The following is a 45,075-nucleotide window of genomic DNA, read 5'->3' on the forward strand; positions in this document are numbered from 1 at the left end:
ATAGAAGTCGCCGTATGGTTGCAACACGTCGTTGTAGCGGTTTGGCTCTTCCGGAGAGAAAGTGCCTTGGCTAATTTGGTTGACGACGCGGCGCAGGTCGCTGTCTCGCTCGATATAGCTCAACGGGTCGTAACCGTTGCGGCGGATTTCTTCGACTTGCTCGACGGTGTTACCGAAGATATAGCAGTTGTCCGCGCCGACTTTTTCCAAAATCTCAACGTTCGCGCCGTCCAGCGTACCCATGCAAAGCGCGCCATTAAGGGCGAATTTCATGTTGCTGGTACCGGATGCTTCTGTACCTGCCAGTGAAATTTGTTCGTGCAAATCGGCGGCTGGGATGATGATTTGGGCAAGGCTGACGCTGTAATTCGGGATGTAAACGACTTTAATCAGGTCACGGATACGGGTGTCGTTGTTGATGACTTTGGCAACGTCGTTAATCAATCGGATGATTTTCTTCGCCATGTAATAGGCGGAAGCGGCTTTACCAGCAAAGATGAACACACGCGGCTGCCAATCGAAATCCGGGTTTTCCAGGATTTTGTTGTAGCGGTCGACGATATGCATCACGTTCAATGCTTGACGTTTGTACTCGTGGATACGTTTGATTTGGATGTCGAAAAGTGCATCGGTGTTAACTTTGATGCCCAGCTCGGTGTCGATGTATTTAGCAAGGCGCTCTTTGGCGGCTTTTTTCACTTCGCCGAATTCTGCCTGTACGGAGGCATCGTCCACTTTGTCGTTGAGCTTGGTCAGGTTGTCCAAATGCAGACGCCAGTCTTCGTCGCCCAAATGTTTGTCCAAGAATTTGGTCAGGCCCGGGTTGGCGATGTTGATCCAGCGGCGCGGGGTTACGCCGTTCGTTACGTTGGTAAAGCGTTCCGGGAACACTTTGGCAAAGTCGGCGAAGATGGATGTGGTCATCAAATCGGAGTGGATTTTGGCCACGCCGTTGACTTTGTGCGAACCGATTACGGCAAGCCATGCCATGCGGACGCGACGGCCGTGGGTTTCGTCAATGATGGATACGCGGCGGACAAAGTCGTCGTCGAAGTTGCCGATGGCGCGTAAGGCATTGAGGAAGTAGGCGTTGATTTCAAAGATGATGTCCAAGTGGCGCGGCAGCAGACGGCCCATCAGGTCAACCTGCCAGGTTTCCAAGGCTTCGCTCATCAACGTGTGGTTGGTGTAAGAGAAAATCTTACAGCACATATTCCATGCTTCGGTCCATGCGATGCCCTCTTCGTCAATTAGGATACGCATCAATTCTGGAATAGCGAGCACCGGATGGGTGTCGTTCAAATGGATGGCGACTTCGTCCGCCAAAGTGCGGATGCTTGGGAAACGGCATTTGTGGCGGGCGACGATGTCTTGAACGGAAGCGGAAACCAAGAAGTATTCTTGCTTCAGGCGCAATTCGCGGCCGGAATCGGTAGAGTCATTCGGATACAGAACGCGTGAGATATTTTCGTCGCTGTTTTGTGCGCGAACGGCAGAGGCATAGTCGCCTCGGTTGAAGTCGGCAAGGTCAAACAGGTTGCCTGCGTGTGCAGTCCACAAGCGCAATGGGTTGGCACATTCGCCGCCATAGCCAGGAATGATTTCATCGTATGCCCAAGCGGAAATTTCTTCGCTTGGCTGCCATTCTTTTTTATCACCCAAGTTCAATACTTGACCGCCGAAACGGACGGAATATTGTTTGTTCGGACGGGCAAACTGCCATGCCAAATCTTGGTCGAGCCACAAATCAGGTTTTTCAACTTGTTGGCCATCCACGATTTCTTGTTTGAACATACCGTATTGGTAACGGATGCCGTAGCCCATGGCCGGAATGCGCAGGGTTGCCAAAGAGTCAAGGAAGCAGGCGGCCAGACGGCCCAAACCGCCGTTACCCAAACCCGGATCTTCTTCTTGTTCGCAGACATCGGCAAATTCTTTGCCCAGTTGCTTAAAAGCTTCTTCAAATTCGGCGTAAACGCCTTCGTTAATCAGCGCGTTGACAAACGAACGGCCGAGCAGGAATTCCATAGACAGGTAATAAACCATGCGTTTGCTGTTGTCGATGTGGGCGCGGCGTGTTTTGAGGAAATCTTCTGCAATCAGGTCACGCGCGGCAAGCATGGCGGCGTTGAGCCATTGGTGTGAAGTTGCCTCCTTCGGATCTACGCCCAAGATGAAAATCAGCTTGTAAACGATGGATTTACGGATGGTTTCGGCGTCCGGTTTAGGCATTACATAATCGTAACCGGAGATAGGGAGTTTTTTCTTAGCCATGGAAGCCTTTCTCTAGCGTGAGGCACTGGACAACGCGCCTGATGGTTTTATTAAAAACAACGAAACTCGGTTTTCAGACGGCCTGACAACGACAACAGGCCGTCTGAAAGGAATGATGCGTAGATTTGTTACAAACTAAGGGGATTATAGCGGAAAGATTTAAAAAAAGGATATATTTTTCTTTATAAAACATTCAATTAACAATTAAACCATTCATCATCTTATCGGCATTTTCAATTTATACCACCAAGCCAAAAATGAACAAATATTGACAAAATATCAAAGAGTTAATCAACCAATAATTTGATTCTCATTTACTTTGTTTTATGTAAAATCCAAATCCCCATATGCTCAACAACACATTTTCCTGATTCTTCGTAATTAAATTTCTCAGATGGTACGCAAGAAATTTCCCAATTGCCTTGAGGAAGGTTAAATAACTGACGACTACGTTTGGCATTGACCAACAGCAGCCATTCATCGTCCAAAACAATCTGAATCGCCTTACTACCCCTATTGTTCCAACAATATCCGGTCATCGGGCTGCTATCGGCATTAAGCCATTGCACACGCTCTTTTTCCCACCAGCAATCATCTGTCAGCAGCTTGATTTGACTTCGGACGCGTATCAGTTCTTGAGTGTAATTTTGCAACTCATGAGGCTCATTTTGCCAATCCAACCATGTAATCGGATTATCTTGGCAGTAGCTGTTGTTGTTGCCGTGCTGACTGTTGCCGAACTCATCTCCGGCCAAAAGCATGGGCGTACCGTTGGATAAAAACAAGGAGGCAAGCAGCGCTTTGGAGGTGTATTCGCGGTTGAGCAAAATCTCTTCATCATCGGTTTCGCCTTCTACGCCGTGGTTGTAGCTGATGTTTTCATTATGCCCGTCGCGGTTGTTTTCGCCGTTGGCTTCGTTGTGTTTTTCGTTGTAGCTGACCAAATCGCGCAGAGTGAAGCCGTCGTGTGCAGTGATGAAGTTGATGCTGGCGGACGGGTGGCGGCCGCTGTGGTTGAAAATATCGGACGACCCGGCCAAGCGTTCGGCAAATGCGCCCAAATTGCCGCTTTCCCATAGCCAAAACGCGCGCATATCATCGCGGAAACGGCCGTTCCATTCGGCAAAAGGTTGTGGGAAATTGCCCAAGTGATAGCCGCCCTCGCCGATGTCCCATGCTTCGACAATCAGTTTCAGACCGGCCAATACCGGGTCTTGATACAGGACTTGGAAAAAACGGCCGTACGATTGGAAATCGGGCTCGCGTCCCAATACGGTTCCCAAATCGAAACGGAAGCCGTCAATATGGAACTCTTCCGCCCAATAGCGCAGGCTGTCTGCCGCCCAACGGGTAACGTCACGCCGGACAATATTGAGCGTATTGCCGCAACCCGACCAGTTTTCATAATTGCCGTAAGGGGTGTGCCAATACCATAAGGTGTTGTCGATACCGCGCTGACACAGCATCGGGCCTTTGTCGTCCTGCTCTGCCGTGTGGTTGTACACGACATCCAAAATCACTTCCAAACCAGCCTGATGCAAGGCTTTGACCGCTTGTTTAAACTCCGCCGCAGCACGCTCAGGATTATCGGCATAAGACGGCTCGACGGCAAAATGAGAATAAGTGTTGTAGCCCCAATAATTGCTCAAGCCCATCTGCTGAAGATGGTATTCGTCCAGATGATAATGAATCGGCAGCAGCTCGACCGTCGTCACCCCCAACTCTTGCAGATAGGCCAAAACCCGTTTATCACTCAAGGCTTTATAAGTGCCTGCATATTTCAAATCGGGGAACTGCTTGGTCAACCCTTTGACATGGGCTTCATAAATAACGGTTTTGCCCCACGGTATTTCCGGACGGCAATCTTTAGCCCAATTAAATCGGCTGCGTCCGATCACGACGCTTTTCGGCGCAACAGCGGCATTGTCGCGTTCATCTTCCGGCCTGAACCATGCCATTTCTTCGGCGTTACGGTAGCTTGGTTTGCCGTCAATTTTTTTGGAATACGGATCAATCAGCAATTTGTTGGGATTGAAACATGAGCCGTATTCTGCGTTTTCACGTCCATACACGCGGAAACCGTATCGCTGCCCTGCTTTAACGTCCGGCACAAATCCGTAAAATACCGAACCGCGCCGCGAAGGCATCTCCAAACGGGTTTCTTTATCCTTATCAAACAGACACAATTCGACCTTTTCGGCATTGATGGAAAACAAGGTGAAATTCGCGCCCTTGCTTGTCAGGGTCGCACCCATGGGATAAGGCTTGCCTTCCTCGATATGCCATGATTTGGCAGTCATAGAATGATTCCTTGGTATGTATTTGGTTTCGTGTCCAATATAAGGCCGTCTGAAAATCTTTCAGACGGCCTTGAATCATATTGATATCACTATCTTTTAATTTTCAGCTGATTGGGCAGGCATGATGCCCACCCTCAAAGTTGATTTACGCTTCTTCTTTGACTGCCGCCTGATACAGGTAAACGGTTGCCAACGGCGGTACGGTAACAGACAGGGAATTTGGTTTGCCATGCGACCAAACTTCATCTGTCTCCACCGTTGCACCGGCAGAAACGCCGCTGCCTTTGTAATGCAGGTCGTCTGAGTTGAGGATTTCGCGGTATTCGCCGACAGAATTCACACCAAAGCGGTAGCCTTCGCGTACAACAGGCGTGAAGTTGCTGATGACGATAACACGGTTGCCTTCGCGGTCGCGGCGCTCGAAGACGAATACGGAATTGTCGCCGTCATCAGCAACCAGCCACTCAAAGCCTTCAGGCCATTGGTCTAATTGATAAAGCGGCGCAGTGTCTTTATAGACATGGTTCAACTCGCGCACAAAGTCTTGTACGCCTTTGTGCCAGCCGCCTTCTTGCTCCAGCAAGAACCAATCCAGTCCTTCGTTGTAGTTCCACTCGCGGCCTTGTGCAAACTCGCTGCCCATAAACAAGAGTTTTTTGCCGGGGAAGCCGTACATAAAGCCGTAGTAGGCGCGCAGGTTGGCAAATTGTTGCCAGCAGTCGCCGGGCATACGTCCGAGCAGCGAACGTTTGCCGTGCACGACTTCATCGTGTGAAAGCGGCAGGACAAAGTTTTCGCTGTACTGGTACATCATGCCGAAAGTCATTTTGTTGTGGTGATATTTGCGGTTGATAGGGTCTTCCATCATGTAACGCAAAGTATCGTTCATCCAGCCCATATTCCATTTGAAGCTGAAGTTCAAACCTTCTTGGCGAGTCACATTGGCGAATGAAGTAGATTCTTCGGCAATTTCAGTCGCAGCCGGAACTTCCTCTTTCAACATGGTGTTGGTATCACGTAGGAAAGCGATGGCTTCGAGGTTTTCATGGCCACCGTATTGGTTCGGAATCCACTCGCCGTCTTTGCGCGAATAGTTGCGGTAAATCATCGAAGCCACCGCGTCAACGCGGATACCGTCAAAGCCGAAACGCTCTATCCAATACAAAGCATTGCCTTGCAGGAAGTTTTTCACTTCGTTTCTGCCGAAGTTATAAATCAGGGTGTTCCAGTCTTGGTGGTAGCCTTCGCGCGGATCGGCGTGTTCGTACAGCGCGGTGCCGTCGAATTTGGCCAGGCCGTGATCATCAGTTGGGAAATGGCCGACCACCCAGTCGAGGATAACGCTGATACCCTCGTCGTGCGCAGCTTTAATCAATGCGCGCAATTCTTCCGGCGAACCGAAACGGCTGGTCGGCGCATACAAACCGGTTGCCTGATAGCCCCATGAGCCGTCAAACGGATATTCGGAAACAGGCAGAAATTCGATATGGGTGAAGCCCATGTCTTTGACGTATGCGACCAATTCTTTGGCGAGCTGTTCGTAAGTCAGCCAGAAATTGTTTTCCGGATTGCGCTTCCACGAACCCAAATGTACTTCATAAATGCTGATCGGCGCATCAATAGCGTTGGCACGGGCGCGGAAGGCCGGTTCTTCCACTTCGTCAGGCAAACCGCGCACGATAGATGCCGTGGTCGGGCGCAATTCCGCACCGAAAGCATACGGGTCGGCTTTTTCGCGCACATTACCGTTGGCATCGCGGATTTCAAATTTGTATAGGGCGTTGAGTTTGACGGCAGGGATGAAGATGTCCCAAATGCCGTTGTCGCGGTGGAAACGCATCACATGGCGGCGGCCGTCCCAGTTGTTGAATTCGCCGATAACGGAAACGCGTTGCGCATTTGGCGCCCAGACGGCAAAACGTACACCCTTCACGCCGTCCAACTCGGCAAAATGCGCGCCTAAAGTCTCATAAGGACGCAGGTGTTTGCCTTCGGCCAACAGCCAGGAATCCATGTCTTGCAACGCAGAGCTGAAATGATAAGGGTCTTCTTCAATCACTGGCTCGGTGTCTTCGGTGTAACGGATACGCAAAGCATAATCGGGCGCATCATCGGGCAAGACGGCCACAAAGAAACCGCGTTCATCAATTTTTTCAGACGGCACGATGAGTTCGCCGTTGCGGCGGTTCACGATATCCACGCTTACTGCGCTGGGAATCAAAACGCGTACTACTTCATCGCCCTCTGCAAGGCGGTGTCGTCCCAGATAAGCGAACACATCGCTATGGGTGGCAAGAAACAGGCTTTCGACCGTATCGCGCTCGATTTGGTCAAGTTCATGATAAGTCTTGATTTGGCTGTTTGTTTTCATGCGTACCTCGTCAATAATGGCAAGTTGGCCGCCCATGAGGCGGTGTTGTAGGAAATCTTCCAAAGAAACCGGCATTTTTTGCGCCCAGTTCGGATAGCCTTCGGTTACACCCGGGACATTCAAATTGTCAATGACGCCCAGCAGGTTTTCCAATTGTACGGCGTAAAGTTTGCTGCGGCTCAATGCACCGTATTTGTGCAAAGCCGCCAGCAAAGTTTCATCGGCTTTTGCCGGCATTTGTACGTCTGCACCCAGACAGCCGGCATATTTCAATTTGTCCAGCAAATCGGCTTTATCGTGTTCACGCTCGTCCAAGGCCGTCTGAAAAGCGGCTGCATCAGGCAAAGTACCGAGTTTGAACATCGTATCCAAATCTTTACCTGTCCAATAACCTGCCAAGGGCGCGACATCGTGGGTACTGATGACCGTAATCGCCTGCTCGGGGTATTCTTCAGGTAATTGAAAACCGTTCCAGCCCTTGCTGAAATACATCACTTTGTAGGAAAACACTTGATAACGGTTGAGCAGATAACGCGCTTGATCGGGTACCGTCCCCAAGTCCTCGCCGATGATGACGCAACGGTTGCGCCGGCTTTCCAAAGCCAATATGGCAAAAGTCACTTCGGCGTCGTAATGCACATATGCGCCGAAATCCGCTGTTTTATCGTTTAAAACCCACCACAAACGACACAATGCCATCACATGGTCAATCCGCAACACGCTATACAAGCGCATGTTTTCGCGCAACAGATGAGCAAACTTTTCATAGCCCGTATGTTTCAACATCGACGGATTAAGCGGCGGCAAATTCCAATTCTGCCCGGTCGGCCCCAAAGGATCGGGCGGCGCACCGACCGATACGTTCATACAATAATCTTGGCGGTTTAACCAAGTATCCGCACTGCCGCGCGCCACGCCGACCGCCAAATCGCCGTAAATACCGAGTTTGACACCGTATTCGGCAGCGGCTTGGTTGACTTCTTGCAATTGCTCCGCGCAAAGCCATTGCAGCCACATATAAAAACGGATTTCTCGCTCATGACTGCGCGCGAATTTTTCTACTGCTTCGCCATCAGGTTGATGAAATTCAGACGGCCATGACTGCCAACCCACTTGTCCGGGACGGCTGTAATACTGGTCCAAAGCCTCAAACAAACCAAAGCCCTGCAAAGCCTTGCCTTTTTCTAATACAAATGCTTCAAATGCAGCGCGTTCATTTGCCGCAGCCTCGCAAGTATCTTGTTCAAACGCGTTAAACGCCATGTGCAGCGCATCACGCTTGCATACCCAAACCGCCGTATAAGTCACCGTTTCCGTAACACGCAAAGCGGCAATGCGCTGACGGATTTTCGGTTGTGCCAGCCAGTTTTTCAGTTGCTCGTTATAAGTAAACGCACCGACTTTTTCGATATCCAAATAAATGGGATTGAGCCATTCGCGCGAAGAAGGGCTATACGGGCTGGCAAAGGCAGGTTTGCTGGTAAACAAGGCATGCAAAGGATTGATACCGACAAAATCCAGCTTTTTCTCTGCTGCATATTTCATCAGGTTCAGCAAATCGGTAAAGTCGCCTATGCCCCAGTTGCGCTCGGAACGTAGGCTGTACAAATGCATGGTCAAACCATTCATCCGACCGCCATTGGCAAGCAGTTTAGGCTGATAAACCGATTCAGGCGCAACAATCAGGCGCACAAGGCGACATTTGCCGCCGGTCTCGGCCGACAAGGTGTAATAACCGCAAGCCAGTTGGGGCAGCTTAATCCAAAGCGTATCGTTGTCGCCCGGATATAAAGTCAAGTTCTGGCACTCATCCGCCTCATCAATTAATACGACCGCTTCCGCACCATGAAATTCAGACGGCATCTGTAAAGATTCTTCACCGTTTTCATGCGCGACCATCGTATTCAGATAAAGGCCGTCTGAATCCGGTTTGCTTTTGTCCAAAACAGCAACAATCGATTCCAAAACCTCAGGTTTGGTCGCATGATATGTACCGTTGATGTCGTGGTAGCCTAAATCAATACCGGCCTCTAGAGCCTGCTGCTCCAATGTCTCACTCATTGCATTCTGCCTGTTTTACCAATATCTGAATCTTAATACAGATTCTGCCGCACCGTGATATGTAATTCATTGTAGTATCAAACAAACCCCATATTTCCCCGCTTGATTTGACCTGCGCCAAAATTTCCTATTTATCTGTCTTGTAAAAACTTAAAGGCCGTCTGAAAAGGAGGATTTCATTCCTTTTCAAACGGCCTTTATCATGCTTCAAACCTGATTAGTGGTGGTGGTGACCATGCGGGCCATGTACGTGACCGTGGGCAATTTCTTCCTCAGTTGCATCGCGCACACCTTCAACAGTCGCTTTGAACAATACTTTCATACCGGCCAAAGGATGGTTGCCGTCTACTACGGCTTTACCGTCGGCAACATCGGTTACACGATAAATCAATACATCGCCTGTTTCCGGATCATCGGCTTCAAACATCATGCCGACTTCGACTTCAACAGGGAATACACTTACATCTTCAATGCGTACCAGCTCAGGATCTTGTTCGCCGAAAGCATCCTCAGGGGACAAAGCCACTTCAACGGTATCGCCTACATTTTTGCCGTGCAACGCTTCTTCCACTAAAGGGAAAATACCGTCATAACCGCCATGCAGGTAAGCAATCGGCTCTTCGGTTTTGTCCAACAGTTGGTTGTTTGCATCGTACATTTCATAATGCAGGGAAACTACGGAATTTTTAACAATAGACATCATGTCATCCTTAATCAATATTTAAAAGTCAAGTTCAGGCTATTCTATCACAGCTGTAACTAAACAATCGGTTTACCTTAAACAAATACTTTTGGTGAACACAACAAAACCGAAAAAGTCCATATAAAAAACAAAATTGAATGATTCCAATCCATAAAAGTTGCTTTTTCACAACACAAAGTTGCTAAATTACAAAAAAATCCCAAAACGCAAAAACATTCCAAACCCTTAAATCCAACAACAGTTAAAAATAATCAAGCTATTGAATACAAATGATTTTTAAAATTTTCATTAATTATGAATATTTTTAGATTATTTTTTACCTACTCCCCTGATTTACATTATTTTCGCTAATTTTGTATTGATTTTAGTATGTAAACGGTTAAGCAACGTTGCATTGACCAATCCCGTGGGGCATAATAACGAAAAATTCAGCAATGAATTTCTACTGTACAGGCCGTTTGACGGCTATTTTTAGTTTAAATCGATTTAAAAAAAGGTCCTCAAAAATGAAAAAATCTCTGTTCGCTGCTGCTTTGTTGTCTTTAGCTTTGGCCGCTTGTGGCGGTGCTGATAAAGCTGCTGAAACTGCTGCTTCTGCCGCATCTGCTGCTTCTGAAGCCGCTGCTTCTGCTACTGAAGCTACCGAAGCTGCTGCTACTGAAGCTGCTGCATCTGCTACCGAAGCCGCTGCTTCTGCTACTGAAGCTGCTGCATCTGCTGCTGAAGCCGCTGCTTCTGCCGCTTCTGAAGTTGCTAAATAATATTCTTTTGAATATAAGAAAAGCAGGATACCATTGCGTATCCTGCTTTTTTACATTCTTCATACTCCCCTTTCCAACTTGTCCGCCTGACTGCCATGCACCTTCACGACCGTTTTGCTGAGTTTCTTTCCGCCTCTGAAATCATCGAAGCCACTCCGGCCTTGTTAAACGACCAACGCCGCCGCTTTGTTTCTTCACCGGATATTGTCTTACAGCCGAACTCTGTCGAAAGCGTGCAAAAAATCATGCGTTTCTGTTTTGAAAACCGCATCCGCGTCACCCCGCAAGGCGGCAATACCGGATTATGCGGCGCAACGGTAACCACCGAAGGCGTACTGCTCAACCTCTCCAAGCTAAACCGCATCCGCGATATCAACCTTGCCGACAACAGCATGACGGTTGAAGCTGGCGTGATTTTGCAAAATGCTCAAAAGGCGGCAGCCGAAGCCGGACGACTGTTTCCGCTCAGCCTTGCCAGCGAAGGCTCTTGCCAAATCGGCGGCAATATCGCCTGTAATGCCGGCGGTTTGAATGTCTTGCGTTACGGCAGTATGCGTGATTTGGTATTGGGTTTGGAAGTCGTTTTACCAAACGGCGAACTGGTTTCCCACCTTCAGCCCCTGCACAAAAACACGACCGGCTACGATTTGCGCCATCTTTTTATCGGTAGCGAAGGAACATTGGGCATCATTACCGCCGCCACACTCAAACTCTTTGCTCAGCCCAAAACCAAAGCGACAGCATGGGTAGGTTTAGACGATATTGAATCCGCCGTCTCGCTTTTGACTGCGGTACAAGGCCATTTTGCCGAGCGCTTGACCAGCTTCGAGCTGATCAGCCACTTTGCCCTCGATTTATCTTCGGAATTCAGCCAACTCAAAAAGCCTGCCGATGCGCAATGGCATATTTTGATTGAACTTGCAGATTCCGTTCCCGATGCCGGACTGGATGAAAAACTTGCCGAATTTCTCTATCAAAACGGATGGGAAAACAGCATCTTAGCGCAATCCGAGCAAGAGCGCTCCGACTTATGGACCTTGCGTGAAAATATTTCCGCTTCCCAACGCAAACTCGGCACCAGCATCAAACACGACATCGCCGTCCCTATCGCCCAAGTGGCCGCCTTTGTCCGCCAATGCGCCCCTGCCTTGGAAACCCACTTTCCCGGCATACAGATTGTCTGCTTCGGACATTTAGGCGACGGCAGCCTGCATTACAATACATTCCTGCCCAACGTATTGAGCAACGAAGCCTACCAATACGAAGACGCCGTCAATACCATTGTTTATGAAAACATCCTTGCCTGCCACGGCACGATTGCCGCCGAACACGGCGTAGGCATCATCAAAAAACATTGGCTGCCCCGTGTGCGTACGCAGGCCGAACTCATGCTGATGCATGCCATCAAAAATCAGCTTGACCCTTATGGCATTATGAATCCGGACAAACTCCTGCCTTCTTTGGATTAAGCAATACAAAAAGGCCGTCTGAAACATTTCAGACGGCCTTTTTATCTTATCCACACTATTTCAATGCCGTTTTCCAATCCAATCCGCCCAAGGACGGTACCTGTATCACTTCATTGGTATCCAAATTGATCGCCGTCAGCTCTCCGCCCCACAACGCGCCGGTATCCAAAGCAATAACCTGATCGGTATTAACGTAGCCCAATGACGACCAATGTCCGAACACGGTAATATAATCCAAATTCTGCCTATCGGGCGCTTTAAACCAAGGGCGCAGGTAAAGCGGCATTTTTTTCAGAGTGGATTTATATTCGTAATCCAATTCGCCTTTGTATGTCAGCGCCCGCATACGGGTAAAGACGTTGATAATCATGCGTAGGCGCTCATAGCCTGTCAAATCATCCGTCCACTCGGTCGGCTTGTTGCCGTACATTTTGCCAAAAAATTTCCTGTACTTTTTACCTTGCAATTCATCCTCAGCTTCACGGGCAAGGCTTTCAGCTTTATCAACCGACCATTGCGGCAAAATACCGGCATGCACCATCACATGTCTGTCGCCGCGCACCAAAAGCGGTTGATGACGCAGCCAGTCAAGCATGGCATAACTATCGGGATGGGTCAAAATCGGCTCAACCGTATCACTGCGCTTGAGCGTTCCTTCACCGCAACCAACTGCCAAAAGATGTAAATCATGATTGCCCAAAACCATTTGCACGCTGTTGTCATGCTCTTTGGCAAATTTCAGGGTTTCCAAGGACTTCGGGCCGCGATTGACAATATCGCCGACCAGCCAAAGGGTGTCCGTACCATGATTAAAGCCGATTTTGGCAAGCAACAAAGTCAGCTCGTCAAAACAGCCTTGAATGTCTCCGATTGCGTAATGTGCCATTATTATTGTTTTCCGTTGTTATTCTTTTCAGACGGCCTCAAGCCCAGCCCAGGCCGTCTGAAAACATCATTTATGCATTTAAAACCAATACTGCTTCTGCTTCAACCTGAACGCCTTTAGGCAGGCTGGCCACGCCAACTGCCGCGCGCGCAGGGAAAGGTTGTTCGATAAATTCAGCCATCACTTCATTGAATACGGCAAAGTTGGCCAAATCAGTCAAATAAGCATTGAGTTTGACGATATCGTTCAAAGAACCGCCGGCCGCTTCGGCTACGGCTTGCAGGTTTTTAAATACTTGCACTGCTTCGGCGCGAAAGTCACCATCGCCGACCACAGTCATCGTAGCCGGATCCAAAGGAATCTGACCGCTCATATAAACCGTATCGCCTGCGCGGACTGCTTGGCTGTATGCGCCAATCGCGGCAGGGGCTTTGTCGGTATGGATAATGGTTTTAGACATGATATTCTCCTCAAATAGAAATGTCAGAATCAGGTGGAAGCTTCGAATTTTACTTTCAACAGAAATACGTTTCAATAAAAGCATTCAATTAATGCGTTTAGCCCGTCTTGTTCTTCCTCGATTTTAAACCTACAATCCCACACATTATTCATTTCAAAGCCGAAATTATCATGTTTTTTGTCTTATCCCCAGCCAAAAACCTCAACGAAAAAGACCCTTCCCCCGTCAGCAGCTTTACCCTGCCCGACCTTCTGCCCGAAGCAGAAATCCTGATGCAGGAGTTGCGCCAGCTTGCCCCTCAACAAATCGCCGAGCTGATGCATGTTTCCGACAAAATCGCCCTGCTCAATGCCGAACGCAATGCCGTATGGCACACGCCGTTTACGCCTGAAAATGCCAAACAGGCCGTATTTATGTTCAACGGCGACGTCTATGAAGGCATCGCCGCCGATACGCTCAAGCCGGAGCAAATCGACTATCTGCAACAACACGTCCGCCTACTTTCCGGCCTATACGGCGTACTGCGCCCACTCGACTTGATGCAGCCCTACCGCTTGGAAATGGGTACTGCCTTTGCCAACTCACGCGGCAAAAACCTCTACGAATTTTGGGGCGATAAAATTACCGACCTGCTCAACCAAACGCTGAAGCAGGCCGACAGCGACGTTTTAATCAACCTCGCCTCACAAGAATATTTTAAATCCGTCAACACCAAAAAACTCAACGCACGCCTGATTACGCCGATTTTTAAAGACGAGAAAAACGGCAAATACAAAATCATCAGCTTCTACGCCAAACGTGCGCGCGGTTTGATGGTGCGCTACGCGGCAGAACACGGCATTACTGATCCTGAAATGCTCAAAAATTTCGACTACGAGGGCTATTCATTCAATGAAGCAGCTTCAAACGAAGCCGAATGGGTATTCATGCGTGAAGAACAATCTAAATAAAAACAGAATCCTAGATATTTTTTCTAAAATACCTCTTGGCAAAGGCCGTAAGTTCCATTAATATTACGGCTTCAAGAATGGAAGCGTGGCAGAGCGGTTTAATGCAACGGTCTTGAAAACCGTCGAGGGTTGATAGCCCTCCGTGAGTTCGAATCTCACCGCTTCCGCCATTCTTGATATTTTTTTATCTAGTGAAGATGAAATGCGAGACTTGATGATTCAAGTCTTTTTTATTTTCAAATCCAAAGAATCCCGCAAAGGCCGTCTGAAACTTTTTATAACGCAGTTTCAGACGGCCTAATACCTTTGAAATCCCCCAAATCCCTAAAGTCCTACCCAGACATTTAGGGATTTGGGGGAATTTTGCATAGGTATTCTCTTTTCTGATCTTTACCCTCAATGGTATCAGCCTACCCATCGCCAATGCAGAATTTTTGCTCGACCATGTGGGGCGTTTTCCATGCCGACGCGATCGTGCATTTTGCCTCAGGTCCGTGTACCGCCGTATCGTTTGCAGTAGGATTTGCTGCATATTCTGAGATGTTGCCACAGAGTGTCGCCGTTGCTTTTATCTTGGAGGAGGTTGCGGTAAACGGTAGCGTGATGGGGTGTCATTCGATGATGGTGTGGTGGCCGGACAGGTCTTGAATGTGGTATCGTTCTTCTTGGGTCAGTTGTGTGTCGCTCATGGTAATCTTTCTTGTAGGAAAGGCCGTATGCTGCATACCGAACTTTTCCGTTATGGAAAGTTTGCCCTTCAAATCCGAATCTGCTGGCCTCTATTTATCATTATTTCGTCGCTACAAGGATATTTAAATGAAACGGGAAACCATTGCCCTGCATGCAGGCTATCAATCCGAACCGACTACCAAATCCGCTGCTGTCCCCATTTACCAAACCACTTCCTACACTTTCGACAACACGCAACACGGCGCAGACTTGTTCAACCTTGATGTAGCGGGCAATATCTACACCCGTATGATGAATCCGACCACTGCCGTTTTGGAAGAACGCGTTGCCCGTTTGGAAGGCGGTATCGCCGCATTGGCTGTCGCCAGCGGTATGGCTGCAATTACCTATGCCGTTCAAACTTTGGTTGAAGCAGGCGACAACATCATTGCAACCAAAACCCTCTACGGCGGCACATACAATTTCTTTGCCCACAGCCTGCCGCGCCAAGGTATAGAAGTACGCTTTATCGATCCGGCCAAGCCCGAAGAAATCGCCGCCAATACCGACAGCCGCACCAAACTGGTGTATTGCGAATCTATCGGTAATCCCGCCATCAATGTCGTCGATATTCCAGCATTTGCCCAAGCCGCGCACGCACAAGGGCTGCCACTGATGGTGGACAACACCGTCGCCACGCCCACGCTGTTCCGCCCGATCGAGCACGGCGCCGACATCGTTATCCAATCCCTGACCAAATACATCGGCGGCCACGGCACAACGATTGGCGGTGCCATTATCGACAGTGGCAAATTCCAATGGGCAGGCAATCCGCGTTTTGAAAAAACCTTCAATCAGCCTGATCCGTCTTACCACGGCGTAAACTACTGCGAACATTTTGGTGCGGCGGCCTATATCGCCCGCGCCCGCGTCGTCCCATTACGTAATACCGGTGCCGCCCTGTCTCCGCACAGCGCGTTTTTACTGCTTCAAGGTTTGGAAACCCTTGCCCTGCGTATGGAACGTCATTGCGAAAACGCCCTAAAAGTAGCCGAATACTTAAATAAACATCCGCAGGTCGAATGGGTAAACTATCCTGCCCTGCCCGACAGTCCGTATAAAGCCTTGATTGACCGCGACTACGGCGGAAAAGCCTCAGGTTTGTTGAGTTTTGGTATTAAAGGCGGTCGTGAAGCCGGCGCGAAGTTTATTGATGCACTGCAACTCTTCCTGCGCTTGGTGAATATCGGCGATGCCAAATCGCTGGCTACCCATCCTGCCACAACGACCCACCGTCAGCTTGACGATGCAGAACTCGCCGCAGCAGGCGTCAGCCCCGACATGGTACGCCTGAGCGTGGGTATCGAGCATATCGACGATTTGCTTGCTGACTTGGCACAGGCATTGGATGCCGCCAAAGTATAGGCAATAGCGCTAATTAGATGAAAAAAGCCTCCGCTTAAAAAGGCCGTCTGAAAATTTCTTTTCAGACGGCCTTTTCCTTTTCTACAAATCAAATGCAGCGTTAATCAAACGTTTGGTGTAATCGTTTTGCGGATGGTGGAAAATCTGATCCGCGCTGCCGTACTCAACCATTTCGCCCTGCTTCATCACAATCACATTATCGCTGACAGCGCGTACGACAGACAAATCATGACTGATGAACATATAAGTCAGACCGTATTTCTTCTGCAAATCGCGCAAAAGTTCGACCACTTTGGATTGTACGGAGCGGTCAAGTGCAGAGGTCGGCTCGTCCAAAAGGATGAATTTCGGGCGCAGGATAACGGCGCGTGCAATAGCGATACGCTGACGCTGGCCGCCGGAGAATTCATGCGGATAACGGTTGAGCGCGTCAAGCGGCAGGGACACTTCCTTCATGACTTCCAAAACGCGTTGGATACGTTCTTTTTTGGTCATTTCAGGATGATGAACCGTCAAACCTTCGCCAATAATCTCACCAACGGTCAGGCGTGGGGAAAGCGAACCGAACGGATCTTGGAACACAATTTGCCGTTGCGATTTCAGACGGCGTGCTTCTTCGGCGGTATAGTTTTTCAGGTCTTTGCCTTCAAAGGAGATATGGCCGGTATAAGGCAGCATCTGCATGACGGCTTTGCCCAGCGTGGATTTGCCGGAACCGGACTCGCCGACAACGCCCAATGTTTCGCCTTCTTTAATTTTGAAGCTGATGCCTTTGACGGCGTCAAAAGTTTTGAGCGGTTTGCCGAAAAAGTTTTGCTTCAATACGAAAGAAACATTGACATTATCGGCATCGATTAACACACCGGCGTTGTTTTCTTCCGGCTCTTTCATGCCTTTTGGAATGGCATTGATGAGTTCGGCAGTATATTCGTGTTTCGGATGGGCAAATACTTCTTTGATTTTGCCACGCTCGACAATTTCACCGTTACGCATGACGCAGACGGTTTTGGAATAGTGTTCCGCCAAACCCAAATCGTGGGTAATGAAGATAATCGCCATGCCCATTTGCTGTTGCAAATCATGGAGCAAATCGAGAATCTCGGCTTGAATGGTCACATCCAAAGCGGTGGTCGGCTCATCGGCAATCAACAGGTCAGGTTCATTAATGAGCGCCATGGCAATCATAATGCGTTGCAGCTGACCGCCGGAAAACTCGTGCGGATATTGTTTCATGCGGCGCTCGGCTTCTTTGATGCCCACACGTTCCAACAATGCCAATGCTTTCTGTCCTGCTTCTTTTTTGCCAAGCTTTTTATTGTGCACACGCGCCGCTTCAATCAGCTGCGCACCGATACGCATAAACGGATTGAGCGAGGTCATCGGCTCTTGGAAAATCACGCTGATGCGGTTGCCGCGCAAATCACGCAAGGTTTTCTCATCGGCATCCAAAATGGAAATACCGTCAAAAGTAATGCGCGAATCTTTGCTGTATCGGGCAAATTTCTCAGGCAGCAGGCGCATAACGGACATGGAGGTTACGGATTTGCCCGAGCCGGATTCGCCGACCAAAGCCAATGTTTCGCCCTCTGCCACTTTAAAGCTGACATTACGCACGGCGTGCACGTTTTTTTCATGCAATTCAAAATTGATGTCCAGATTTTCTACAACCAGTAACTGTTTTGTCATTTTGATTATCCTTTTGGTTGCGGTTTAGCGGTCTTTCGGGTCGAGCGCATCGCGCAGACCGTCGCCGATAAAGTTGAAACAGAACAAAGTGGTTACCAAGAAGAAACTCGGCACGAGCAGCTGCCATGGTGCGGCTTCCATCGAAATCGCGCCTTCTTGCAGCATCGAACCCCAACTGGTCATCGGCTCTTGCACGCCCAAGCCCAAGAAGCTCAAGAAGGATTCAAACATAATCATGCCCGGCACCAGCAAAGAGGCATACACCATCACCACACCCAAAACATTCGGAATAATGTGGCGCGTTACGATTTTACGTTTTGCCACGCCGCTCACACGCGCTGCTTCGACAAACTCTTTATGCTTCAAGCTCAAGGTTTGACCGCGCACGATACGCGCCACGTCCAGCCAAGACACCAAACCCACGGCGGCAAAAATCAAAAGCAGGTTGCGGCCGAAGAATGTGGTCAGCAGAATCACGAAAAACATAAACGGAAACGCGTTCAATATTTCCAAAAAGCGCATCATCAGCGAATCGAGCTTACCGCCGATAAAACCGGCAATCGCGCCATAAAGCGTACCGATGACAACGGCCACCAATGCGCCGGCCACACCGACCAGCAAGGAAATACGTCCGCCGGTTGCCGCACGCGACAGCAAATCGCGGCCGAGCAAGTCCGTACCCAAATAGTGATGGGTAGAAAAGGACGGCGGAATCTGCATATTGTCCCAGTCGGTGAAGTCGTAGGTGTAGCGGACAATCCATGGCGCCACAATCACAAAAATGCTGATCAGCAACAGGATGATAATGCTGTACACCGCCGCTTTGTTCTGTTTAAAACGCCGCCATGCGTCACTCCACAGGCTTTTGCCGTGTACTTGGGCGTATTCTGCTGCCTCTGCAAGGGCCTGAGTCTGCTTCTTTTTGAATAACATAATGTTCTCTCTCGCTTTTTATTCTTTCTTCAGGCCGTCTGAACGTTTCAGACGGCCTTTGCGCAAATGGGATTAATAACGGATTTTCGGGTCAATAATGGCATACAGAATATCGAGGATGGCGTTGAACAAAATGGTCATGATGCCCACCAAAATCGTCAAACCCAAAATCATGCCGTAGTCGCGGTTGAGCGCGCCGTTAACAAATAATTGTCCGACGCCGGGAATACCGAACACATTTTCAATCACAATAGAGCCGGTGATGATACCGACGAATGCCGGGCCTAAGAAAGAAACAATCGGCAGCATGGCGGGACGCAGCGCATGGCGCAGGATGATGCGGCTCATGGGCAGGCCTTTGGCGCGTGCCGTGCGGATAAAGGGGCTGTTCAATACTTCGATCATCGCGCCGCGCGTAATCCGCGCGATACTGGATACATAACCGATGGACAAAGTAACGACGGGCAAAATCAGATTCATCAGTGCGCCATCGTTCCAGCCGCCCGCAGGCAGCCATTGCAGTCTGACGGCAAACACCAGCACCAATACCGGCGCCATCACAAAGCTGGGGACGACGATACCGGTCATCGCGCCGCTCATCAGCGAATAATCCAGCCAACTGTTTTGTTTTAAGGCGGCGATGATGCCGATAAACATACCGAAGATGGCGGCAATCAAAAAGGCGTAGAAGCCAAGTTCTGCCGATACCGGCAGGGATTGGGCAAGCAACTCATTAACGCTGAAATCTTTATATTTGAACGACGGTCCCAAATCTCCCTGTGCCAACTGCTTGAGGTAGTGGAAATATTGGAGGTACATCGGATCATTAAGGTGGTATTTGGCTTCGATGTTGGCCATGACCGCAGGCGGCAGGTTGCGTTCGCCTGTGAACGGGCTGCCCGGTGCAAGCCGCATCAGGAAAAACGATACGGTAATCAACACCAGCATGGTCGGGATGGAAGCACATATCCGTTTGATGATGAATTTCAACATAATCAGGCTGTCCTGTCTGAACATACCGGACTCGTGAAAACAAGCTGACCTGAAGCGGAAATCGGATGAATGGCAGCAGGCGTCTGAAACGTCGCCGCGCCGGTTTCTCTCTCTATTCCGACCGGGTTATTGTTTTTATTCGGAGTCGGGTAAGGTTTTTTAGTTTTTAGATAATTGTTGTTATAAGGCCGTCTGAAATTTTGTATCCGCCGTTTCAGACGGCCTTTCACGTTAACGCGCCAAAGGTTCGGTGCGTTCAATCAGCCATGCTTTGGCCGCGCCTTCTGTCAAAGGCTCGAGACGGCGGCGCACTTCGGCGTGATATTGGTTCAGCCATTCGATTTCGCTGCCGGTCATCAGTTTGGTATCAATCAGGCGCGTATCGATTGGGCAGAGGGTAACGGTTTCAAAATACAGGAATTTGCCGAACTCGGTTTCCTCAGGGTTTTCAACCGGACGGTTGATTACCAGGCTTTCGATACGGATACCCCACTTACCCGGACGGTAAAGACCCGGCTCGTTGGAAGTCAGCATGCCTGACTGCATCGCGTGATGCGGTTGCGGCACGGCGGCAACGGCAATGCTTTGCGGGCCTTCATGCACATTGAGGAAATAGCCCACGCCATGACCGGTACCGTGACCATAATCGCATTGTGCCTGCCAGAGCGATTTGCGGCAGATGGCATCAATCATCGGGCCTTTGATGTTTTCAGGGAAAATGGTCTCAGCCAGAGAAATATGCGCCTTCAACACCAAAGTGTAATCGCGTTTCATGGCCGCACTCGGATTGCCGACAGGAACCACGCGCGTGATGTCGGTCGTACCGCCCCAGTATTGGCCGCCGGAGTCAATCAGCAGCATACCGTCGCCTTTGATTTTACTGTTGTTTTCTGGTGTCGCACTGTAATGAGGCAAGGCGGCATTGGCATTGTAGCCCGCGATGGTATCGAAACTTGGCGAAATAAAGCCAGGGCGTTGGCTGCGGTGTTTATAGAGCATGCCGTCAATGTCCAGTTCGCTCAATTCGCCGCTGTCTGCCAAGATTTGTTCAAACTCGGCAAAGAAACCGCACAATGCCGCGCCGTCTTCCGCCATGGTATTGCGGATATGGGCGATGTCGGCATCGGATTTAACCGATTTGAAGAATGTGCTTGGGTGGATGGCTTCAATCAAACGGACGTCTTCAGACAGGCGGCGCAAAGTGCCTACAGCAGTTTTGTTCGGATCAATCAGCAATGCGCCCTTAACGCCTGCCAAGTAGTCCGCCGCTTGCGCATAAGGCAACACTTCAAAACCTGCCACTTTCAAGGCTTCGGCAGATTCGGCTTTCAGACGGCCTGCATCGGTAAACAATACGGCTTTGTCTTGGCTGATAAACAAATGGGACAAGAACACGGGGTTGAACGGTACATCATCGCCGCGCAGATTGGTAATCCAAGCGATGTCGTCCAAAGAAGAAACCAAATGCGCATCTGCGCCCTGCTCCTTCATGGCCGCACGGATACGGGCCAGTTTTTCGGCCGCAGTTTCGGAAACATAGTCGTGATGGTGAACGTAGATTTCCGGAGTCGGCAATGCAGGACGGTCGTCCCACACTTCGTCCAACAAGGTTTCAGGATATTCGAGGCGGATGTTTTTGGCGGCAAGTGCCTGTTTCAAACCGCGCTCGCCGCTGAGTGCAAACATATCGGCAGGCGCGCCAACCACTGCGCCCTCGGGCAGATTTTGTGCCAACCACTCGGTATAAGGCGCATCAACGCCCATTTTTTGCAGCTCGATGCCGTTTGGCGCAAGCTGTTGGCCTGCCTGTTCCCAATAGCGGCTATCCGTCCACACGCCTGCTTTATCGGCGGTCACCACCAAAGTGCCGGCCGAACCGGTAAAGCCGGAAAAATCGCGGCGTGCCTGCCAATGCTCGGGCAGGTATTCGGAAAGGTGCGGATCGGCGGAAGGAATGACAAACGCGTCCACGCCATGTTTTTTCATGGCTTCGCGTAAAGCGGACAAACGTTGTTGTACAGATTTCATGTGTTATGTCTCCTGTTGTTTCAGACGGCCTCTGTCATCAAGGCCGTCTGAAAACTTGTGCTGTCTATAATCAATCTATTTTTTCGGTGCGAACGACCAGTTCTTGACTGTGTAGTTCCGTAAAGGGTCTTTGTCGGAATAGCCGATAATATCGGGTTTGACCATACGCACTTCAACCTGATGATACAACGGAATCAGTGCAGCGTCTTCTTGAAGCTGCTTCTCCGCATCGGCATAGAGCTGGCTGCGCGCTTCCTTGCTGACACCATCTTTCAGCGTATTGTTCATAAATGTATCAAACGCCGCGCTTTTGTAGCGGAATGCATTGTTTGAGTTGTTAGATTTCAAGATATTGAGCATACCCGCCGCATCATTGAAATCGGAACACCAGCCGCTGAACGAAACCTTGAAATTGCCTTGCGCGCGCGTATCCAAATAAGTTTTCCATTCCTCGTTAGACAAAGTCGGACGGATAAACGGAATGGCAGCTTTCCACACCGACTGCACGGCAGTAATTTGTTTTTTGGATGCTTCGCTGGTGCTGTACAAAATATCGAACTCAAGCGGATGGTCATCGTTGTAGCCTGCTTCGTTCAACAGTTTGCGTGCGGTTTCGATGCGTTTTTCAGGCGTCCACTCTTTCCACTCCGGATAAACAGGAATCACACCCTGCATCTGCGGCGGCGTCAATTGGAACGCAGGCGTATCGCCACGGCCGCCCACTTTGACGACGATGTCGCGGCGCGTCAGCATATTGAGCGCCTTGCGGACACGCGGATCATTAAACGGCGCCGCTTCGTGGTTCGGCTCCAAATACCAGCTGCACAAAGAAGTTGTACGTTTCACTTGTCCCGGAAACTCAATATCCGCCACTTTGACCTGATCGCTGGGAATACCGTAAGTCACATCAATTTCATTGGCGCGATAACGGTTGTACTCGCCGCTACCTGACAAGAAAACCGCCTTCGGAATGGCCACTTTGTCTTTATCGTAATAATTGGGATTGCGTTCCATATTAATGTGGCTGTTGACTTTCCAATCCGTTAGCAGATAAGCGCCACTGGAAACATACTGACCGGGCTGCGTCCACTTATTGCCATATTTTTCAACAGTGGCGCGGTGAACCGGAAATGTGAATTGCTGAATCAGCATATCGGGGAAATAAGGCACGGGCGCAATCAGCGTAAATTGCAGGGTCTTCGCATCCAACGCCTTGACGCCCAATGTCTCAGGCTTGGCTTTGCCGTTTAATATATCTTCCGCATTTTCCACTTGGGCATCGACCAAATAGCTGCCGAAAGGTGCGCCGGTGGCCGGATCGGCAAGACGGCGGAAGCTGTACACGAAATCTTCGGCAGTAATCGGATCGCCATTGCTCCATTTGGCATCACGCAGATGGAAGGTCCAAATACGCTCTCCCTCGCTCTCCCATTTTTCCGCCAAAGCAGGAATGGTTTTGCCTTCGGCATCCGTACCGACCAAACCATCCATCAACTGACGGATAATCGCACCGGCCGCCATATCGCCACTCATCTGAGGATCCAGCGTACCCGGCTCGACGCCGTTGCTGACCACCACGCGCTCATAATCGGTACGTTTAAACTCAGGAGCAGGCTTAACATCGCGGCTGCACGCCGACAATGCGAATACGGCAGCCAATGATGCAGCCAACAGCGGATAGGTTTTTCCGGCCATATTTCATTCCTTCTTTTGGGTATTCTTCTTTTTCAGACGGCCTGATTATTCAAACTACACTCAACTACATTTATTTAGAAGTTTTCCAGCATAGTTAAATCATCTATTTCAAACCATGAAAATAGTGTTTTAAACCACATATTCCATCGAAATAATAATAGCCGTCTAAGATTGTCGGCAAATTAACACAAAAAAACGTAACTGAAAACTATTTTTCAATTTATCCTACGATAAGTTACAAATGTATTGATTTTTTATAATTTGTCAAATAAGATTATCCGAATTTCCCGTCCCCAATTAAGAAAAAGACATAAAAGGAGAACAAAATGAACAAGTTATCTTGTTTTGTTGCCACTACCCTCATCGGTTCTTCCATAAGCATCGCCCACGCCGAACCTAAAATGAGCGGTACCATCTACATCATGACCGAGGTCGAACACAACAATAAAACCGGTGTAACCTCTACAACCATTTCCGATAAAAGTTCCAGTCTTTATCTCTCCGATGAAGTACGACTCAACAACGACTTATGGCTGAAATGGCAACTTGGCTCCTTTATTTACTTCGATTCCGACCGCTGGGGCGGCTGGGGTACTGCCGACTCATACGTCGCGCTCAACAGCTACAAAAACCTCGGCACCGTCAAAATGGGTTACATCAGTACGCCCATGAACAGCATTTATCTGAACCCGTTCGACACCAACAGCCCGATTTTGGAGTTCGGCAAAATTTCCCGCTTCGGCCAACGCCGTGTTTCCATGGCTTATGAGTCGCCTTGGAAAAACGGTTTCCAATTCAAATTCAACGTTTCCCCCGGTTCCAATGCCGCGCGCAACAACAATGACTGGAATCCGGACAAAAAACGTGACGGCGACTGGGTCTTTGGCTGGGGTGTAGACTACTACCACCCAAACAACGGCTTTAATGCGCACTACGCTGCCGAATACGCACCCAACGACTCTCCGACCGAAACCAAAGACTTCCAAGCCCATGCATTCATGGCCGGATACAGCAAAGACAAAATCTCCGTCGATGCCGCGTTCCAATACGCCAAAAATACTTGCGACGGCTTCAGCTGCTGGGGCGTATGGAAAGATGCGGCAGGCAACGTAGCCGGTTCTTACGACAAAGAAATCAACAACACCAAAGAATTTATGGTGTCCGGCTCATACAAAGTGGGCAATTTCAAACCTCAAATCGGCTTTGCCTACGGTAAAAGCTCTGTCGGCGAAGACTACAAACACGTCGCCGTCAGCACCGATTACAGCTTCTCCAAACGGACAACCGCCACACTCGGTGCCGGCTGGTTGAAAGAAAACGTCAATCCGAAATACGATGAAGATTTGCCGAAAAAATCTTCTTACGCAGTGGGCATGGTATTCAAACACCGCTATTAATGCCTGACAGATTAAAGGCCGTCTGAAACAATTTGTTCAGACGGCCTTTTCTACATCCTATAATTTAAACTTGCAGCCCACCTTAAAAATCATTACATTGCCCACACTCAAGCAACAAAAACGTCATCATGAACGCCCACCGCACCCTCATCATCTCCGTTTTTATCGTCGCCAGCTGCGGCCTCGCTTACGAGCTCATCATCGCCGCGCTCGCAAGCTATCTTTTGGGCGACAGTATTTTGCAATTTTCCTCCGTCATCGGGCTTTATCTGTTTTCAATGGGTATCGGCGCCCACCTGACCCAATACATCAAAGATAAAGACGTATTGCACCGCTTTATCGAAATCGAACTTCTGGTCGGCATCATCGGCGGCATTTCCGCGCTGGCATTATTTGTGGCCTTCGGTTTATCCGCCGCCCCATTCCGCACCCTGCTCTACGCTTTTGTACTGATTGTCGGCATGGTTGTCGGTATGGAAATTCCTTTGGTCATGCGCGTGTTAAACCAAAAAGGTGCGGAATTTAAAAAACTCGTATCCAAAGTATTGACCTTCGACTACTTGGGCGCACTTGCCGTCTCGTTATTATTTCCACTTCTGCTCGCCCCAAAACTCGGCATGGCGCGTTCCGCCTTGTTGTTTGGCATCTTCAACGCCGCCGTCGCCTATCTGACCGCCCGCGTATTCAAATCCGAATTACCCCGCTATCACGCCATCCGTACGCGTGCGTTTATCGTATTGACTGCGCTCATTACGCTCTTCGTCTACGCCGACCGTATTTCCTTTAAAGCCGAACAAAGCTATTTCGGCGATCCCGTCGTCTATCAAAGCCATTCACCCTACCAACGGCTGGTAGTGACACGCTGGAAAGACGACACCCGCCTCTACATCAACGGCAACCTGCAATTCTCCTCACGCGACGAAGCCCGTTACCACGAAGCACTCGTTCTGCCTGCCATGCAGATGGTGCCCAACGCCGAACGCGTCCTGATTCTCGGCGGCGGCGACGGATTGGCGGCACGCGAAGTCTTAAAATATCCGCAGGTCAAAAATGTTACTTTGGTCGATCTCGACCCCGACATGACCGCCACTTTTAGAACCTCCGCCACCTTGAGCGCGCTCAACCAAGGCTCGCTGTCCCATCCCAAAATGCACGTCGTCAACGACGATGCCGCCAAATGGCTGGAAGGGTCGTCTGAAAAATTCGACGTTATCATCATCGACCTACCCGACCCGTCCAATTTCTCGCTTGGTAAACTTTACTCCGTCCCCATGTACCGCCTCGTTGCCCGCCATCTTGAGCCGCAAGGTAAGATTGTTGTGCAATCGACTTCGCCTTATTTCGCACCCAATGCCTACTGGTCGGTCGTTGCCACCCTCGAAGCGGCCAAATTGAATACCGCGCCCTATCATGTTTACGTCCCTTCCTTTGGCGAATGGGGATTTGTGTTGGCAGGGTTTGACCAGAACTTCCCCATTCCGCAAAAATTCGACGTACCCACCCGCTATCTCAATGCCCAGACCGTCGCTGAAATGTTCCGTTTTCCGCCCGATATGGCAAGGCGTAAGGTTGAAGCAAATTATTTGAACAACCAAATTCTCGTCAGTTATTTTGAAAGCGATTGGAACAATGTGATGCGATAGAATATCTAAAGGCCGTCTGAAACATCTGCCTTCTTTTTATCTCCGTTCAGACGGCCTCATCGTCCGTTTACCCTTTTTCACACAGCATTTGCTTGAAAAAATAAGGTTTATCTTTATCTAGATAGAACACAATCGACACTATCCGTTGAATGAAGGAACAAACACTTATGCAGTATTTTGGAATCGGTTTTTTGGTTTTAATCTTTTTGGAAATCATGTCCATCGTCTGGGTTGCCGACTGGATAGGTGGCGGCTGGACGCTGTTTGTGATGGCCGTCAGCTTTATCAGCGGTATCTTTATGCTGCGCCATACCGGCATTTCCGGCCTTTTGCTTGCAGGCGCAGCCGTCCGCAGCGGCCAAAACATTTCCCTCTATCAAATGCTGTGGCCGATTCGCTATACCGCCGCCGCGGTTTTCCTGCTCAGCCCCGGTTTTATTTCAACCGCCGTCGCCCTGCTCTTGCTGATTCCGTTTAAAGGCAATACGCCGGTTTCTTCTGCACAGTCTTTCCAAAGCCGCCAAACTTACGGCCCTGCCAAAGATGATGAAGACATTATCGAAGGCGAATACACGGTTACGCGCACCGGCAAAGCCGACAAACCGCAGGACTATATCGAACACAAACCCGATTGACGACTTCCTTCATAAAAGGCCGTCTGAATTAGGAATACTTCAAAAAGTGTTTCATATTTCAGACGGCCTTAGCCATTTCCGGGCTTTGAAAATGTAAATATCGGTTTGTAATTCGGTTATTCTGCATAAATCATTTAAAATAAAAAGTTATTTTGATTCTAAAAACGACACGGTATCCAATGAACGTTCAACGTCTTTTCCCTCTCTCCCTCAGCTTGATTACCGCCGCTGTTTTATCGGCGTGCGCCACCCAAAACACACCGACTGCTTCGAAAAGCGAAACTGTCGTTCAGCCTAAATCTACTTCTATTCCTTCACGCCGCGCCGACAGCGAGTCCAAAGTCCTGTCCGATTACAGCCAATACCAAAGCGCCATCGATGCCGCCAAACGCGGCGACGATGCTTGGGTACAACAATTTTTATCCCAAGCCAGCGACAGCGCAATGGCTGAAAACGTCCGCAACGAATGGCTGAAAACCTTGGGCGCGCGCGGCCAATGGGATTTGTTCCGTCAAGAATTCAGCAAATTGAACGCCGCCGGCGTCGCACAAGAAGTGCAATGTTATGCCGATTTGAGCAGCGGAAATTACAGCAAAGCCGCCGAGCTGGTTCGCGTGACCAGCAAACTGCCTGCCGGCTGTACACGCTTGGTTGAAAGCGCGGCAGCTTCAGGTCGTCTGAACACCAACGACGCATGGCGTCGCGTTCGCGGCTTATTAAGCAACAGCCAAACCACAGATGCACGCAACCTCGCCGCCGCATTGGGCAGCCCGTTTGAAGGTGGCACGCAAGGTGCGACCGAATACAGCCTGTTGAGCGTTATCGGCAAAGATGCACGCAAATCCGCTTCTGCCGCCTCCACCCTGTCCGACATGGAACCCGGCCTCAGCCGCGAACAACGCAGCTTCGCATGGGGCGTATTGGGCCACTACCATGCACAAAGCCAAAACATGCCGACTGCTTTGAGCTACTACGGCCGCGTTTCCGACCGCAAGCAACTGACTGACGAGCAATTGGAATGGTACGCACGCGCCGCTTTGCGCCTGCAACGTTGGGACGAATTGGCAAGCGTGATTCAGCATATGCCTGAAAAACTGCAAAAAGACCCGACATGGCAATATTGGTTGGGCCGCAGCTTTGCCGCACAAGGCAAAAGCAGCCAAGCCAAAGAAATGTATGAAAAAGCTGCTGTTTCCGGCCGCAATTTCTACGCTGTATTGGCAGGTGAAGAGCTGGGCCGCCGCATCAATACGCGCAACAACGTTTCCGATGCCGATGCCAAAGATGTCCGCCGCATGAGTGAAGACGGCGCCATCAAACGCGCATTGGTTCTGTTTAAAAACAGCCAAAGCAACGGCGACTCTAAAATGCGCCGTCAGGCACAGGCAGAATGGCGTTTTGCCACCCGCGACTTCAACGAAGACAACCTGCTGACTGCCGCGCAAGTCGCTTTCGACAACCAGTTCTACGACATGGCGATCAACAGCGCAGACCGTACCGACCACAAACTCAACTACAAACTGCGCTATATCTCTCCGTTTAAAGACCTGACCGTCCGCTATGCCGCACAGGCAGGCATTGACCCGGCATGGGTTTACGGTTTGATTCGCCAAGAGAGCCGCTTTGTCATGGGCGCGCAATCCAGCGTCGGCGCACAAGGCCTGATGCAGGTCATGCCTGCGACCGCCCGCGAAATCGCCGGCAAAATCGGCATGAGCAGCAGTGAACTCTACACCATGGACGGCAACATCCGCATGGGTACTTGGTACATGGCAGATGCCAAACGCCGCCTGCAAAATAACGAAGTAATGGCCACCGCAGGCTACAATGCCGGCCCCGGCCGCGCCCGCAACTGGCAGGCTTCTTCGCCTTTAGAAGGCGCGATTTACGCCGAGACCATCCCATTCACCGAAACCCGCGACTACGTGAAAAAAGTTATGACCAACGCGACTTATTACGCGTCATTGTTCAACGAACCGCAAACTTCGTTGAAACAACGTATGGGTACGGTTCCCGGCCGTTATTAATACCCGATAGGCCGTCTGAAAAGTGAGACAGAATCAAACGTTCAGACGGCCTGCAACCTTGACAGACCATCGGGTTTATAAGATAATCGCCCGATTGTTTCTGACCGAAAAGGTCACTTGCACGGCAAAAGCCGACTTGTTAGGAGGTGATGTTTACATCACGGCGCGTATCCCGCCCTGCCCTCGGCAAACCAGCGATACAACAACTCCCCCATTATGACAAACCGTCCTCTATTTCTTAAAACGGTTTGATTGAACAAAATTTAAAGGAAATAAAATGCCTGCTATTCGTGTTAAAGAGAATGAACCATTTGAAGTTGCCATGCGTCGTTTCAAACGTGCCGTAGAAAAAACCGGTCTGTTGACCGAACTGCGCGCCCGTGAAGCGTACGAAAAACCAACTACCGAACGCAAACGCAAAAAAGCTGCTGCAGCCAAACGTCTGCAAAAACGTCTGCGCAGCCAACAACTGCCTCCTAAAATGTACTAATTACAGGCCTGCCCTGTGATAAACGACACACCGCAAGGGCAGCTTTGCGGTGTGTTTTGTTTTTCAGACGGCATCTTTTTATATAAAGTGAGAACATTATGAGCCTAAAAACACAATTAACCGAAGACATGAAAACCGCCATGCGTGCCAAAGACCAAGTATCTTTAAGCACCATCCGCCTGATTAATGCCGCCATCAAACAATTTGAAGTAGATGAGCGCACTGAAGCCGATGACGCAAAAGTCATCTCTATTCTGACCAAAATGGTGAAACAGCGCAAAGACAGCGCCAAAATCTACACCGAAGCCGGTCGTCAAGATTTGGCTGACAAAGAAAACGCGGAAATCGAAATCCTCAACCGCTACCTGCCGCAAATGATGTCTGCAGAAGAAATCAAGACTGTCGTTGAAGCAGCCATTACAGAAACCGGTGCATCAGGCATGGCCGATATGGGCAAAGTCATGGGTGTACTGAAAACCCGTCTGGCCGGCAAAGCCGACATGGGTGAAGTCAACAAGGTTTTGAAAGCCGCATTGACTGCTTAATCATCAATAATTAAAAAGGCCGTCTGAAATATTATTTTCAGACGGCCTTTCTTATTGTGCCAATCAAGCGGCAGTTACTTTACCTTCATGACGCAACAAAGTAATCAAATCGCTGATACGTTTTTTCATGGAACGGCGATCGACGATTTGGTCGATTGCCCCCTTCTCCAACAAGAATTCTGCACGTTGGAAACCTTCCGGCAAGGTTTCACGTACAGTCTGCTCGATAACGCGCGGACCGGCAAAACCAATCAGCGCATTCGGTTCTGCCAAAACCACATCGCCCAAGAAGGCAAAGCTGGCAGATACGCCGCCCATGGTCGGGTCGGTCAATACAGAAATAAACGGCAGACGTTTTTCAGTCAGCAAATGCAAAGCCGCGCTGGTCTTCGTCATCTGCATCAAAGAGTTAATCCCTTCCTGCATACGCGCACCACCGGAAGCCGCCACACAAATAAACGAACAATTATCTGCAACGGCACGACGTACACCCTGAACGAAACGCTCACCCACGACCGAACCCATAGAGCCGCCGATAAAACGGAATTCAAACGCAGCCACAACGACAGGCAGGCCGTTCATGGTGCCTTTCATAACAACCAATGCATCGTCTTCGCCGGTTGCTTTACGCGCAGCCGCGAGGCGGTCGGGATATTTTTTGCTGTCTTTGAATTTCAGCGGGTCGGTCGGTTTAATATTGGCTGCAATCTCTTCACGGCCTTCTTCATCCAAAAGTAGATTCAAACGTTCGCGCGCAGAAAGCGGATTGTGGTGATTACATTTCGGGCAGACTTCGCTGTTTTGCTTCAACTCGGTTGAATAAACCGTTGCCGAACAAGACGGACATTTGTGCCACAGGCCTTCAGGGACGCTGGACGAACTGCTTCGGTTTTTAATTTTCGGAGGAAGAATTTTATCTAGCCAGCTCATGAATGACTCCTTAGGATTCAGAATTCAGTCAGCCAGTTGAACGTAAGGCCGTCTGAAACAATGGAATGGAAAAATTTAGCGAATTGCGTCTTTCAACTCTTTAACTAACGCGCCTACTGCCTCAGCCTCGCTACCCGCGTGACTTTCAATCTCTTTGACGATACGGCTGCCGACAATAACGGCATCCGCCACCGCTCCAATCTTACGCGCGCTCTCCGCATTATTGATGCCGAAGCCGACACCAATCGGAATATCAATGTATTTGCGCAAAAGCTCTATTTTACGCGAAACTTCTTCAGTATCCAAACTTGCTGCACCGGTCACGCCTTTGAGCGATACATAATACACAAAACCGCCGGCTACTTTGGCAATCGTTTGAATACGCTCTTCAGTTGTCGTTGGCGCAATAAGGAAAATACAATCAATACCTTGCGCTTTCAACGATTCATGCAAAGGCGCAATGGTTTCTACCGGAGAATCCACGGTCAACACACCATCTACGCCTGCTTCGGCAGCCGCTTGCGCAAACGCCTGATAGCCCATTTTATGTACAGGGTTCAAATAGCCCATCAAGACAACCGGCGTTTTATCATTGGTTTGGCGGAACAAGCGTACTGTTTCCAATACGTCGCACAAAGAAACATGATTTGCTAACGCCCTTTCAGCCGCACGTTGAATAGTCGGGCCATCCGCCATCGGGTCAGAAAACGGCACACCCAGTTCCAAAATATCAGCACCATTAGCCACCAGGCTATGCATCAATGCCAAGGTTGTCTCAAGGCTGGGATCACCCACCGTAATATAAGGAATCAGTGCTTTTGCGCCATTGAGCGCTGAAAAAGTTTGTTGGATTCTGCTCATTTTCTGCTATCCATTTCATCGATTTGAATGTTGTCCGGCAGCCTATTTATTCTGCCGTTACATTTGTTTTAAAAACCTCAGTCTGCCATGAAAAGACGGCATCTATCCGCATTATCTAATGACTGTTTCTTCCCAATCGGCAAACAAGAGGCTAAGTATAACATTTACGGCTATTTCGTAGAATCATTTGCAATCAAGATTCTGATATTTTGAAAGCAATATAAAACAATAAAGGCCGTCTGAAAATCATTCAAACAGCCTTTATTAGAATCAATTATGCAAATCTTTGTATGCCTTCGCACTTTTGATCAAAATTTCCCTATCGATTACAGTTCGACATGGTGGTTTTGTTGTTCAGAACCAAGATGACGCTCCAAATCAGACAAAATCTGCATCAGACCATGACGAACTTCTTCCGCATTGGCGGCAGGATTGCCGTTTGCATCCAAAGCGCCACGACTGAACGTATCGATGTACGGTTCAAACGTATCTTTCAGTTTCAACAACTTAACCACATCTAAGCGCGTATATCGATCGCCACCGTATCCAATCACAACATTATTCTCATGTTGCCATTGGGCAAACTGAGCCGGACTGATTTGCACCAATTGGCACATCTCGTCCAACGTAAAATAACGCTTGGCAGGAATAACCGGATTATTGTTGTTTGTCATAGTAATGCTCCACCATGCCTTTGAGCTTTTGGCTGGCATGGAAAGTTACCACACGGCGTGCGGTAATCGGCACTTCTTCGCCTGTTTTAGGGTTACGGCCAGGGCGTTGGGGTTTGTCGCGCAATTGGAAATTGCCGAAACCGGAAATTTTAATTTCTTCACCACGCGCCAAAGTGCTGCGGATTTCTTCAAAAAAGAGCTCGACGATTTCTTTGGCATCATTCTTGGTGACGTTGCTGACTTTGTCGACCAAAATATCAGCTAATTCTGCTTTAGTTAGTGTCATGTGTTTACCTTCATTCAAACTGGTGCAATTATTACCAAAATTCTTTTAAAAATCAAGTCCTCACCAAAAAATCAAATATTATTGGTGATTTTTGGTGACAACTTTTATCTTATGTTAAGCGCGAAGCTGTGCGTCTTTCTCGGCTGCGGCTTTAATCATTTTCGCAACCAAAGGCTCGATGACTTCATCTGTCAGCGTGTTTTCCATATCCTGCAAAATGATTTTGACGGCAACGCTCTTCATGCCTTCAGGCACGCCCGTACCGCGGTAAACGTCAAACACGCTGATTTCTTGAACCAGCTTGTTCGCCGCCGCTTTCAGGACATTTAACAAATCATCATGCGTTACAGCTTCAGGCATTACAAATGCCAAATCTCGGCGTGCAGGTTGGAATTTGGATACAGACTGATAACGGGTTTTCTCACGACCCAATACCGCATCCATATCGATTTCAAATACCAGCGGCGCTTGTGGCAAGTCATATTTTTGCAGCCATTTCGGATGCAACTCGCCAACAAAACCAACTACTTGGCCGTCTGAAACGATATTGGCGGCACGACCAGGATGCAATGCCGGATGTTCGGTCTTAACAAAGGATACTTCCTTGTTTTTCAAAAGACTCTCAACATCGGCTTTCATATCGTAGAAATCTACGTTGCGTGTTTTCTCGCCCCATTGCTCAGGCAGAACGGAGCCATACCACAAACCGCCGATACGTTCGTTTTGAACAAATTGATCAGCCGAATCTTTGCTGAACACACGGGCAATTTCAAATACGCGTACACGGTTTTGCTTACGGTTCAAATTGTTTTGCAAAACTTCCACCAAACCGCCGATAAGCGTAGAACGCATAACGGCATACTGCGCCGCCAACGGATTTTGCAGACGGATAGGATTGGTATTGGCAGCAAAGTCTTGCTCCCATTGCTCATCCACAAACGCATAGCTGACCACTTCGCGGTAACCGCGAGCCGCCATTTCGTTATAAACCGCAAAACGCGGGCGTTTGGTTTCAGGCAATGCCAACATTTTCAGACGGCCTGAAGTATAGTCGTCGGGAATATTTTCATAACCGTAAACGCGGCCGATTTCTTCAATCAAATCGGCTTCGATCTCGATATCGAAACGGAAGCTAGGAGAAGTGACACGGAAGCCTTCTGCAGTTTTCTCAGGCTGCAAACCCAAATGTTGCAAGATAATTTCGACTTGCTCGGCAGGGATTTCAACACCCAATACCGTTTTCAGACGGCCTAAACGCAATTCGACCTGTTTTGCCTCAGGCAATTTGCCTTGTGCTTCAACCATTTCACCGGCCGCGCCACCACAAATCTGCAACACCAATTCGGTGGTACGCTCAATGGCATCAGCTTGCAAGCGGTAGTCCACACCGCGTTCAAAACGGAAAGAAGAGTCCGAACCAAAACCGTATTGACGGGATTTACCCGCAATAATCTCCGGAGCAAACCAAGCAGCTTCCAGTACGATATTTTGCGTGTCATCTGAAACCGCGCTTGCCTCGCCGCCCATCAAGCCGGCCAAGCTCAACGCACCTTTTTCATCAGCGACCACCAGTGTATTGTCAGCCAAAGTAACCGTCTTCTCGTTCAGACACGCCAAAGTCTCGCCATTTTGAGCACGGCGGACAATCAAACTGCCTGACAGCTTGTCAGCATCGAAAACATGCATAGGCTGACCGATTTCCAGCATCACATAGTTGCCGATGTCCACCAATGCGGAAATGCTGCGGATACCGCTGCGTTCCAAACGTTGTTTCATCCAATCGGGAGTAGCCGCTTTCGCATTGACATTTTCAATAACGCGACTGATAAAACGGCCGCAGTCGGCCGGTGCGTCAATACGGACAGCCTGTTTTTTCTCACTGCCGATAAAGGCCGTCTGAATTTCAACAGGCCTAAACGCACATTGAGTCAACGCAGAAACCTCACGCGCAATACCCTTAACGCTCAAGCAATCAGCGCGGTTAGGCGTAATTTTCAACGTAAACAGCGTATCGTCCAAATCCAAGTATTCACGGATATTGGCACCGACAGGCGCATCTTCAGGCAGAATGTGCAGACCGTCTACACCATCATCAGGCAAACCCAGTTCATTGGTCGAACACAGCATACCGTTTGATGGTACGCCGCGCATTTTAGTCGGCTTAATTTTAAAGTTACCCTGCAAAACGGCACCCGGCAACGAACACGGCACTTTAATACCCGGCTTGACATTTGGCGCACCACAAACAATCTGAACCAACTCGCCCGTACCGGCATCAACTTGGGTAACGTTCAAACGGTCTGCATCAGGATGTTTTTCAACAGATTTTACTTCGGCAACAACCACGCCACTGAAAGCAGGGGCGGCAGTATCGATTTCTTCCACTTCCAAACCGGCCATGGTCAAAAGATGTTCCAGTTTATCGGCAGAAAGATCAGGATTGGCTTGAGTTTTCAGCCACGAATAAGGAAATTGCATATTATTTTCTCTACTATCAGGCCGTCTGAAACAAATTTTTATCAGACGAAATCAGTAATATCTATTCACTTTTCAGACGGCCTATCAAAAGACCATCTGAAATTTATTTAAACTGCTTCAAGAAGTTCAAATCGTTATCGAAGAACAAGCGCAGGTCATTGACGTTGTAGCGCAACATGGCAAAACGGTCGAGACCGATACCGAAAGCGAAACCGGTATATTTTTCAGGGTCGATATTCACATTTTTCAACACGTTAGGATGTACCATACCGCAACCACCTACTTCCAACCATTTGCCATTCTCACCCATAATGTCGATTTCGGCAGAAGGCTCAGTAAACGGGAAGAAAGACGGACGGAAACGTACTTGCAGGTCATCGCGTTCAAAGAAGCGACGGATAAAGTCAGTGAACACTGCTTTCAAATCGGCAAAAGTGACACCCTCTTCTACCCACAAACCTTCGGCCTGATGGAACATAGGCGAGTGAGTGGCATCACTGTCCACGCGGTAAACGCGGCCGGGGGCAATAATGCGGATAGGCGGCTCTTTTTTGTCGAGCATATAGCGGATTTGAATAGGCGAAGTGTGGGTACGCAAAACGTCGCCGTTTTCAACGTAGAAAGTATCTTGCATCGCGCGCGCAGGATGATTTGCAGGAATATTCAATGCTTGGAAATTGTGGAAATCGTCTTCGATTTCAGGGCCGTCCGCCACTTCAAAACCCATACCGTGAAACAGCTCAACCACACGTTGCAAAGTCAAAGTCACTGGGTGCAAACCGCCATGCTCTTGTGCACGGCCCGGCAAAGTAATATCCAAGGCTTCTGCAGCCAATTGGGCTTGCAGCTTGGCTTCATTCAGGGCATCGCGTTTGGCATTAAAAGCCGTCTGAAACTGATTTTTGCATTCATTGATGTGCGCGCCTATGGTTTTACGCTCTTCAGGAGACATTTGACCCAAAGTTTTCAAAAGTCCGGTCAATTCGCCGGTTTTACCAAGATAGCGTGCTTTAATTTGTTCTAAGGCATTGAAGTCTTGCGCGGCTTCAATAGCGGCAATACCTTCTGCAACGATACGGTTTACATTTTCCATGGTGGTTTATCGTCTGTTTGTTGATGGCAGGCCGTCTGAAACAACAAAGCCGTCTGTTGGATTTGATTACAAACCCGTTCAGACGGCCTTTTGTCTTACTGCGGCCAATCCGTTTGATAAGAGAGGCCTATTTTATCGCAAATTAGTATAAAAAAATAGAGTTTAAAGAAAGAAAATCAACTACATAGGATTTCTTTAAGAAAAGAAAAAAGGAAGCATAAGCTTCCTTTTTAAATAATCTTATCGAATTAAGCAGCCAAAGCAGCTTTAGCTTTTTCAACCAATTGTGCAAATGCAGCTTTGTCGAATACAGCCAAATCAGCCAATACTTTACGGTCGATTTCGATAGCAGCACGTTTCAGGCCGTTCATGAATTTGCTGTAAGACAGACCATTTTCACGAGCACCTGCGTTGATACGAACGATCCACAGTTGACGGAATTGACGTTTGCGTTGGCGACGGTCACGGTATGCGTATTGACCGGCTTTCATTACCGCTTGTTTGGCAACACGGTAAACGTTTTTACGACGACCGCGGTAGCCTTTGGCTAACGCGAAGACTTTTTGGTGACGAGCACGAGCGGTAACACCGCGTTTTACGCGTGGCATATTTTAAACTCCTTAAGCGTAGGGCAACATTTTAGCAACAGAAGCCAAATCGCGTGAATCCACCATAGCGGTGCCGCGCAATTGACGTTTAGTTTTAGTGGTTTTTTTGGTCAGGATGTGACTTTTGAACGCATGACCGCGTTTTACACCACCGTTACCCAGTACTTTAAAGCGTTTTTTCGCGCTAGACTTGGTTTTCATTTTAGGCATTGGAAAACTCCATTCGTTATTAGATAAGGTATAAGGGGTTTTGAAATAAATTTCAAACACTTGGAACCCAAAATACCACGGTTTTTGCCGCTAATTAAACCTTATTCCGAGCGGCAATCGAAATAAGCCTTGCATTATAGCTTTATTTTTTCTTAGGCGCAATCATCATCACCATTTGGCGGCCTTCCATTTTAGGGAAGGACTCGATTTGCGCCACTTCAGCCAACTCTTCTTTTACGCGTTCAAGCAGTTGGGCGCCCAATTGTTGGTGGGCCATCTCGCGACCGCGGAAACGCAATGTCACTTTGACTTTGTCACCATCGGCAAGGAAGCGGTTGATGTTGCGCATCTTGATTTGATAGTCGCCTTCATCAGTACCCGGACGGAATTTAATTTCCTTGATTTGTACCTGCTTTTGGTTTTTCTTAGCTTCGTCGCGCTTTTTGGCTTGTTGGTATTTGTATTTACCGTAATCCATCAGTTTGCATACGGGCGGTTTGGCAGTCGGGGAAATTTCTACCAAATCGACATCTTGCTCTTCGGCCATAGCCAAAGCTTCACGAACTGAAACGACACCAAGCTGATCGCCTGACTCACTGATTAATCGCACTTCTTTGGCGGTAATTTCACCATTGATTCGTGCTTCGCGTTCTTGAGCGATGATGAATACTCCTATAAAAATTAATGATTGACGAGGGCGTCAGTGATTTCTTGCTGCAATTGTGCAATAAAATCATCTACATTCAAAGAACCCAAGTCTTCTGCTTTGCGGCGTACCGCAACTTTGTTTTCTTGTTTCTCTTTATCGCCGACAACGATTTGATAAGGGAAACGGTATTGGCTGTTATCGCGGATTTTGTAACCGATTTTTTCGTTACGCAAATCCAATTCGACACGGAAGCCTGCCGCCTGCAATTTGGCAGCCACTTCGCGACAATAATCTGCTTGGTTCTCAGTGATATTCATAATCACCATTTGAACCGGCGCAAGCCACAATGGGAATGAACCCGCATGGTTTTCAATCAGAATACCGATGAAGCGCTCCAATGAACCCAAAATAGCACGGTGCAACATTACAGGACGCGCACGGTCGTTGTTTTCTGTTACATATTCTGCATTCAAGCGTTCTGGCAATACAAAGTCCAACTGCAGGGTACCGCACTGCCAAGAGCGACCCAAGGCATCTTTAACATGGTATTCAATCTTAGGACCATAGAATGCGCCCTCGCCAGGCAGCTCTTCCCACTCTACGCCGCAAGCGGTCAATGCATCACGCAGACCTTGTTCGGCTTTATCCCAAACTTCATCAGAACCTGCACGTTGTTCAGGGCGGAGGGACAGCTTCACAGCAACATCATGGAAGCCGAATTGTTTGTAAATGCGAACCAGCAATTCATTGAATGCGCGTGCTTCATCAACGATTTGATCTTCAGTACAGAAAATATGCGCATCATCTTGCACAAAACCGCGAACACGCATCAGACCATGCAATGCACCGCTTGGTTCATTGCGGTGGCAAGAACCGAACTCGGCCAAACGCATTGGCAAATCGCGATATGAGCGCAAACCGTTATTGAAAATTTGCACATGACCCGGACAGTTCATCGGTTTAACCGCGTATTCGCGTTTTTCAGAACTGGTCACGAACATATTGTCTTTATAGTTTTCCCAGTGGCCGGATTTTTCCCAGAAGGTTTTATCCATAATCTGAGGCGTTTTCACCTCTTTATAACCGGCAGCATTCAGCTCTTTGCGCATATGCTGCTCAATCACTTGCCACAAAGCCCAGCCTTTAGGATGCCAGAACACCATACCCGGCGCTTCATCTTGCAGGTGGAACAAATCCAATTGTTTACCCAGCTTACGGTGGTCGCGTTTTTCTGCTTCCTCGATGCGTTGGATATAGGCTTTCAATTCGTCTTTACTCGCCCAAGCCGTACCGTAAATACGTTGCAACATTTCATTATTGCTGTCGCCGCGCCAGTATGCGCCTGCCAGCTTGGTCAGCTTAAAGTTTTTCAAGAAACGGGTATTGGGAACGTGAGGACCGCGGCACATATCGACGTATTCTTGATGATGATACATGCCCATTGCTTCCACTTCAGGCATGTCTTCAATCAGACGCAATTTGTACTCTTCGCCGCGATCTTGGAAAATTTTGATGGTTTCTGCACGAGGCGTCATCACTTTAATGACGTCATAGTCTTGTGCAATCAACTCTTTCATGCGCGCTTCGATGGCTGCTACATCATCAGGCGTAAATGGTTTTTCAGTTGCGATATCGTAATAGAACCCATCTTCAATCACCGGGCCGATAACCATTTTGGCATCTGGGTAGAGCTGCTTGACCGCATGACCGACCAAGTGCGCGCAGGAGTGGCGGATAATTTCCACGCCTTCTTTGTCTTTAGGCGTAATGATTTGAACGTGGGCATCTTCGGTAATCGGATCGCAAGCATCCACCAATTTACCGTTAACCTTGCCCGCTACCGTTGCCTTTGCCAAACCTGCACCGATAGACGCTGCAATTTGCGCCACGGTAACGGGTGATTCATATTGGCGGACCGAACCGTCCGGCAAGGTAATGTTCAACATCAGAAAGCTCCAAAACATTAAAAAATAACGGCATAAAGCCGTTATGGAAATTTGGTAGGCACAATTGGACTCGAACCAACGACCCCCACCATGTCAAGGTGGTGCTCTAACCAACTGAGCTATGTGCCTTCATCTAGGTCGCTTATTGTAACGAAGCGTGTTCCCTTTTGCAAGCATCTGTAAATACTTTTCAGACGGCCTGAATATTTTTGTTTGATTTATACCTCATTTTTTATTTCCCTCATCATTCAGGCCGTCTGAAACATTGTTTTGACAAAGATAAAATCCAGCCGTCAACCAACGAAAAATCCTTTATAATCTGCCCTTTCATTTCGCACACACGCGAACGTCCAATCTATTATTACTATGCTCAAATTTACCTTACACAAAAAAGACGGTCATGCCCGACGCGGCACTTTGGAACTGAACCACGGCAAAATCGAAACGCCTGTATTTATGCCGGTCGGCACTTACGGTTCGGTCAAAGCGATGAACCCGCAAAACCTACATGACATCAAAGCACAAATCATCTTAGGCAACACTTACCATCTGTGGCTGCGCCCCGGCTTGGAAGTCATCGAACAATTCGGCGGCCTGCACGAATTTATCGGCTGGAACAAGCCGATTTTGACCGACTCGGGCGGTTTCCAAGTATTTTCATTGTCCGATATGCGCAAGCTGACCGAAGAAGGCTGTACATTCCAAAGCCCGATCAACGGCGACAAACTGTTTCTCTCACCCGAAGTGTCGATGAAAATCCAAACCGTATTGAATTCCGACATCGTGATGCAGTTGGACGAATGCACCCCTGGAGAAGCAACGCACAGCCAAGCGCAAAAATCGCTGCAAATGAGCCTGCGCTGGGCAGAACGCAGTAAAAAGGCTTTTGAAGACTTGAAAAACCCAAATGCGCTGTTTGGCATTGTACAAGGCGCGATGTATGAAGATTTGCGTGAAGAATCGCTGAAAGGTTTGGAAGAACTCGACTTCCCCGGCTTGGCCATCGGCGGCTTGTCCGTTGGCGAACCTAAGCCCGAAATGTACCGTATGTTGCGCGCCGTCGGCCCTATCCTGCCGGAACACAAGCCTCATTATTTGATGGGCGTCGGCACGCCTGAAGATTTGGTATACGGCGTGGCACACGGCGTGGATATGTTCGACTGCGTCATGCCCACCCGCAATGCGCGTAACGGCTGGCTGTTTACCCGTTTTGGCGATTTGAAGATCAAAAACGCCAAACACAAACTCGACAAGCGTCCGATTGATGAAAGCTGCACCTGCTACGCCTGTCAAAATTTCAGCCGCTCCTACCTGCACCATCTGCACCGTGTCGGCGAAATCTTGGGCGCACAGCTCAACACCATCCACAATCTGCACTTCTACCAAGTCATCATGGCAGAAATGCGCGAAGCCATCGAGCAAGGCAAATTTACCGATTGGCAGGCGCAATTCCATGAAAACCGCGCCCGCGGTGTGGATTAATCCTTTTAAAGGCCGTCTGAAATTAGGTTTTAATTCAAACTACTTTTCAGACGGCCTCAATATTCTTAATTAATAAAGCACAATCATGTCCCGTTTCCATACCGAACCTCCCTTAGCCTACACCGCACAAAACCGCACCGCCGTCCTGCTGCTCAACCTCGGCACGCCTGACGCGCCCACTGCTGCCGCAGTCAAGCCTTACTTGAAAGAATTTCTATCTGATCAACGCGTTGTCGAACTGCCTAAACTTTTATGGCAACCGATATTGCGCGGCTTGGTATTGACTTTTCGCCCCAAAAAAAGCGCGCATGCCTATGAAAAAGTCTGGTTTAAAGAAGGTTCGCCGCTTGAGGTTTACACTCACCGCCAAGCAGAAGCCCTGGCCAAACATTTGCCCGATGTCATCGTCCGTCATGCCATGACTTACGGCAATCCAAGCGTTGCCGACGTTTTGGCGGAACTCAAAGCCCAAGGCGTGGGCAAATTGCTGGTCATCCCGCTCTATCCGCAATATGCCGGTTCTTCTACCGGCGCGGCTTTGGACAAAGTGTTTCAAGAGTTATTGCTGCAACGCAACCAAATGAGCGTCCGCACCGTCTCCCGTTATTACGACGATGCCGCCTATATTCAAGCCATGAAGCAGCATATTGAAGCCTATTGGGCTCAAAACGGACGCGGCGAAAAACTGATGTTGAGTTTCCACGGCATTCCGCAAAAGCATCATGACGACGGCGACCCCTATCCTGACGAGTGCCACCATACCGCCAAGCTGTTGGCGCAGGCATTGGGCTTGTCCGAACAAGAATACATCGTTTCTTTCCAAAGCCAGTTTGGCAAATCCCAATGGGTCAAGCCCAGCACGCAAGCCCTGTTTGATCAGCTGCCGAAACAAGGCACGACCAAACTTGATGTATTCTGCCCCGGCTTCCTGGCCGACTGCCTCGAAACCATGGAAGAAATCGCCATTATGGGACGCGAACAATTCCACGCCGCAGGTGGCAAAGAATACCGTTACATCCCCTGCCTCAACGATTCCGCCGACTGGATTACCGCACTTGCACAATTAAGTCGGGCCAATCTGCAAGGCTGGATTTGACCTAAACCAAAGGCCGTCTGAAAAATCCACTTTCAGACGGCCTTTAGCGTTATCATCAAGCTATTAAAACGCAAACCAAGCGTGTGGCCATCAAAAACACCACTCAAAAAGGAACACATCATGACTGCACTCCGCCCTATCCTGCTCCTTCTGACCGCACTCAGCCTCCCAACTGCTTTTGCCGCTGATGCCGTGCTGATGAGCAAAGGACAAAAAATTTACGAAACCAACTGCGCCGCCTGCCACGGTAAAAAAGGCGAAGGCCGGGGTACCATGTTCCCGCCTTTATTCCAGTCCGACTATATCAACAAAAAACCGCAAGCCCTGTTGCAAAGCATGACCAAAGGCATCAACGGCCCGATTAAAGTAAACGGCAAATCCTACAACGGCTTCATGCCTGCCACCGCCATCAACGATGCCGATGTCGCCGCCGTTGCCACGTACATCATGAACGCCTTCAATAATGGCGGCGGTACGATTACTGAAGCAGATGTCAAAAAATCTCACGGGAAAAAATAAAACGTCTCTCCCCTAAAGGCCGTCTGAACATTTCAGACGGCCTTTTCGATACGGAACACATTTTTGTTTCCATATTTATGGTTATACAACATCAACAAACATACGCAAAAAACCGTCAAATCAAAAAAAGCATATGCGTTTTGTGTTAAAGTAAACGTTATTTAGCGGCTGTTTTGCGTCCAGGCCGTCTGAAAGGTTTTATGTTATGAACTTTTTCCGCAAGACTGTTTTATTTTTAGTCGTCCTCTCCATATTTGCCGCCTGCGGCTCCTTTATTTCCCAATACGTTTTGGGCATGAACCCGTGCGTATTATGCATCCTGCAACGCTTGTGCGTATTGGCTGTCGGGCTGTTGGCCATTGTTACGGCATTCAGTTCTCAATCTTCCAAATTTGCCCGCTCGCTCTCGGCATTGTTGATTGCCGCTCCGGCCGTTTACGGCGCCGGTGTCGTCGCCTATCAAATTTGGCTGCAAAGCCTGCCACCCGGCACCGCCCCTTCTTGCGGCGCACCTTGGACCTTCCGCCTGCGCGACTGGCCTTTGTTCGATTGGTTTGAACCCATCGTCCGCGGCTTTGGCAACTGCGCCGAGCCGGACTATCTATTCGGCGTCGCCCTGCCGGTATGGAGTATTTTGTATTTCAGCTTCGTGGTATTGCTGCTGTTTTGGGCTTGGTTGAAAACCAGAAAAATCTGATTGGTTTCGATATAAAAAGGCCGTCTGAAATTTCAGACGGCCTTTTGTTCTTTAAACTGTTTAGTCCAGATTCAACACGGCAGAAGTGTAAACGTCTTGTACGTCGTCCAAATCTTCCAATGCGTCAATCAGTTTTTGCATCTTAACCGCATCTTCGCCGCTCAGCTCGGTTTCGTTTTGGGCGCGCATGGTAACGTCGCCGTCAACAGATTTGTAACCTGCGGCTTCCAATGCCGCTTTCACGCCCGCCCAGTCGTTCGGCGCGGTAATCACTTCGATGGAACCGTCGTCGTTGGTGATGACGTCTTCCGCACCAGCTTCCAAAGCCGCTTCCATCAGCGCATCTTCATCAACGCCCGGTTCAAACACCAAATAGCCTTGATGAACGAAGTTGAACGCTACGCAGCCGTCGGTACCCAAGTTACCGCCGTTTTTAGTGAACGCGTGACGCACATCGGCAACGGTACGGGTTTTGTTGTCGGTCAGACAGTCCACCATCAAAGCCGCGCCGCCGATGCCGTAGCCTTCATAACGCAACTCGATGTATTCCACGCCTTCCAGATTGCCCGTACCTTTATCGATGGCACGTTGCACGTTGTCTTTAGGCATATTGTTTTCAGCGGCTTTTTCCAAAGCCAGGCGCAGGCGCGGGTTCGCGCCGGGGTCGCCGCCGCCCATACGGGCAGCAACGGTAATTTCTTTAATCAGACGGGTGAAGATTTTGCCGCGTTTGGCATCTTGTCGGGCTTTTTTGTGTTGGATATTTGCCCACTTACTATGGCCTGCCATGTTGATTCCTTTCGTTTTTTCACGCGTTGAGGCGGAATTTGCTTCATTTGTAAGGCGTGCATTTTATCATAAGTTGCCTTTAGCCAAAATATTCAGACGGCCCAAACATTTGCAAAAATAGGCCGTCTGAAAACAAAAAAACCTTTTTTAAATAAAGAAGCACATTTGCGGCAACCCTTTGTCAGTTTGAGACCTTTGCAAAATTCCTTTTCCCCCGACAGCCGAAATCCAAACATAGGTTTTCGTCTATTTCCGCTCCTAATTACTCCTGATTTTACCCAAATACCCCCTTAATCCTCCCCGGACACCCGATAATCAGGCATCCGGCCGCCTTTTAGGCGGCAGCAGGCGCACTT

General features: G+C 49.0%; 36 protein-coding genes, 2 tRNA genes and 1 pseudogene (1 of these 39 running past the window's edge). 15 read left to right on the forward strand and 24 right to left on the reverse strand.

The features are described from left to right. The 4 genes from ACTHR7_RS07315 to ACTHR7_RS07330 all read right to left on the reverse strand — a co-directional run. Positions 1-2,274: the 5' portion of a glycogen/starch/alpha-glucan phosphorylase gene (locus ACTHR7_RS07315; protein ID WP_440370585.1), read on the reverse strand. Its footprint begins 207 nt before the window's first position; the window shows 2,274 of its 2,481 coding nt (coding positions 1-2,274); its start codon is at positions 2,272-2,274; its stop codon lies beyond the left edge, outside the window. 314 nt (positions 2,275-2,588) lie between these two features. Beyond that, positions 2,589-4,574 carry a glycogen debranching protein GlgX gene (gene glgX, locus ACTHR7_RS07320; RefSeq protein WP_440370586.1) on the reverse strand — a complete coding sequence of 662 codons (1,986 nt, stop codon included), beginning with the start codon at positions 4,572-4,574 and terminating at the stop codon, positions 2,589-2,591. A gap of 145 nt (positions 4,575-4,719) precedes the next feature. After that, positions 4,720-9,006, reverse strand: a complete 4,287-nt coding sequence (gene glgB, locus ACTHR7_RS07325) for a 1,4-alpha-glucan branching protein GlgB (protein WP_440370587.1) — start codon at positions 9,004-9,006, stop codon at positions 4,720-4,722. A gap of 217 nt (positions 9,007-9,223) precedes the next feature. Next, positions 9,224-9,706 carry an FKBP-type peptidyl-prolyl cis-trans isomerase gene (locus ACTHR7_RS07330; protein ID WP_070461453.1) on the reverse strand — a complete coding sequence of 161 codons (483 nt, stop codon included), beginning with the start codon at positions 9,704-9,706 and terminating at the stop codon, positions 9,224-9,226. Positions 9,707-10,215: 509 nt separating this feature from the next. On the opposite strand from ACTHR7_RS07330, the gene ACTHR7_RS07335 reads away from it, so the two are divergent. Together ACTHR7_RS07335 and ACTHR7_RS07340 are read left to right on the forward strand one after the other, a co-directional pair. Then, positions 10,216-10,470 (forward strand): hypothetical protein, encoded by a 255-nt coding sequence (locus ACTHR7_RS07335; protein ID WP_440370588.1) that lies wholly within the window; start codon positions 10,216-10,218, stop codon positions 10,468-10,470. Positions 10,471-10,565: 95 nt separating this feature from the next. After that, a complete protein-coding gene (locus tag ACTHR7_RS07340) occupies positions 10,566-11,939 on the forward strand; it encodes an FAD-binding oxidoreductase (RefSeq protein WP_440370589.1) in 1,374 nt (457 codons plus the stop codon). A 55-nt stretch (positions 11,940-11,994) separates the two neighbouring features. Here the strand turns inward: ACTHR7_RS07340 and ACTHR7_RS07345 are convergent, their stop codons facing one another. Both ACTHR7_RS07345 and ACTHR7_RS07350 read right to left on the reverse strand, forming a co-directional pair. Then, the gene (locus ACTHR7_RS07345; RefSeq protein ID WP_440370590.1) at positions 11,995-12,825 is read right to left on the reverse strand and encodes a symmetrical bis(5'-nucleosyl)-tetraphosphatase; all 831 of its coding nucleotides are present in this window, start codon (positions 12,823-12,825) and stop codon (positions 11,995-11,997) included. A 70-nt stretch (positions 12,826-12,895) separates the two neighbouring features. Continuing rightward, a complete protein-coding gene (locus ACTHR7_RS07350; RefSeq protein ID WP_036472307.1) occupies positions 12,896-13,285 on the reverse strand; it encodes a RidA family protein in 390 nt (129 codons plus the stop codon). Between the two features lie 170 nt (positions 13,286-13,455). On the opposite strand from ACTHR7_RS07350, the gene yaaA reads away from it, so the two are divergent. Further along, positions 13,456-14,235: a peroxide stress protein YaaA gene (yaaA, locus tag ACTHR7_RS07355; RefSeq protein WP_440370591.1), complete on the forward strand. Its 780-nt coding sequence runs from the start codon at positions 13,456-13,458 to the stop codon at positions 14,233-14,235. Between the two features lie 79 nt (positions 14,236-14,314). After that, positions 14,315-14,405, forward strand: a tRNA-Ser gene (locus ACTHR7_RS07360). Between the two features lie 243 nt (positions 14,406-14,648). Here the strand turns inward: ACTHR7_RS07360 and ACTHR7_RS07365 are convergent. Further along, positions 14,649-14,859, reverse strand: a pseudogene (locus ACTHR7_RS07365) (IS30 family transposase); the annotation flags it as partial. A 192-nt stretch (positions 14,860-15,051) separates the two neighbouring features. On the opposite strand from ACTHR7_RS07365, the gene ACTHR7_RS07370 reads away from it, so the two are divergent. Beyond that, positions 15,052-16,329 carry an O-acetylhomoserine aminocarboxypropyltransferase/cysteine synthase family protein gene (locus ACTHR7_RS07370; protein WP_440370592.1) on the forward strand — a complete coding sequence of 426 codons (1,278 nt, stop codon included), beginning with the start codon at positions 15,052-15,054 and terminating at the stop codon, positions 16,327-16,329. A gap of 81 nt (positions 16,330-16,410) precedes the next feature. On the opposite strand, the gene ACTHR7_RS07375 is transcribed toward ACTHR7_RS07370, so the two are convergent. The 5 genes from ACTHR7_RS07375 to ACTHR7_RS07395 all read right to left on the reverse strand — a co-directional run bounded on the left by ACTHR7_RS07375 (position 16,411) and on the right by ACTHR7_RS07395 (position 23,664). Further along, entirely contained in the window at positions 16,411-18,015 is a 1,605-nt protein-coding gene (locus tag ACTHR7_RS07375) for an ABC transporter ATP-binding protein (RefSeq protein ID WP_283121038.1), read from the reverse strand. A gap of 24 nt (positions 18,016-18,039) precedes the next feature. Then, positions 18,040-18,948, reverse strand: a complete 909-nt coding sequence (gene oppC, locus ACTHR7_RS07380; protein WP_003683112.1) for an oligopeptide ABC transporter permease OppC — start codon at positions 18,946-18,948, stop codon at positions 18,040-18,042. 72 nt (positions 18,949-19,020) lie between these two features. Continuing rightward, a complete protein-coding gene (gene oppB, locus ACTHR7_RS07385; RefSeq protein WP_036472303.1) occupies positions 19,021-19,941 on the reverse strand; it encodes an oligopeptide ABC transporter permease OppB in 921 nt (306 codons plus the stop codon). 231 nt (positions 19,942-20,172) lie between these two features. Next, positions 20,173-21,969, reverse strand: a complete 1,797-nt coding sequence (locus tag ACTHR7_RS07390) for an aminopeptidase P family protein (protein WP_440370593.1) — start codon at positions 21,967-21,969, stop codon at positions 20,173-20,175. Positions 21,970-22,044: 75 nt separating this feature from the next. After that, positions 22,045-23,664, reverse strand: a complete 1,620-nt coding sequence (locus ACTHR7_RS07395; protein ID WP_440370594.1) for an ABC transporter substrate-binding protein — start codon at positions 23,662-23,664, stop codon at positions 22,045-22,047. A 326-nt stretch (positions 23,665-23,990) separates the two neighbouring features. On the opposite strand from ACTHR7_RS07395, the gene ACTHR7_RS07400 reads away from it, so the two are divergent. The 6 genes from ACTHR7_RS07400 (at position 23,991) to ACTHR7_RS07425 (ending at position 30,401) form a co-directional block, all read left to right on the forward strand. Further along, positions 23,991-25,061, forward strand: coding sequence for a porin (locus ACTHR7_RS07400; RefSeq protein ID WP_440370595.1), 1,071 nt, complete (start codon positions 23,991-23,993; stop codon positions 25,059-25,061). 125 nt (positions 25,062-25,186) lie between these two features. Then, positions 25,187-26,704, forward strand: a complete 1,518-nt coding sequence (locus tag ACTHR7_RS07405) for a polyamine aminopropyltransferase (RefSeq protein ID WP_440370602.1) — start codon at positions 25,187-25,189, stop codon at positions 26,702-26,704. A 167-nt stretch (positions 26,705-26,871) separates the two neighbouring features. After that, a complete protein-coding gene (locus ACTHR7_RS07410; protein WP_036490296.1) occupies positions 26,872-27,339 on the forward strand; it encodes an FxsA family protein in 468 nt (155 codons plus the stop codon). A 179-nt stretch (positions 27,340-27,518) separates the two neighbouring features. Further along, a complete protein-coding gene (locus ACTHR7_RS07415) occupies positions 27,519-29,366 on the forward strand; it encodes a transglycosylase SLT domain-containing protein (protein WP_440370596.1) in 1,848 nt (615 codons plus the stop codon). 277 nt (positions 29,367-29,643) lie between these two features. Beyond that, entirely contained in the window at positions 29,644-29,856 is a 213-nt protein-coding gene (gene rpsU, locus ACTHR7_RS07420; RefSeq protein ID WP_003680926.1) for a 30S ribosomal protein S21, read from the forward strand. Between the two features lie 98 nt (positions 29,857-29,954). Beyond that, positions 29,955-30,401, forward strand: coding sequence for a GatB/YqeY domain-containing protein (locus ACTHR7_RS07425; protein WP_107723506.1), 447 nt, complete (start codon positions 29,955-29,957; stop codon positions 30,399-30,401). 63 nt (positions 30,402-30,464) lie between these two features. Here ACTHR7_RS07425 and accD read toward each other — a convergent pair whose 3' ends face one another. From accD to ACTHR7_RS07480, 11 genes are all read right to left on the reverse strand, one after another. Further along, the gene (gene accD / locus ACTHR7_RS07430) at positions 30,465-31,331 is read right to left on the reverse strand and encodes an acetyl-CoA carboxylase, carboxyltransferase subunit beta (protein WP_049331298.1); all 867 of its coding nucleotides are present in this window, start codon (positions 31,329-31,331) and stop codon (positions 30,465-30,467) included. Positions 31,332-31,406: 75 nt separating this feature from the next. Beyond that, a complete protein-coding gene (gene trpA, locus ACTHR7_RS07435) occupies positions 31,407-32,192 on the reverse strand; it encodes a tryptophan synthase subunit alpha (RefSeq protein ID WP_070645012.1) in 786 nt (261 codons plus the stop codon). A gap of 326 nt (positions 32,193-32,518) precedes the next feature. Further along, entirely contained in the window at positions 32,519-32,866 is a 348-nt protein-coding gene (locus tag ACTHR7_RS07440; RefSeq protein WP_440370597.1) for a hypothetical protein, read from the reverse strand. Next, positions 32,850-33,152, reverse strand: a complete 303-nt coding sequence (locus ACTHR7_RS07445; RefSeq protein WP_003680933.1) for an integration host factor subunit alpha — start codon at positions 33,150-33,152, stop codon at positions 32,850-32,852. Before ACTHR7_RS07445 ends, ACTHR7_RS07440 begins: the two co-directional genes overlap by 17 nt. A 114-nt stretch (positions 33,153-33,266) precedes the next feature. After that, positions 33,267-35,630 (reverse strand): phenylalanine--tRNA ligase subunit beta, encoded by a 2,364-nt coding sequence (pheT, locus tag ACTHR7_RS07450; protein ID WP_440370598.1) that lies wholly within the window; start codon positions 35,628-35,630, stop codon positions 33,267-33,269. Positions 35,631-35,733: 103 nt separating this feature from the next. Beyond that, on the reverse strand, positions 35,734-36,723 hold the full coding sequence (gene pheS, locus ACTHR7_RS07455) for a phenylalanine--tRNA ligase subunit alpha (protein WP_003683075.1): 990 nt from the start codon (positions 36,721-36,723) through the stop codon (positions 35,734-35,736). A 248-nt stretch (positions 36,724-36,971) separates the two neighbouring features. Continuing rightward, positions 36,972-37,331 carry a 50S ribosomal protein L20 gene (rplT, locus tag ACTHR7_RS07460; RefSeq protein ID WP_003675502.1) on the reverse strand — a complete coding sequence of 120 codons (360 nt, stop codon included), beginning with the start codon at positions 37,329-37,331 and terminating at the stop codon, positions 36,972-36,974. 12 nt (positions 37,332-37,343) lie between these two features. Beyond that, positions 37,344-37,541, reverse strand: coding sequence for a 50S ribosomal protein L35 (gene rpmI, locus ACTHR7_RS07465; protein WP_003675505.1), 198 nt, complete (start codon positions 37,539-37,541; stop codon positions 37,344-37,346). 142 nt (positions 37,542-37,683) lie between these two features. Next, positions 37,684-38,205 carry a translation initiation factor IF-3 gene (infC, locus tag ACTHR7_RS07470; RefSeq protein WP_079453677.1) on the reverse strand — a complete coding sequence of 174 codons (522 nt, stop codon included), beginning with the start codon at positions 38,203-38,205 and terminating at the stop codon, positions 37,684-37,686. A gap of 17 nt (positions 38,206-38,222) precedes the next feature. Then, positions 38,223-40,136, reverse strand: a complete 1,914-nt coding sequence (gene thrS / locus ACTHR7_RS07475) for a threonine--tRNA ligase (RefSeq protein ID WP_070838676.1) — start codon at positions 40,134-40,136, stop codon at positions 38,223-38,225. 52 nt (positions 40,137-40,188) lie between these two features. Continuing rightward, positions 40,189-40,265 (reverse strand) — tRNA-Val (locus tag ACTHR7_RS07480). A gap of 237 nt (positions 40,266-40,502) precedes the next feature. Here ACTHR7_RS07480 and tgt point away from each other — a divergent pair. The 4 genes from tgt (at position 40,503) to ACTHR7_RS07500 (ending at position 43,930) form a co-directional block, all read left to right on the forward strand. Next, positions 40,503-41,618, forward strand: coding sequence for a tRNA guanosine(34) transglycosylase Tgt (gene tgt / locus ACTHR7_RS07485; RefSeq protein ID WP_003683087.1), 1,116 nt, complete (start codon positions 40,503-40,505; stop codon positions 41,616-41,618). 85 nt (positions 41,619-41,703) lie between these two features. Continuing rightward, a complete protein-coding gene (gene hemH, locus ACTHR7_RS07490; RefSeq protein ID WP_440370599.1) occupies positions 41,704-42,714 on the forward strand; it encodes a ferrochelatase in 1,011 nt (336 codons plus the stop codon). 120 nt (positions 42,715-42,834) lie between these two features. After that, on the forward strand, positions 42,835-43,233 hold the full coding sequence (locus tag ACTHR7_RS07495) for a c-type cytochrome (protein ID WP_440370600.1): 399 nt from the start codon (positions 42,835-42,837) through the stop codon (positions 43,231-43,233). A 205-nt stretch (positions 43,234-43,438) separates the two neighbouring features. Beyond that, complete coding sequence (locus ACTHR7_RS07500) at positions 43,439-43,930, forward strand: disulfide bond formation protein B (RefSeq protein ID WP_440370601.1); 492 nt, start codon at positions 43,439-43,441, stop codon at positions 43,928-43,930. Between the two features lie 60 nt (positions 43,931-43,990). Here the strand turns inward: ACTHR7_RS07500 and ACTHR7_RS07505 are convergent, their stop codons facing one another. Continuing rightward, positions 43,991-44,719, reverse strand: coding sequence for a YebC/PmpR family DNA-binding transcriptional regulator (locus ACTHR7_RS07505; protein ID WP_003745951.1), 729 nt, complete (start codon positions 44,717-44,719; stop codon positions 43,991-43,993). Positions 44,720-45,075: the final 356 nt, after the last annotated feature.

Source organism: Neisseria sp. P0007.S010 (assembly GCF_051962875.1).
Taxonomy (GTDB): domain Bacteria; phylum Pseudomonadota; class Gammaproteobacteria; order Burkholderiales; family Neisseriaceae; genus Neisseria; species Neisseria subflava_A.

Coding starts and splice junctions, on each gene's coding strand:
- ACTHR7_RS07330 (WP_070461453.1), bottom strand. CDS start 9,706: ATGTCTATTGTTAAAAATTCCGTAGTTTCCCTGCATTATGAAATGTAC.
- ACTHR7_RS07400 (WP_440370595.1), top strand. CDS start 23,991: ATGAACAAGTTATCTTGTTTTGTTGCCACTACCCTCATCGGTTCTTCC.
- ACTHR7_RS07410 (WP_036490296.1), top strand. CDS start 26,872: ATGCAGTATTTTGGAATCGGTTTTTTGGTTTTAATCTTTTTGGAAATC.
- rpsU (WP_003680926.1), top strand. CDS start 29,644: ATGCCTGCTATTCGTGTTAAAGAGAATGAACCATTTGAAGTTGCCATG.
- tgt (WP_003683087.1), top strand. CDS start 40,503: ATGCTCAAATTTACCTTACACAAAAAAGACGGTCATGCCCGACGCGGC.
- accD (WP_049331298.1), bottom strand. CDS start 31,331: ATGAGCTGGCTAGATAAAATTCTTCCTCCGAAAATTAAAAACCGAAGC.
- ACTHR7_RS07440 (WP_440370597.1), bottom strand. CDS start 32,866: ATGACAAACAACAATAATCCGGTTATTCCTGCCAAGCGTTATTTTACG.
- ACTHR7_RS07335 (WP_440370588.1), top strand. CDS start 10,216: ATGAAAAAATCTCTGTTCGCTGCTGCTTTGTTGTCTTTAGCTTTGGCC.
- glgB (WP_440370587.1), bottom strand. CDS start 9,006: ATGAGTGAGACATTGGAGCAGCAGGCTCTAGAGGCCGGTATTGATTTA.
- rplT (WP_003675502.1), bottom strand. CDS start 37,331: ATGCCACGCGTAAAACGCGGTGTTACCGCTCGTGCTCGTCACCAAAAA.
- ACTHR7_RS07500 (WP_440370601.1), top strand. CDS start 43,439: ATGAACTTTTTCCGCAAGACTGTTTTATTTTTAGTCGTCCTCTCCATA.
- pheT (WP_440370598.1), bottom strand. CDS start 35,630: ATGCAATTTCCTTATTCGTGGCTGAAAACTCAAGCCAATCCTGATCTT.
- ACTHR7_RS07370 (WP_440370592.1), top strand. CDS start 15,052: ATGAAACGGGAAACCATTGCCCTGCATGCAGGCTATCAATCCGAACCG.
- ACTHR7_RS07505 (WP_003745951.1), bottom strand. CDS start 44,719: ATGGCAGGCCATAGTAAGTGGGCAAATATCCAACACAAAAAAGCCCGA.
- ACTHR7_RS07395 (WP_440370594.1), bottom strand. CDS start 23,664: ATGGCCGGAAAAACCTATCCGCTGTTGGCTGCATCATTGGCTGCCGTA.
- oppB (WP_036472303.1), bottom strand. CDS start 19,941: ATGTTGAAATTCATCATCAAACGGATATGTGCTTCCATCCCGACCATG.
- ACTHR7_RS07345 (WP_440370590.1), bottom strand. CDS start 12,825: ATGGCACATTACGCAATCGGAGACATTCAAGGCTGTTTTGACGAGCTG.
- pheS (WP_003683075.1), bottom strand. CDS start 36,723: ATGGAAAATGTAAACCGTATCGTTGCAGAAGGTATTGCCGCTATTGAA.
- ACTHR7_RS07340 (WP_440370589.1), top strand. CDS start 10,566: ATGCACCTTCACGACCGTTTTGCTGAGTTTCTTTCCGCCTCTGAAATC.
- thrS (WP_070838676.1), bottom strand. CDS start 40,136: ATGTTGAACATTACCTTGCCGGACGGTTCGGTCCGCCAATATGAATCA.
- yaaA (WP_440370591.1), top strand. CDS start 13,456: ATGTTTTTTGTCTTATCCCCAGCCAAAAACCTCAACGAAAAAGACCCT.
- ACTHR7_RS07425 (WP_107723506.1), top strand. CDS start 29,955: ATGAGCCTAAAAACACAATTAACCGAAGACATGAAAACCGCCATGCGT.
- rpmI (WP_003675505.1), bottom strand. CDS start 37,541: ATGCCTAAAATGAAAACCAAGTCTAGCGCGAAAAAACGCTTTAAAGTA.
- ACTHR7_RS07415 (WP_440370596.1), top strand. CDS start 27,519: ATGAACGTTCAACGTCTTTTCCCTCTCTCCCTCAGCTTGATTACCGCC.
- ACTHR7_RS07445 (WP_003680933.1), bottom strand. CDS start 33,152: ATGACACTAACTAAAGCAGAATTAGCTGATATTTTGGTCGACAAAGTC.
- oppC (WP_003683112.1), bottom strand. CDS start 18,948: ATGTTATTCAAAAAGAAGCAGACTCAGGCCCTTGCAGAGGCAGCAGAA.
- ACTHR7_RS07350 (WP_036472307.1), bottom strand. CDS start 13,285: ATGTCTAAAACCATTATCCATACCGACAAAGCCCCTGCCGCGATTGGC.
- ACTHR7_RS07495 (WP_440370600.1), top strand. CDS start 42,835: ATGACTGCACTCCGCCCTATCCTGCTCCTTCTGACCGCACTCAGCCTC.
- glgX (WP_440370586.1), bottom strand. CDS start 4,574: ATGACTGCCAAATCATGGCATATCGAGGAAGGCAAGCCTTATCCCATG.
- trpA (WP_070645012.1), bottom strand. CDS start 32,192: ATGAGCAGAATCCAACAAACTTTTTCAGCGCTCAATGGCGCAAAAGCA.
- ACTHR7_RS07375 (WP_283121038.1), bottom strand. CDS start 18,015: ATGACAAAACAGTTACTGGTTGTAGAAAATCTGGACATCAATTTTGAA.
- hemH (WP_440370599.1), top strand. CDS start 41,704: ATGTCCCGTTTCCATACCGAACCTCCCTTAGCCTACACCGCACAAAAC.
- ACTHR7_RS07390 (WP_440370593.1), bottom strand. CDS start 21,969: ATGAAATCTGTACAACAACGTTTGTCCGCTTTACGCGAAGCCATGAAA.